Here is a 55603-nt window from a genome sequence, read left to right as displayed (position 1 = left end):
CTGCGGTCGGCGATCTCCGGGACGACGGCCGGGCGTTCGAGGTGGATGGCGACGACGGTGGGTACGGCGTCGAGCAGGGCGAGGATCTCCTTGAGGCGGTGCGCGGGGAAGTCCAGGCGGCCGGCGTGGAAGAAGGCTTCGAAGCGGCCGGGCCGGGGGTCGTACGGCGTGCCGAGGCGCAGGACGGCCAGGTCGGCGTCGGCCAGGTCGTGGCTGCCGCCCCGGGGGTGGCGCTTTCCGCCGTGCAGGACGACGGCCCCGTGCGCGACCGCGTCCGCCACGTGTGACTCCACCTTGGCCACGGCGTCGGTGTCGATCAGCGGGCCCTGGTGCACGCCGTCGTCGAAGCCGTCACCGACGACGAGGTCCGCGACCCGCTCGGCGAGCCCGGCGGCGAACGCGTCGTAGACGCCGTCCTGCACGTAGACCCGGTTGGCGCTGATGCACGCCTGCCCGGTGTTGCGGTACTTGGCCGCGAACACCCCCTCCACCGCGACATCGAGGTCCGCGTCGTCGAAGACCAGGACGGGTGCGTTGCCACCCAGCTCCATGGAGGCCTTCTTCACGGTCTGCGCCGACTGCGCGAGCAGCAGCCGGCCGACTTCGGTGGAGCCGGTGAAGGTCAGCTTGCGCACGAGGGGGTGGGCGGTCAGTTCCGGCCCGATGACGCGCGGGTCGCCCGTGACCACGTTGAACACGCCCGTCGGCACACCCGCCCGTTCCGCCAGTTCGGCCAGGGCCACGGGCCCGTCGGGCCCGGAGCTGGGCACTGGCAGTGGTTACGACGCCTGAAGGCCGAGCTGGTGCCCGGCCGGAAGGCCGATACCGTTCCCGTCCCCGACGCCCCCGGCGGGGCTGCCCCCCGCAGACCTCGCTCCGGGCCGCAACTCCTCCGCGCAGGCCGCGAGCTCGGCGCGCAACCACTTGTGGGCGGAGTCGTACGCGAAGAGCGGGTGCCACTGGAAGCTCTGGGTGAACCGCTCGGTCCTGCCCGGCAGGGGAAGCATCCGTATGCCGGCGGCCGTGGCGAGCTTCTCCGCGAGGCGACGCTGTATCAGCCCGATCCGGTCGGTTCCCGCGATGAGGAAGGGCACCGGCATGAAACGTCCTGGGCGGGGGAGTCCCCCTGCGGCACGCTTCTGACCTGCGGTGCCCAGGGGGCCGACGGCTTCGCCCTGGATTGCTGTCAGTTCCCTCCGGACTCTTCCTAGGGTCCGGACCCGGTCGTTACGCTCCGGTGTCACCGATGCCTCGACGACGCGGCCGGAAGGAGACATGCGATGGGCCTGGGAGCGATCGACCTCAATCTCCTGGTGGCGCTGGAAGCCCTCCTCGAGGAGAAGAACGTCACCCACGCGGGCGTCCGGCTGTCCACCAGCCAGTCCGCCATGAGCGGCTCACTGGCCCGGCTGCGGCGCCATTTCAGCGACGAACTGCTGGTGCGTGTGGGCCGCGACTACGAGCTCACACCGCTCGCCGAATCGCTCCTCCCCGTGGTGCGGGCATCGCTCCGCAAGGCGGAGGAGGCCATGTCGCTCACGCGTCGCTTCGATCCCCGGCACAGCCGTCAGCAGTTCTCCGTCGTGATGTCCGACTACGTCATGACGGTGCTCGTGGAGCCGCTGCTGCGGGCCATCGCGCAGGAGGCTCCCGGAGTGCGCATCGACGTGCACCCGATCGTCGACGGACAGATCGAGTCGGAGACGCACCTGCGTGCCCACGACTTGATGGTGACACCGCTGGGTTTCCGGCTCCCGGGAATCCGCGAGGTCGTGATGCGCGACCGGTTCGTGTGCATCGTCGACCCCGACAACCCGCGGCTCGTGGACGGGCGGCTCACCCTGCGCGACCTGGCCGAGATGCCCCACGCCGTGTCCGCCTTCGGGAAGCAGCTCACGCACGCCGACCGTCAGTTGGAGATGTTCGGTGTCATGCCGAAGGTGCAGGTCAGTGCTCCCGGCTTCAGCGTGCTGCCGTTCCTGGTCGGCGGCACGGACCTGGTGGCGCTGGTGCCCGAGCGGCTGGCCCGCCACTACGCGGGCTTCGCGCACTGCGCTGCCGTACCGACGCCGTTCCCGGACGTACCGCTGGTGGAGGCCATGTACTGGCACCAGAACCGGCACTCCGACGCCGCACACCAGTGGCTGCGGGAGACGGTGCGGAGGGTGGGAGCCACGCTGGACGAGCCCCTCGGGCCGGCCGGTCAGGAGATCGCAGGGGCGAGCGCCGGCCATGACGAACGAGTGATTTCCGGCCTGAGCGCAGCCTCCTGATGCGGCCGGGAGTAACACGGCACCCGTGCGCACGAGTCGTCGGCCTTCCGCGCCCGGCCGTGCCGTCCCGGGACGTCGGTGCCCCGTGTGCCGGATACCTGGAGTGACGAGAGCCTTCTGGGTTGCCTGCCCTGACCACCGCCGGGCCACCGGCGGCCGGTCGCCGCTGCTCGTGCGCACGCCCGGCGAACCGGTCCGGGGGCGAGACGCCGACCATCCAGCCGTCACACCGGCGACGTGACGCTCACCGTCACCCAGCAGAGCGTGGTCCCGTTCGACTTCGGCCCCTTCCACCTCGAGCACAGCTTCCGCCAGGCGCTGTACCTCGACGGCACGGGAATCGTGGAGGCAAGGTCCGTGCGGGCCGCGGCCCCGCGGGCGCGGCTGGACGGCGAGGTCCTCGCGGACGTCGAGGTGGTGTCCGCGGGTGACCGCTTCAACGGCGTGTACGTCGCCGGTGGCGCGTACACCGTGCGGAACGCCGTCATCGACTTCGAGGGCGACGGCGGAGACGACTTCGTCGGCTGGGGCGCCGGCATCACCCCGCCCGGCGCGGGCACCACCCTGGTCCTGGAAGAGGACCGTGTCCGCACGCACGGCGCGATCCGCGCCGGCGCTCCCGGCAACGGAGTCGTCGTACAGCTCATGGACAGCGACGACCCGGGCCCGATCGTCGTGGACGGCGCCGCGCGCTGCCAGTGGGCGAGCGCGGCGCGCCCGCGGCGCGGGCCGACGGGCCGGTACTGCTCGGCGGCAAGGTGCGGCAGGGCCGGGCGGGGGCGGGCCGAGACGGCCGGGTGCGGCGAGTTCCTGCCGGAACTCGCCGTGCAGCGGTTCCTGCGCCCAGGCGTCGGCGGCGATGCGGTGCTTGACGAACAAGAGGTGCGACGGCGCGCCTTGGTATGTCAACAGCCGCTCGCGCCAGCCGTGTCGGTGGTCGAGGTCGAAGGCTTCGGCCGCGACGTCCAGCGATCCTGTCCAAGGTGGCGGACGCCACGTCGGCGAGCTCGATGACCGGCAACTGCGGGCGGCCGCGCTCCACGGCCGCCCGCCGCGCCCCGCGGGAGCCGCCGCTCAGGCGCTCTTGGGAGCGAGCACGATGTGGAAGCGCACCGTGCTCCACGGGCCGTCGACGGCCCGTCCGTCCGGGGTCGGGGTACCGGGAGGCTGCCGCGCGAACTCCTTGATCAGCGACTGCTTGACGCCGAAGACGGAGTCGTGCCAGCCGATCGGATCGCCCTCGGGGAAGATGTGCGTCACCAGAGTGCGGGCATCGTCGTGGGTGACCATGAAGTGCAGGTGCGCGGCCCGCAGCGGGGAACGGCCCACCGCGCCGAGCAGTCGCCCGACCGGTCCGTCGTCCGGGATCGGGTACGGCGTCGGGGTGATTCCCCAGAAGCGGTATCCGCCGTTCTCATCGGTGAACAGGTGCCCGCGCGCCGAACGCTTGGCCGCGTCGTACTGCACGTCGTACAGGCCGTCCTCGTCGGCCTCCCACACCTCGATCCGGGCTCCCGCCAGCGGAGTGCCGTCGGTGCGGGTGACCATGCCCTCGACCCAGCACGGCTCGCCCGGCGCGCCGAAGGCGATGTCGCCGCCCAGTTCGACGTGAGGGGCGTCGTCGACGAAGAACGGCCCGAAGACCGTCGCCTCGGTGGCGTCCTGGTATGCCTCGTTGTTGACGTTGATGGTCTGCATCGAGGCTCCGAGGACGTCGGAGAGCAGGATGAACTCCTGGCGCGCCCCATCGGTGATGTCGCCGGCCTCGGTGAGGAACGCGATGGCCGCGCCCCATTCCGCCTCGGTCAGACGGACCTCGCGGATGAAGGAATGCAGGTGCCGGGTGAGAGACCCCATCACCTCCTTCAGACGCGGGTTCCCGCAGGCGTCGAAGGAGGCGACGACCTTCTCCACCAAGGCGCTCTCGACGGCCTCCTGCTCGGGGCTGAGGCCGCGGCCGGTGGGGCGTGCCGGCTCCGGGTTCACATACGTATTCATCGGTCTCCTTCCCAGGCCGCGCGCAGCAGGGCGGTCAGGTTCTCCTCGGTCACGGTTGCCGGGTTGTTTGCGGGCACTGCGGCCAGCACCGGGGCCACGGCCCTGGCGATGCCGTCCTCTGGCATCCCGTAGTCCCGCAGCGCGCGCGGCGCGTCGACGGCCGCCCGCAGCGCCGCGAGTCCTTCGCCGGCGTCGGCGGCGTCGAAGGCCGCCGCGATGCGCCGCTCCGCCTCGGGGGCGGCCGGGGCGTTGAAGGCCAGGACATGGGGCAGGACGACGGCATGGGTCTGCGCGTGCGGTAGGTCGAACATCCCTCCGAGCACGTGGCAGATCTTGTGGTGCAGGCCCGATCCGGCGGACGCGAACGACACCGCCGCGAGGTAGGCGCCGTAGAGGGTCTGCTCGATGCCCCTGGTCGCGCCGCTGTCCGCGGTGACGGCGGGCAGTCCGGCGGCGAGGGCGCGGATGCCCTCCTGCGCCAGAGCCCGGTCGATGGGGTCGGCACGCGGGCCCCACATCGAGTCGACGCAGTGGGCCAGCGCGTTGAGCCCCGAGGCCACGGCGAGCTCGGAGGGGAGCGAGGTGAGCAGCGATGCGTCGTAGACGACGGACCGCGGCAGCACCTTCGCGTCCACGCCGGTGGTCTTGACGCCGTCCTCGGTCAGACCCCAGACGTCGGTGGCCTCCGAGCCGGCGTACGTGGTCGGCACGGCGACGACCGGCAGGCCGGTGGTCAGGGCGACCGCCTTGCCGAGGCCGGTGGTGGAACCCCCGCCCACCGTCACGATGGCGTCCGCCCCGGCCTTCCCGGCCGCTTCCCGGGCGCGTCGGGCCACGTCGACGGGGACGTGCATGACGACCTCCTCGTGCCGCAGCACGACGGGCAGCCGCTCGGCGACCGGGTCCGCCAGGGCGGCTTCGCGGTCGGAGGCGATCAGCATGATCCGGCGGGCGCCGAGCAGGGCGGTCTCGTCGGCGACGGCCTGCGGCGAGCCGCCCGGGGCGAAGACGACTCGTTGCGGCAGCGTGGAGTGGATGAACCTCATGACCTTCCCAGCACCTTCAGGACCGCGTCGCGCAGTGCGCCGGACGGGTCGTCGGGCAGTTCCATGGCACGCCAGGCGACGTGCTTGTCGGGCCGGACCAGCACGGCGCCGGACTCCTCGGTCTCGCGCAGCTTGGCCCAGTCGTAGTACAGATCGGTGATCTCACGGCCGGGGCCTATCACCACCGCCTTCAGCGGCAGCCCGGTCTCGGCGGCCACCGCCTCGGCGGCGGCCGCCCAGGCCTCGCCTGCGACGCCCGTCAGCAGCGTCCACCGCGCGTACGGGGTCAGGTCCATCAGGGCGTATTTGGCGGTGCTGTCGCCGACCCAGGCGTGCGGCAGGTGCGCGCCGGGTGAGGTGGACATGACGTGGTACAGGTCCTCGTCCTCACGCCCGGCCGGGCGCACCGGGCGGGTGCCGTCGGAGACGATCGCGCCGGACTCGTAGAACTGCCCCAGCTCCACGCCGTGGGCGTTGAACTCGTAGTTCTTGGTCTCCATCGCCTTCACCAGGGCCGCCCGCCTGGCGGCGCCCTCGGGGGTGTTGGCCTTGCGTTCCTCGATCGCGGCGGCCATCTCGTCGCCGGAGAGCCCCACGACGCCGAGCGCTTCGAAGATGTCGCCGAACTCGCGTGCCGAGGTGTTGGCGCGGGTCACGATCCGCTTCGCCACCGGGGCCCGTTCGGCGGTGTACGAGTCCAGGAGCGCCGGTCCGGCCTGCCCGCGCAGCACCGCGGCGATCTTCCACGCCAGGTTGTAGGAGTCCTGCACCGAGGTGTTGGAGCCCAGGCCGTTGGACGGCGGATGGCGGTGGACGGCGTCCCCGGCACAGAAGACACGGCCGTTCTGCAGCGTGGTCGCGTACATTTCGTTGACGCCCCACAGGCTGTAGCCGGTGATCTCCGGCTCCAGTTCGGGCATGCCCAGCAGGTCGCGCACGATGCCCTTGGCCATCGCGTCGTCGAGCTTCGGCTCGGGACCGTCGAGGTCGTAGCCCCACACGATCAGCCACTCGTTCCAGGGCCGCACCATGCGCACCAGGCCGGTGCCTATGCCGCCGACGTGCGAGCCGGGCTGGATCACCCAGTAGAGCACCGAGGGGCGGTGGTCCACGAGCGCGGCGAGGTCGGCCTTGAACGTGATGTTCATCGACCCGGCGATGTCCATCCGCCCCTCGTAGGGCAGCTCGATGTCGGCGGCCACCTTGGAGCGGGCGCCGTCGGCACCGATGAGGTACTTCGCGCGGATCTGGTACTCGTGCCCGGTCAGCCGGTCGCGGACGTCGGCGGTCACGCCCTCGGCGTCCTGGGTCAGACGGAGGTATTCGGTGGAGAACCGGGTCTGCGTACCGCGCGCGGTGGCGTTGCGGACCAGGATCGGTTCCAGGTAGGTCTGGGGGATGTCGACCGTCAGGCACGGCGAGGCCAGCCGGTAGTCGGCCTCGCGGTCGGGCCGGGTGCCCCAGGTGTGGATACGGCCGATCTCCTCCCCTGCGATGGATGTGCAGAAGACGGTGTCGCCGACCAGGTCGTGCTCGGTGGCGTCGGCGAGGACCTGGTCCTCGATCCCCATGTCGCGGAAGATCTCCATGGCCCGCTGGTTGGTGATGTGGGCCCGGGGGGTGTTCGCCGTCCACCGGTACTTGGTGATCATGATGTTCGCGATGCCGAGCTCGCTGAGGAACAGCGCGGCCGAGGAACCGGCGGGTCCCGAACCGACGATGAGTACGTCGGTCTCCAGCACCGTCCCCCGTGGGGGTGTCGTGTCGGTCATTCCGTCGTCGAAGACTGCCATGGCTGATCTTTTCTTTCCGTACGGGCAACGATGAAAGGGCGCGTCGAGAATCGGCCGCGCCGGGGGCGAGTCGCGCCGTCCGGGCGCGGTCCGTGCCTCCGGTGCAGGGCAGGAAGGGCGGGAGGGCGGCGGACGGCACCGGGACGGTGGTTCTCCCGCCGGTGCCGTCCGCCACCATGGCCCGGGGTCTACTTCGTCCAGGGCGTCTCGATCTCCACCCCGCGCAGCCGTTCGGGCCAGATGCCCGAACGGCCGGACATCAGGATGCCGTTGGGGTCGAGGGCGTCCTTGATGCGCTCGTTGAACCGGCGCTGGGCGTGGCCGCCGAAGGAGAACTGGGCGGCGACCGTGTCCATCATCGACACATGGGCCCGGTACTCGCCGTAGCCGATCGCGGCGGCCTCGGGGACCGAGCCGCGGCACATCGCGTAGGCGCGCCGGGTGCCGGCCTCGTCGTCCCGGTCGAAGAAGGCGAGGAAGACGTGGATGGCGCTGCGCGGCGTGATCATGAAGGTCGCGGTGTAGTCGACCCCGTTGGCCGCTGCCTGCTCGCGCACCAGGTCGACGATGCGGGCGGAGTCCTCACCGGTCAGCGGCACCACGGACGAGAAGCCGACGTGACCGCCGTTGTCACCGACGAACTTGACCGCCGGCAGCATGTCCATGTTCGGGATACCGGCCTGGACCTGGCCCGACTGGTCGAGCCCGGCGTCGTCCAGCGCGGCCGGGTCGTGCTTCTGCCCGGTCACCGAGATGCCGGGGAGATCCGCGAGTACCGCCTGGACGTGGCCGAACGCCTCGTCGACCTGGGCGTCGCGGCCGTACAGCGCGAAGCGCATCATCCACGCGCCCAGCCCGGTCTTCTGCCGTACCCCTTCCAGAACCTCCTCGGGCATCGGGCCTTCGCCCGCCCAGAACTCCTTGCGCTTGCCGAGCATGGTCATGATCCCGGCGGTGTTGAAGCAGGAGGGGATGTTGGGGATGGTGCCGTCGACCATCAGCGGACGGATCGCGTCGATGAGCGCGGGCAACTGCTCGTCCCGCTCGATTCGGATCATGCAGTTCATGTACGCGTCGGGCCGGGGCATGACCCACAGTCCCATCCGGGTCACGATGCCGTAGTTGGACTGGAGGAACAGGCCCTCCGGGTTGGGTCCGTAACCGGTCCGGTAGACGTGCCAGGACCGGGTGTCCTCCAGACCGCCCATGCCGGTGCGCAGGATTTCGCCGTCGGGCAGGACGACCTCCATGCCGCAGACCGCGCCGTAGTGGTCGCCGTACTTGGTGTAGCCGAAGCCATGGTCGCAGGCGTTGCCGATGACGCTGCCCCAGCCCAGGTCCGGCACGTCGATCATGACCTTTGCGCCGGTCTCCCGCACGTGCTCGTACAGGTCGAAGTAGGACACGCCGGGTTCCACGACGACGTAGCCCAGCTCGTCGTCGACCTTCAGGACGCGGTTCATCCTGCGCAGGTTGACGATGATCGAACCGGAGACGACGGAACCGGAGCCGCCGTAGCCGTTGTTGCGGCCCTGTGAGCCGACCCAGAGCGGGATCTTGTACTTGTTGGCGATGCGGACCACCGCCTGCACCTGCTCGGTGTCGGCGGGCTGGACGGCGGCATGGTTGCGCTGCCCTCCCCAGCTGACCGGCTCGTAGGGGTCGACGAACTCGTCCGCCGCCTCGCCGACGAGGACGGCGTCCTCGCCGAGCGCGGCGCGCAGCTCGGCGACGGCCGCCTCTAGGGCGGCGATGTCCTCGGTGGTCGCGGGGACCGCGGTGGTCTCGGTCATGGCCGGCCTTTCGTCTTCGTCTCGCGAACGGCTGCGATGCGGTCGAGGAGGATGCCGAGGATCTCGGCGTTGTTGAGTTCGGCCATGAAGCCGTGGCCGTTTCCGCTCTGCCCGTGCTCCCAGAGGCGGACCGTGTCGACGGCGCAGCCGGCCTGGGTGAGGTAGGCGGAAAGGTGCTGCTCGAACCAGCGGAACGGGGAGGCCTCCGCCGTGACGAGCACCACCGGGACCCGGGCGATGTTCGCCAGCCGCCGGGCCGGTTCGGCCTGGAGGACCAGCGGGACCGGCCCCGGCACTTCCCGGCGCACCGTGGCGATCTCTGCCGGGCCGGCGGCGGGCGGGTCGTAGGTGACGGGGGCCTGGGTGAGCCCCCAGGACAGCGGCAGGCCGGGGGCGCCCAGGAACGGCGGGCCGAGCGGCTCGCAGGCGACCAGGACCCGCACCAGCTCGGGCCGGGCGTCGGCGACCAGGAAGCCGGCCGGACCGCCCGCCGAGTGGGCGAAGACGACCGCTGGACCGATGTCGTCCAGCAGGGCGGCCAGTGCGCGCTGGTCGAGGCGCTGGGCGAGTCCCTGGTCGGCGAGCAGGGGCCCGAGCCCGGCCAGGAACTGCTGGTTGACCGGGTCGTCGGCGGTGCGTCCGCCGGGCCACCGGGTGTGCAGGCCCGAGGTGGGGTGGCTGCCCTCGCCCTCGGCGGGCGGGTAGAACAGGCCGGCCACAGCCTCGGCGGGCATGGCCGCGCCGAGATCCCCCAGCAGGGCGGGGTCGTAGGGCGAACGCCCGTGGGCGACGCGGTCCACGACGTACACGTGGTAGCCCTGGTCGGCGAGGAGCGGCGCCCAGCCGGGGCGCCCGTCGGGGGTCGCCAGCCAGTCCAGGCCCTGGCCTCCGCCGCCGTGGACGAGGACCACGGGCTCCTCCCCGTTGGGCTGCCCGGGGACCAGGTGCTCGACGTGGACCTGACCCCGGGTCAGGGTGCCGCCGGGTGTGGCGACCGGCTCGCCGCCGTACCAGCGGCTCTCGCGGGTGTGGCTCACAGGGTCACGCCCGCGGGCAGCACCGAGGGGGTCGCGATGGCGCACTGGGCGAGCAGGTTCTCGCGCCGCAGGTCCGGGTCGTCGGCGGTGGCGCGCAGCCCGGCCAGAGCCTGGTCGCGGGCCTCGCCCACGGGGGTGTCGAAGACCAGGCGCTTGAGGCCCGAGGCGGTGGGGGAGACGATGTCCGTCCACACGGTCCTTCGCTTGGCGGCGTACTCGTCCAGCACAGCGTCGGAGGTCAGCCCGCGTACGGTGGCGGCGAGCGCCTCGTACAGCACGAAGGCGTCGAGGAGGCCGCCGGTCAGGCCGAGGCCGCCGACCGGGTTGGTGATGTGTGCGGCATCGCCGGCCAGCAGGATGCGGCCGTGGCGGAAGTCGTCGGCGCACCGCTGGTGCATCCGGTACGGGGCGAACTGGACCAGCTCGTAGTCGCCGCCGAACAGCCCCCGCTCGAAGTGCTTGTGTATCCGCTCCTCCAGGCCCTCGACGGGCAGGTCGGCGGACTCGCGGAAGGTGTAGCGCCACAGGCCGGTGCGGTCGATGCGGGCGATGATCGCGCCCAGCTCGCCGTCGATGCGCCAGTTGGCGCTCGGCAGGCCGTGCGCGGCGAAGTCGTAGTGGATGTTGGTGGAGACGAACCGGTCGGGCCAGGTGAATCCGTCGTACGGCAGCTTGAGCAGCTTCTCGCGGATGGTGCTGGAGGCGCCGTCCGCCGCGACCGCCCAGCGGCCGCGGACGGACTGCGGCCCTTCGGGCCCGGCGCAGGTGACGGTGACGCCCTCGTCGTCCTGGACGACGTCGGTGACCTCGGTCGACCACCGGACCTCGACACCCAGGGCGCTGGTGTGCTCCAGCAGCGTCCGGCCCACGTCGCCCTGCCCCAGTTGCAGCGCGTACGGGTGTGGGAAGTGCCCCACGAGCACGTCGAGGTTCTGCGGGAGGTGCTCGCCTGTGGCGTGGTCGATGAAGTTGATGCCCGGGCCCTCGTGGCCGAGCTTGCGGAGGTCGTCGAGGACGCCGAGCGCCTCGAGGCCCGGCAGCACCGGGTGCAGGTACGCCATCGCACGGGGAGCGGTGTTCAGTTCCCCTGCCTTGTCGAGCACCACCGTGCTCACCCCGGACCGGGCCAGTCCCAGGGCCACGGCCAGGCCGACCGGCCCGGCACCTACGACAATGACGTCAACGTCGGTCATGGCTTTTTCACTTTCGCTTGCGGAATCGCGAAGGCCCCGTGAGACCTCGTGCTGAACGGGGGCGCCTGCGGCTCTCTTCGGGGGCGCCGCACCGGACTGCAGCGCCGGGGAGGAGATCCGGTGGAAGCACTGTGGCTCAGTCCTGCCCCGGTCCTCTCGTCACGCGCCGCCCCGGCCGGGCCGGGGCGGCGCCCCGGCCCGGCGGCTCCGGGGACGGTAGGGCGCGTCCGTGTCCAGGGCACCGCACGAGAACGTGCACAGGCCTCGGACACGGCCACCTGCGGCCTCCCTTGGACGCATTGAATGTGGATAGACGTTCACATACGATCTGTCGCGCGTCAATGCGTTCGGTCGCACTGAAAGGTGAACCTCCAGATGAGAGCAGGACGCCAGGACCTTCTCAGGAAAACCGGAGCACTCATATGTATAGACGTGATCACTTTTCATCTCCTACCCTCGTCCTCAGCGCGTGGACGGGAGTGATGTGGTGAGCGGGCTGCGTGAACTCGCGGGCAAGGTCGCCGTGGTAACCGGCGGCGCCTCCGGCATCGGCCGGGGCATCGCGGAGCACCTGCGCGACGTGGGCATGCGCGTAGTCATCTCCGACATCGAGCAGGAGTCACTGCGGCGCACCTGCGACGAACTCGGGATCGAGGGCGTCCGTGCCGACGTGACCAAGGAAGCGGACGTCCATGCCTTGGCCGACGCGGTCGTGGAACGCCACGGAGCCGTGCACCTGGCCGTCAACAACGCCGGCGTGGGGTCCATGGGCCGTATCGCCGGCCTCCGGGTCGCCGACTGGCGCTGGATGATCGACGTCAACCTGTTCGGGGTGATCCACGGGATCACCGCGTTCCTGCCGCTGCTGAAGGCGAATCCGGATGGCGGCCACATGGTGAACACGGCTTCGATGTCCGGGCTCGACGCGAACCCCGGCATGGGCGCCTACACCGCCTCGAAGTTCGCGGTCGTGGGGCTGACGGAGGTCCTCGCCAAGGAACTCGCCGAGGAGGGTTCACGGGTCGGGGCCACAGTGCTGTGCCCCGGTCCCGTCAAGAGCAACATCAAGAACAGCCTGCGTACCCGGCCGGGAGGCGAGCGCGGGGGCCTGTTCGACGTGGACGCCGCTGTGGAGGGACCGCTCGCGGCGATGCGCTGGCTGGAGCCGGTCGAGGTCGGACGGCTCGTGGAGCACGCCGTACGTTCCGGTGACCTTTACGCCGTGACGCATCCGGAACTGTGGTTGATGGTCGCCCAGCGCCACGCGGGCATCGAGAGGGCGTTCCGCTCCGGCGGGACGGACTGAGAGACATGGTGGTTCGCCCGATCCGGCGGGCGGACCACCACGGCGCCGCCCCCGGGAACGTGCCCCGCGCACGTGGCCCGACGCTCGTCCTCGCGGACGCGGACCTGTCCGCCGGCCCGGGCGCGGTGCACGCCGGGCCGTCCGCGGCGGCTCACCCGGCCGCCCTCACATCCGGCCGAGCAGCGCCAGCTGCGTCGCCCGTACGTATTCGTCGGTGGCGTCGTCCCAGGTGAGTTCGGCCGCAGACTCGAGGTTGGGACCGTTGACCACTCGGTGAAGGCAGCCCGAGTACACCATCCGGTGAGCGAAGTCGAGCGCGCGTTCGGTGTCGGTGCGGGTGAAGGAACCGCGGTAGGGCCACAAGGCTTCCCGGAACATCCGGGCCCCGGCCTGGCTCGCCCGGGAGCCGATCTCCATCACCCGCAGCTCGCGCAGGCCGAGCACCGCGAAGACCCTCAGCAATGCCTCGTTGGACCGCACCGTGTCCATGATCGCCCTGACGGCGACATCGACCGCCTCCTGGGGGCTCGCCTCGGGCGGCAGCGCCCGCCTGCGCATCCGGTCGCGGATCTCTTCGGTGACTCCGCGCGTGAACTCCTCCTCCAGCTCACGCAGCAGTCCCTCCTTGTCCCCGAACCGGCGGTAGACGGTCCCTGAGGCGACACCCGCGCGCTTGCTCACCGCGGCCACGGTCAGCGCCTCGGCACCCTCCGAGGCGAGGATCTCGAATCCGGCGTCGAGCAGCCGGCGGTGTGTCCGCCTGCTCCGCGCCTGCTGGGCCCCGGGAACCGTACGAACATCAGTCACCGCCTCAGGATAGGCGACCCGCCCGGCCCGCCCGCCCGGCCCGCCCGGCCCTCCCGCCAGGCCGGCCCTCCCGCCAGGCCGGCCCGCCCGCCCGGCGGCGGACCGGCCGCCCACCCGCGGACGCCGGCGAACTCCCCTGACCTGCGCACCGCGGCGGCACCATGACCAGCGTCGGGGGGGGGGGGGGCCCCCCCGGCGGGGGGCCCCCCCCCCCCCCCCCCCGGGGAGGCCCCCCCCCCCCCCCGGCGCGCGGGGGGGGGGGCGCCAAGGCGCCCCCCCCCAAAAGGGGGGCCGCCCCGGCCCCCCCCCCGCGCACGCCGGCCACCCCCCCGCCCCGCCCCCCGGCGCCGCCGCCGGGCCCCCCGGGGGGGGGGGCGCCCCCCCCGGGGGGGGCCCCCCCCCCGACGCTCACGATGTCGCTGCCGCCAGATCCAGTGCGATGTCCGTGATCATGTCCTCCTGGCCGCCGACCATCTTGCGGCGACCGACCTCCACCAGGATCGAGCGGGTGTCCAGGCCGTACCGCTTCGCCGCGGTCTCCGCGTGCCGCAGGAAGCTGGAATAGACGCCCGCGTACCCGAGGGTCAGCGTCTCGCGGTCGACCCGCACCTCGCGGTCCTGGAGCGGGCGGGCCAGGTCGTCGGCCGCGTCCATCAGCGGGAACAGGTCGCAGCCGTGCTTCCAGCCGTGCAGGGCGGCGACCGCGACGAACGCCTCCAGCGGGCAGTTGCCCGCGCCCGCGCCCTGACCGGCGGGGGAGGCGTCGACCCGGACCGCGCCGCTCTCCACCGCGACCACCGAGTTGGCCACCCCGAGGGCCAGGTTGTGGTGGGCGTGGATGCCCATCTCGGTCGCCGGGTCGAGGATGTCCCGGTACGCCCGGAAACGCTCGCGCACGCCGTCCATGGTGAGCCGGCCTCCGGAGTCGGTGACGTACGCGCACTGGGCGCCGTACGACTCCATCAGCTTGGCCTGGCGGGCCAGTTCGGCCGGCTCGGCCATGTGGGACATCATCAGGAACCCGGCGACGTCCATGCCCAGCTCGCGGGCGGCGGCGATGTGCTGGGCGGCGATGTCCGCCTCGGTGCAGTGGGTGGCGACCCGCACCGAGCGGATCCCGAGGCGGTGGGCCTGGCGCAGGTCGTGCAGGGTGCCGATGCCGGGCAGGGTCAGCGTGGTCGGGATCGCGGTGCGGGCCGCGTCGGCGACCGCCTCGATCCACTCCCAGTCGGTGTGCGCGCCCACACCGCAGGTGATGGACGAGCCGGACAGGCCGTCGCCGTGGGCGATCCCGATCGCGGCCACCCCGGCGGCGTCCAGCGCGCCGGCGATCGTCCGGGCCTGCTCGACGGTGTAGCGGTGGCGGACGGCGTGCATGCCGTCCCGCAGTGTCACGTCCTGCACATGGATCTGCGTGGTCACTTGGCCGCCACCTCCGGGGAGCGGTGGGCCGCGACGCGCTCGGCGGTGCGCAGCGCGGCGGAGGTCATGATGTCGAGGTTGCCCGCGTAGGCGGGGAGGTAGTGGGCGGCGCCTTCGACTTCGAGGAAGACGGACACCTTCCAGGCCTTGCCGGTGCGGTCGTCCCCGGGCAGCAGGGCGCGCAGCGGGTCGTCGTCGGCGACCTCGTCGAACTGCGGGTCCTGCTTCAGGCGGCAGCCGGGCACGTACGCCTGGACCTTCCGCTCCATCTCCCCAACCGCCCGGTCCACCTTGGCGGTGTCGCAGTCGGAGACCAGGCAGTGGACGGTGTCCCGCATGATCAGCGGGGGCTCGGCCGGGTAGAGGACGATGATCGCCTTGCCCTTGGCGGCGCCGCCGACCTTCTCGATCGCGGCGGAGGTGGTCTCGGTGAACTCGTCGATGTTGGCCCGGGTGCCAGGGCCGGCCGAGCGGGAGGAGATAGAGGCGACGATCTCGCCGTAGTGCACCGGGGTGACGGAACTGACGGCGGCGACCATGGGAATGGTGGCCTGGCCGCCGCAGGTGACCATGTTGACGTTGGGCGCGCCGAGGTGCTCGTCGCCGTTGACCGGCGGCACCACGTGGGGGCCGATCGCCGCCGGAGCGAGGTCCACCAGGACGCGGCCGAGCGGGCGCAGCACCTCCTCGTGGCGCTTGTGGGCGCCGGCCGAGGCGGCGTCGAAGACGATCTCGACCTCGGCGAATTCCGGCATCCGGACCAGTCCGTCGATGCCCTCATGGGTGGTGGCGACCTTGAGGCGGCGAGCCCGGGCGAGTCCGTCCGAGGCGGGATCGATCCCGGCCATGGCGACGATCTCCAGGGTCTCCGACAGCCGCAGCACCTTGATCATGAGGTCGGTGCCGATGTTGCCGGAGCCGATGACGGCGACCTTGGTGGTCACAGGGCGACTCCTTCGCGTTCCTGGGAAACGGTGTCTTCAGGGGCGAACCGGACGCGAACCGAGCCGAGTCCGGAGATACGGGCCTCGAACCGGTCGCCTGGCGCGGCCGGCACCATCGGTCCGAGGGCGCCGGTGAGAATCACGTCACCCGCCTTCACCGGGTCGTCCGCGGTGACCAGGGAGTCGGCCAGCCACACGGCCGCGTTGAGCGGCCCGTCGAGACAGTCGGCGCCGGCGCCTGACGACACCTTCTGCTCGCCGCGCAGCAGCGTCATGGTCACCGCGCGCAGGTCGACGGCGGTCAGGGGCACCGGAGCGCCCCCGAGCACGAAAAGGCCGGTGGAGGCGTTGTCGGCAACCGTGTCGGTGATGCTGATGGCCCAGTCGGCGATCCGGCTGTCGACGATCTCCAGCGCGGGCAGCGCGAACGCGGTGGCGCGGATGATGTCGGCGACGTTCGGCTCGGGCACGTCGAGGTCGGCGCCGAGGATCAGGGCGACCTCCGCCTCCACCTTCGGCTGGAGCAGCCGGCCGGCCGGGACCACGCCGCCGTCGGGCACTGCCATATCGGACAGCAGCGCGCCGAAGTCGGGCTGGCCGACCCCCAGCCGGGCCTGGACGGCGGGTGAGGTCAGGCCGATCTTGCGCCCGACCACGCGGCGGCCGGCAGCCAGCTTGCGCCGGACGTTGAGGCGCTGCACGGCGTCCGCGCCGGCGATGTCGTCCGCGGCCAACCGGTCACGCACCGGCGGCACCGGTTTGCCGGAGCGCACGGCCTCGGCCAGCAGATCGGCAATCTCGCGGACCACCGCGTCGGAACTCATGGCGGACAACCTCCATGGGCAAGGGGATTCGACTGGTGTCATCGGAAAGGGCCTGCGGCTGGTGACGCGGCCGCTGCTGGTGACTTCGGGCGGGAGGACCGGGCGGTCACCCGGCGGGATACCGGCGTCGGGGAACGCGGCGGCGTTTCGTCTGATGCCGCAGGTAGAGGGCCTGCGGCGACCCGGCGCCAAAGGTCTTTCCGTCACATGGGCATCTCGGCGAGATCGGCCGGAGCCGACACCGGCTCCCGCTTCGAGTAGGGCACCCTGTCACGGATGGCCGGCGCGTAGTCCTCGTGGAGCAGCGGACCGATCACCCGGTCCCGCTGCCACACCAAGCCGCTGACCACACACAGGGCGAAGGCCTCGACCCAGGTCCGGGCAGTGGTGGACAGCGAAACCGGTTCCCGCTCCTCTTCGTAGCGCAGCTCCTCACCCCTGGTGAGCGTCTCGCCGACGAGAGGCAGGGGGACGTCCCAGTCCCCGCCAGGGAAGCAGCCCAGCACCAGCTCCCCGAGGGCGCACTCCGCCGCGGTGAGCAAGACCCTGCGCGGAACACCGAGGGCAGGGTCCTCCAGGGTGCGGGCGGCCGCAAAATCGAGTAGGTCGCCAAGCATCTCCCGCAGGCCCACGCGCAGCGGCCGCCCACTGAGCCTCTGCCACCTTGAAGTTGCTGGTCAAAGGGCTGGTATGACCGGTTCTCGGGGTGCTCTCGCTGGTCGTGGGCGACTGTCTGCGCAGTAGATCGTCCGTCAGCGGGTTGGTTGCCGGTTTTCCGGTGCGCGAGTCTGTAGCCCGAGTTGTTCGACGTACGATGCCGGGATGCACGCAGACAGCCCTCGGGAGATTCACGCCCTCCTCCTCAATGGCACTGTCGGCGTGGGCAAGACAACCGTTGCCGAGGCCGTGGGCGACCTTCTCACCGACGCCGGTGTCCCTCATGCCGTCTTCGATCTCGACTGGCTGCGCAAGTCGTGGCCTGCGCCTCCCGGTGACCGGTTCAACTTCGGCATGCTCCTGCGGAACCTACGGAGCGTCACCGGTCACTCCCTCGAAGCCGGAGCGACGCGCCTCGTCCTCGCTGGTGTAATTGAGGACCAGGACGAGCGGAAACTGCTGGCCGATGCCGTAGGTGCTGAACTCACGGTCTGCCGGCTCCGGGCTGAGCTTCCGATCATCCACCAGCGACTGGCCCAGCGCCACGGCAGCGAGCCCGAAGTCCTGCAGTGGCACCTGAACCGGTCCGGTGAACTGGACGGAATCCTCAGCCGGTCCGCAGTCGATGACTTCACCGTCGATGCCGGCACAGGCTCCGTCACTGACGTCGCCGTATCCGTGCTCAGGGCAGCAGGCTGGGGGTGATCATCGGGTCAAAGAGCTGGCGTGACCGCTTTCCGGGGCGCTCACGCTGGTCGTGGTGGGAGTCTGCGGAGAAGACCGGCGCCCACGAACTTTCGCGCCCCCGCTGTGTTCCGCCGGTCTTCGGTCTCCGGCCTCCTCGCCCGGTTGAATGGTGTTCGCAAACGTTGGCAAGCGACGCGTCCAATGAACCCGTGCAATCCGGGGGTTCGCGGCGGTCCGACGCATGGTCGGCCTGTTGCCTGTCTACGCCCTTGACCGTTTTCACGTTGGCGACGCAGGCGTAGGGGTCCTGTATCTGGCTCAAGGACTCGGTGCCGTACTCGGTCCTTTCCTCGGCCGACGCCTTGTCGCTGGGTCGATGCGCCGGAGACTGCACGCAGCCGGAGCCGCCCTGGCGCTCTTCGGGGTCGGCTATCTTGCCCTGGCCCAGGTCACAGCCTTCGGTCACGGCATGGCCGCAGCGCTGATCGGCCACATCGGAGTGGGCGCGTGCGCCATCCTCGCCGTCAACGGCCTTCAGCTCGCGACACCCGACCACATCCGCGGCCGTGTCATGGTCCTCGTCTTCGGTCTCTCCTCCGCCTTCCAAGGTGTGTCGTCTCTCGCGGTGGCACCTCTGGCAGCGTCCATCGGCATGCCCGACACCACCCGGCTTCTGGCGGGGCTCGCCCTTGTCTACGCGGCCATCTGGACGATCGGTGTAACACGCATGGGGAAGGCGCGAGCCCTGAACCGGCGGCGGTGCACTGGCTCCTCCTCCTGCTGTGTCGCGCGACGGCGTGGCTCCCACGGCTGTCCAGATGAAGCACCGTGAACACGGCCGGCACCTGGGGCGGCGGGTCCAGGGACGAACGTCTCGACGCGTTCCCGAGCAGCCCGCACAGGGGCAGCTCGCCTTCTCGATCACCGAGTCGTCGCGGGAGCCGGACGCCCTCTTCTGACGCCGAGTGTCTCGGTCCAGGTCGGACCTGTTGCCCTGACAGGTCCGACCGGAGCTGAAATGGCCCGCGGTGGTTGGGCAGAGCTACGACGGCCGAGTCGACGCGTCGGTCCGTCACGGGCGTGAACGCGGTCTGTCCCAGGGCGGGTTAGGGTCTTTACGCTCTGCTCATGTCGACGCAGAAGCCGGGCAGGAAGCACCGGACGCCGCAGAAGCGGGCCCCACGTCACCCCTCGGTACCGCGCCCGCGTGAGGCGGCCGGGGTTCTGCCTGGTGGAGGGTTGCCCCTGCGCGGCAGCCTGGATCAGACGGCGACGCTGCTGCAGCACGCGAAGCCGGACCAGCTGGTGGAACTGGTGCTGCCGTACCTGTGGGCGGCCCTCGCTGACGGCCGGGTCCCGGCGAACGTGTGTGTGGACGCGTGCCTGACGCTGCGGAACGCCTACGGTCAGCTCGGGGTGCGGGCGGAACTCCTGGCGGTCGATCTGGCAGTTCAGCCCAAGGCCGGGGGCGGCACCCCGTTACGGATCGCTCACGCCGAGCTGGACCGGGACCGTGTGGAACGGGCACTGCGTGCTGGTGCTGCCTGACTCCGAGCGGTTCGTGGACGCCACCGTGGAGCAGTTCGACGAGGTCCGTGAGGTCGGTGCCGGGCCGATGATCGGCAAGGTGGCCATGTCGACCAACGACGACAGCCCGATGGTGGAGCCGGGAGGACAGGTGATGCTCCAGCGCGGCGACCTGGTGCTCACGTACACCATCGCCGGGCCGGACGCGGTGGCCTCCGTCGTGGAGCACCCGGAGTCGGTGGCCCACACCGACGGTCACCACCGCACCGGCGTGAACGTGGCCTCCTTCACCCTGGTCGTCCTGCGCGGCGAGGGTGTGCGCGGCCGGGCAATGCAGGCCCCCCACCCGAGGCTGCGGGCTCTGCTGCGGGCTGTCGGAGACGCCCCGTACGAGGCCGACGAGGCCGGGGACGTGAGGTTCCGCCTGGCCCGGGCGCGGGCAGCGGCGGGCGGCTGGACCTGGCCGCGTCGTCGGCCAGCAGCCGGGGCGAAGCCGGCCCGCTGCTCCTCGCCGGCCGACCCGTCACGGTCCCCGGCAGGCCCCGCGGACGGCTCAGACGGCCGGGCGCCCCTGGAGCCCCGGCGCGTCCCGTCGTGGACAGACCCGGACGGGGCGCGCACGGCCAGCTTGTGCGCCCTGTCCGGCCGCCCCGCCCGGCCGTAGCGTCATCACGAGGCTGCAGTGGCTCGGAGCGGCGTCCAAGGCGAAGGGGCCGGTGTGAAGCGACGAAGTGTGCTGACGGCGGGAGTTGCCCTGGGAGCCGGCGTCTTCGCCGGGCCGACAGCGGCGTGGGCGGCCCCGGCACCGTGGCTGTCCGCCGGCGACGTCGCCGCGGCCCGCCGGCTGTTCACCGCCGGCTCCTACACGCGGCTCGACCAGGTGCTGCCGCTGCTCCTGGCCGCCGCCGCACACAGCACGGAGCAGAGCCCGGCCGGCGCCGCCCGAGCCGCCGACGTGTGGGTGCTCGCCTCCCAGCTCGCCGTCAAGCAAGACCGCACCGAGGCAGCCGGCGACTACGCGAAGCAGGCCGGCACCGCAGCCCGCCGCTCAGGCGATCCCGTGGTGCTCGCCGCCGCGGCCCGCGCGGCCGCCACCCCACTGCGCCGCACCGGCCGCACCGGCGAGGCCCTGCACCTGCTCCAAGAGGCGCGCACCCACCTGACGGCCGGCCCCCGGCCCACCGCCGCCGAGCTGGACGCGGCGGGCATGGCGGCGCTCACCGCCGCCTACACCGCCGCCCAGGCCCACCGGCCCGACCTCGCCCACGACTTCGCGGCCCAGGCCGAGCAGACAGCCGCCCGCCTCGCCCGCCACCCGCACACCACCGGCCGTCCCCCGGAGCTGACCGCTGACCAGTGCGCCCTCTACCGGATCGGGATCCACCGCCACCTCGGCGACATCGACACCGCCCTCGCCCACGCCCGCCGGCTGCGCCCCGCCCAGATGCCCACCGCCGAGCGCCGCGCCCGCGCCGCCACCGACACCGCCCGCGCCCTCCTCGACGCCGGTGATACAGCTGGCGCCTTCGCCCAGCTGCGCCTCATCGAGCTCGCCGCTCCTCTGGAGGTCCGCAGGCCCTCGGTGCGCGCGCTGACCGCACGGGTCGTCGGCCTCAGGCCCGATCTGCCGGGCCTGTGCGACTACGCGCACCGCACCGTCGTGCACCCCATCTGATCTGTGTAAATCCAGACTGGGACCGCCCGGGCCGGTACGGCTTCGCAGTGCCGCACCAGCACCGTGCCGCTGTGCGGCCGTCGTACCCCACCGCTTCGCAGTGCCGCACCAGCACCGTGCCGCTGTGCGGCCGCCCACCGCTTCGCAGTGCCGCACCAGCACCGTGCCGCTGTGCGGCCGTCGTACCCCACCGCCAGTTCCTGGCCAGCCTGCTGGCGATGTCGTCCGGGCCACGCCGACGTGTGTTGCCGGGGCGGGGGCAACACGCGGCGGGGCTTCAACAGCCGTGCCGCCAGGGGCGGGACCTCGGCGGCGATTGGCCATGACGGGCGCCTGCGGGACGGTTTGTCGGGCGGAAGACGTCTGGTCATCCCATCGTGGACATGCCCAGCCAGCTGTGGATCTGTTCGCGCAGATGGCGTCCCGGTGCTGTGTCGGCGAAGGGCTCCGCTTCGTCGTGGAGTTCGACGAGCCGGTCGGCGACGCGCCGGGACTGGACGGTTCCCAGCAGGTGAAGGCAGCGCGTGGTCTCTTCGGCCGCGCCGTCCACCGCGCCGCCGGCGAGGTGGGTGCGGGCCAGCCCGAGGTGGTCGAAAGCCGTGCTGCGCTTGCGGTGCTCGGGGCGGCCGGCCAGGGCGACTGTCACGAGGTCCGCGGAGCGGCGGACGTGACGGGTGCGGGCCGCGCCGTCGACGTGTTTGGCGGCGATCTGGTGGGCCATGCCGAGGGTGGCCTGCAGTTCGGGGAGGTCGAAGAACGCCATGTGGGGGTCTTCGTTCCCCTGGTCGACGCATTCGAAGGCGTCGATGGCCCGTCCGGCTGCGGCGTCGCTGTCGGCGACGCGGCCCATGATTGCCTGGAATCGGGCCTCCAGCGCGGCGAGCATGGACGTGGCGGCGGGGGAGAGCCGGCGGCGCGCGCCGTACTGGGCGAGCGCGACCAGGTCGAGGGCGTCTTCGACGTGGCCGAGGTGGGACATCTGGCGGGCCATGCACTGCAGGATGTGGGCGCCGATCCGCTTGTCGTCGCCTTCGGCCGCGGCGTGGAGGGCACAGACGAAGGTGCGCTGCGCGCTGGTGTGGCGTCCGGCGTCGAAGGTCATCCAGCCTGCGACGCTTCCCAGGTCGGCGGCGGCCGAGAACAGGGCCCGGCCGACGTCCTCGGTGTAGGTGCTGGTCTTCAGCAGGGACAGGACGGCGTCGGTCTGGGCGAGGACGGCGGAGCGGGACAGGACGCCGCCGTGCTGGTTGTCGAGGTCGCGGAACGCACTGGTGATCTGCCGGATGCCCTCCACATCGGACATACCGACACGGCGGCCGCGCCGCGGCGTGGGGCCGGCGGAGTCCTCCGGCCGGGCCAGAGCCCATTCCTGCAGCGGGCTCAACAGGTCGTGGCCGGTGTGGACGTCGGCGGCGTCGGGGCCGGTCCGTGTGTCGGGCAGCATCATTTCACTCCGGATGATCTGGCTGAGTGCGGCAAGGGCACCGGTGCGGGTCCACGGGGTGCGCACGCCGACCTGCCCGGCTTCACCGGGCAGTCCGACATCGGCACAGGTGAGGTCCATGCCGGTCTCGGCGCTGAGTACCTCCACGATCAGGCGCGGCACGGGCTCGCGCGGGACGGCACCCTTGAGCCAGGCCCGGACCCCGGACCCGGCTCTCGTCGGTGGCCAGCCCGGTGACGCCCTGTGCGGCGCCGCGCTCGGTGACCAGGCGGGCCAGACGGTTGTTGGACAGGCCGCAGCGGCTCATCCAGTGCGCCAGCAGGGTGTTGGGCTGCTGATGGAGCGGAGGCCTGCCCATCGGTGCTCCTGAACTGCCACGGCCACAGGGGCCTACCAGGGTATGGCGGCACCCCCAACTCGCCCAGGGCATGCGGTAATTCACCGTAAAGCACCGGTGGAGCGCCGCGTGCGCACCGGCATGCGCCCGGTCCCCGCCGCGGCCGCAAGCACCGCCGTACACCGGCCGGCACCGGATACCGCCCCCGCCTCCGAACGTGTGTGCTGTAAGTGCGCCGGACGGGCCGGCGAGAACGAAAGCGGAGGACACGATGCAGCAGCACGAGATGTCCGACAGCCTCATGCCGGTTCTGCACATGCAGGACATCGACGCGGTGACCCTCGGCCGCGACCAGGAGGGATACCGCGAGGGCGCGGTGGAGTGGGTCAGGGTCTGACCTCCTCTTTTTCCCCTCTGCTTCTCACGGGGAGCACAGCACCACCGGCCGCGCCGCCCGGCGAGGCCGGCCCATCAGCCAGGAAGGCACGTCCCATGCAGCACACCGTGAACACCCAGACCACGCCCGAGCTGCCGGTGCTGGCGTCGGCCGACGCCTTCGAGGTCACCCTCGGCCGGCAGGCCTTCAACGACTCGGACGGCTCGCCCGCCCGGTCACTCACGACCTGCGGCATCCCTGGGAGAAGCCGGCCGCACCGCACCGGCTCACACCCGCCCGGGTCCGGCGGACGTTTCGGAACCTCCGCCAGCACATGCCCTGCCCCGCCAGGGCACCGAAACCCCACCGGCCCGGCCCCGGGCGACCGCCTGGCACCCCGAACAGACACCGAGCACCCCGCTACCACGTGGGCAAAACCGTCCGGCGCGAGAAGACACTTATCGCCCTACAACGGTTGAAAAGTTAAAGAACAAGGTGAGTAGGTGTTTTTCAACTTCCCGTTCATGATCAGTGGAAGCGCCATCCACTAGAGTGGTGCCTGGGCCGTGACTGGCGCTGAGGTGGAGCACCACCGGGGAGCGGTCTGACGAATCGGTCGATGCCGTGCGCCTGGGCGAGTGGTCAGCGACGCCTGGAGGCGACCATGTCCCAGACACAGACAGCCCTGCTTATGGACGGTGTTGGCGTTGCCCGACGCATCGTCGAGGAGACAGCAGGCAAGGCGGCAGAGCTTGCGCGGCGTGTCGGCGTGACGCCGTGCCTGGCAACGGTGCTGGTGGGTGAAGATCCGGCTTCGGTGACGTACGTACGGATGAAGCGGGCGCGTTGCGCGAAGGCGGGCATCGAGTCCCGGCTTGTCAGCCTGCCGGCCACCACTACAACGGCTGAGCTGGTGGAGACGCTCCAGTCTCTCTCACGGGACGCGAGGGTGCACGGCATCTTGCTTCAGCACCCCGTAGGCCCCCACATCGATGAGCGGGCAGCGTTCGAGGCCATCGCGCCGGAGAAAGACGTCGACGGGGTCACGATGAGCTCCTTCGGAGCGATGAGCTTCGGGCTGCCTGGTTTCGCATCGTGCACCCCGGGCGGGATCATGCGGCTCCTGGACGAGTACGACGTCGATCTCGCAGGTCAGCATGCCGTTGTCGTGGGTCGAAGCGCGATCCTCGGCAAGCCCGTCGGAATGCTCCTGCTCGCCCGGGATGCCACGGTCACCTACTGCCACTCCCGTACGACTGATCTGGCCGCGATCGTGCGGGAAGCAGACGTTGTTGTGGCGGCCGTGGGACGGCCTCGGCTTATTCGAGGCGAAGACGTCAAGCCGGGGGCCGTCGTGATCGACGCCGGATACAACCCCGGCAACGTCGGCGACGTCGACTTCGACACCGCCCGCACTCGCGCCCGCTTGATCACACCAGTCCCTGGTGGGGTCGGGCCCATGACCATCGCAGTCCTGCTGGCTCAGACGGTCGACGCGGCATCCATCCAGCTCGGGCTGGCCAGCCCTGAGCAGGTATTTTCTTCTTCGAGCTGACGAGGCCGAACTGTCCCCGGCGGTCCGGATGCCGGAGTGTGCCGATGGCCGCGTGGATAGGCTGTTCGGGTGATCGAGACTGAACGGCTTTTCCTGCGCCCTCTTCGGGTTGAGGATGTCGACGCGTTCGTTGCGCTCCATGCCGATGAGCGGGTGAACCGGTTCGTCGGCGCCTACTCACACCAGCAGGCGTTGGACCGGCTGGCCTCAGTCGAGCAGCAGTGGGCCGAACGGGGGCATGGGCTGTGTGCTGTCGAGCTGAAGTCCAGCGGTGAGTTCATCGGCCGGGTGGGGTTGAACTACTGGGAGAACTTCCGTGAGGTGGAACTCGGCTGGACTCTCAAGGCCGAGGCATGGGGCCACGGCTATGCGACCGAGGCAGCCCGCGCTTGTCTGGACTGGGGGTTCGCGACCTTGAACGAGCCCTACTTCATCTCCTTGATCCGTCCCGGGAACACCGCCTCGGTGCGCGTGGCGGAACGGCTCGGCTTTGCCTCTCTGCGTGAGGACAAGCTCTTCGGGAATCCGGTCACGGTGTACTCGGTGGACAAGTCGACCTCACTGTGAAGCACGGAAGTCTGCGGTTCTCGCAGGTCAACGTGGCTTCTTCGCCCACTGGCTCGTGCGGGGACTTTTGCGGGTGAGGCGTCGGGTCATCATGGTGATGAGTGCCCAGGGGACTTCCACCAAGGCCGGGAAGTTAGCGTTTTCGCAGGTCATGCAAGCACGTTGAGGGGTCGAGGCGAAAGCACAACGGAGCTCGTTGGTACAGGCAGTCGACCAAGACAGCTTGTACGTGAGGAGCTCCTTTGCGGGTTCATTTTGCCCGGCCGTCCGCGCTTACGGCCATCACCCGTACGGTGACCGTAGCGGCGGGCCGGTTCGCGCCGGGCCATCTGGGAGAGCTGACCGCCGTGGTGCCGTTCGAGCTGGTGGACGCGGTGCTGGCGGAGACGCGGACGGTGCAGCGGCGGCTGCGTGATCTGCCGTCACGGGTCGGGAGGTACTTCCTGCTCGTAAGGTGCCTGTTCCCCGAGGGGGGCTACCGGCTGGTCTGGGACAAGCTCACCGGCGGTCTGGCCGGGATGCCGGTGGCCTCGCCGAGCGCGAAGGCCCTGCGGGACCTTCGTCGGCGGCTGGGGGCCGCGCCAGTACGGTCGCTGTTCGAGGTGCCCGCCGGTCCGCTGGCCCGCCGACCACGCCGGGGGTGCGCTTCGGCGCCTACCGGACGGTGTCCTTCGACGGCTGTAGGTCGCTGCGGGTACCCGATTCGCCCCGCAACCGAGCCTGGCTCGGGCGGACAGCCCATCACGGATATCCCACGCTGGAGCTGATGACGCTGGTCGGGGCAGGGACAAGGTCCCTGATCGGCGTAGTCTTCGGCCCCACCGACGAGGGCGAGACCGCCTACGCCTGCCGACTGCTGCACCTGCTGAGGCCCGACATGCTGGTGCTGTGGGACAAGGGCTTGGACGCCAACGCCTTCCTCGCACAGGCAACCGCGACCGGCGCGAAGGTCCTGGGCCGACTGCGCAGCAACCGGCGCACCCCGGTCCTGGCCCGTCTCGACGACGGCTCCTACCTGTCGGTGATCGGCACCGTCAGCGTCCGGGTCATCGATGCCGAGGTCACGGTGACCTGCGCCGACGGCACCGCCTTTACCGGCTTCTACCGGCTTGTACTGCTGACGTACGGCGACGCGGTCGGTGTCGGCGGCCGCCACCTTCTCCAGCGCCCCGGTCAGGTCGGCCCACCAGGAGTCCAGCAGCCGGAGGTCGCGCTGGAGGACCGGGTCGTCGGACACGGCCGGCTGGTCGACGCGGGCGGACAGTTCCGCCCGGTAGGCGGTGCCGTCGTCGAAGGCGCATCACCCACGGACCTGGCCGCGTTGGCGGCGGCTCCGTAGCGGGCACGGGTGGAGCCGTTGTTGCCCATGTCCCAGGCCAGCCATCCGGCGAGGCCGGCCGCTCTCGCCACGTCCGGCCCGCGGGCGAGGGCGACGGAGTCCTCGGTGAAGCCGTCCGCGGCATCACCGGCCTGCGCCGCGACCCCGGGGAAGCCGTCCGGGCGGCCCAGGTCGCCGGCGAAGCCACGGCCGATACCAGCACCTGGGACCCCCGTGTCTCCACCCGCCTGTCCCACATCCCGGCCTTCGGCGACTGCACCCTCGTACAGCTCAACGCCCACGGCTTGGAGATCCGGAAGCGGACCGAGCGGGGCACAGCCGGATCAGGGCCGACGCCGGACGCCGTGGCAAGGGCAGCGGTTACGTTGGCTCACCACAGGTGTTCTGGGCCCTGGCCAGCACCCCGGACGCCCAGCACTTCGCGGAACTGGCCGAAGCCGCCGCGACCCCGCCCCTCCTCGTCTCCGACCCCAGCACAACCACAGCGCCGGCATCTTCGGCGTCTGGACGCCCGTCGACCGTTCGACCCCGGCACGGAAAGTCCTGGAGGATCGGCTGGAGTTCGTGCAGAGGCACCACCGGGAACAGGTCGACCAGCGCTCCTGGTACGGCTTCTGGGACTACGGCGACATCATGCACAGCTACGACCGGGACCGGCACGTCTGGAAGTACGACGTCGGCGGCTACGCGTGGGACAACTCGCCGGGTGATGGAGCTGCCCGACCCGGCAGCCACCGAGCCCCGGGCGGTCGGCGTGGACGACTTCGCACTGCGGCGTGGCCACGTCTACGGCACCATGGTGATCGACTCCGAGACCCACCAAGTCCTCGACCTGCTACCTGAACGTGACGCAGCCACCCTCGCCCCATGGCTCGCGGCCCACCCCGGAATCGAGGTCGTCTGCCGCGACCGCGCTGGCGCCTACGCCGAAGCAGCCGCCACCGCCGCACCCCAGGCTCTGCAGGTCGCCGACCGCTTCCACCTCTGGCAGAACATCACCACAGCGGTCGAGAAGACCGTGGCCGCTCACCGCTCCTGCCTGCGCGAACTCCCGCCGGCTGCCCCCGAGCCAGAGCCCGAGCGGGAGACGCCGGCCGAGGCGGCCCCCACCCAGGACGATCAGGGCGAGGATCCGACGGGCAAGTTCGCCGAACGGGCCCGCCGTCCACCATGCCCTCGTCCACGACCTCCTCGCCCAGGGCATGGGCATTCGTCAAACCCGGAACGGTTCAGTGCGTGCCGCCCCTCCTTCTGCGTCTCCCGGGGATCAGCCGTCGGCGCGGGTCGTCACGCGCCTCAGCCGTACGGCCATGTACTCGCGACCGGGGAGGCTCACCCTGACCCGTCCCTCCGCCACGCCCGGCTGAGTCTGGACGGTCATGTTCCAGGTGTCGATGACATCGACGTTCCACTGCGAGTCCTGCGGGAGCTGGATCCAGCGGAAGGTGGAGCAGCCGAGGCCGAGGTAGATGATGCGGTGGTCCTCGTCGCCGCCGCACGCGACGTCCCAGGGGGCGGAGGGCAGGGCCTCGATCCGGCCGCTGGGCACCTCGGCGGTGATGCGGGCCAGGAAGCCGATGCGCTCGGCCGATTCGCCGCGCAGCACCCCGCCCTTCGCCCACCAGAGGACTTCGTCCTTGTCGTCGTACGTCTCGCCGTGGTTGACGTAGCCACCGCGCACGGCGCCCTCCCAGCACCGGCGCACGAGTTCGCGCGCGCTCAGGTTGCCCCAGATCGCGTCGATGTCGCCTTCGTAGCCGCACTCGTCGATGACGACCGGCTTGCCGTACCTCTCCCGCCACTGGGTGGTGTTCTCCGCGGTGCGGTAGACGTCGACCCTCTGGATGCTGCAGTGCGTGATCCAGGGACGGGTGTGGTCGTAGAACTCCACCCCGTTGTGGATGGAGGTGAGGTGACCGACGTGGTCCTCCCGGCCGATGATCTCCGCGATCCGCTCCCAGTCGTCCTCCGTCTTGTGAGGCAGGAAGTCGTACTCGTTGGCCAGGGCCCACCACACGTTCCGGTGGGCCGCCAGACGTCGCACCACGTACTGCACGAGGAGGTCGTCCGCCCAGGCCGGCATCGTGGAGAAGCCCCACCGGTCGTAGGAGTGGAAGAGGATCAGATCCGCCTGCACTCCGATGTGCTGGAGCTGCTCGATGCGCCGCTCCAGGTGCTGGAAGAACGCGGGGTCGAACCGGCTGAAGTCGAACGTTCCGCCGGGGTCCCGCACGTACGGGAACAGTGACGGCTCATTGGAGTTGAAGAAGTACGACTTGGGGAACAGGCACATCCGGATCTTGGTGAACGGTGCGTCGGCCAGTGTGCGCAGCGTGGCTTCCTGCAGTTCCGGCGTCTGGTGGGTCCAGGCGTACGCCGTCGTACCGAGCGGGAGGTACGGGGTCCCGTCCTGGTAGGCGAAGTGATACGTGTCTTCCACGAGAACGTTGCCCCGGTTGTCCGCCGACGGGGCGAGAACCTCCACCGACCCGGTCAGCCCGTCCAGGGAGCGGGCGTTGGACCGGGTCTCGAACGTCCACGTGCCGGTGCCGGAAGGCTGGAACCGGATGCGGTAGGTTCCCCCGCCGTCGTAGAAACCACCGACCCGTACCTCCTCCGCGCCCGGACGCCGGAACACCGCGTCCAGCTCCACCTCGGCGAAGGGGTTGCCGTGGCTGGGTCCTTCCACCACCACCTCGGCGATTCCCCATCGCTCCGCGCCGGACACGCCGGTCACCTTCGCCGACGCCCGGGGGACGTCGGAGGTCTCGTAGTCCGCGCCGGGCCCGCGCGGGGCCTGCTGGGGAACGCGCACCGGCGGGCTCGAAGGCAGCGCTGCGAGGTCCCGCCACAACTCCTCCAGGGAGGCGGGGGCCTCCCCCAGAGGAGTGTTGAAGGTCAGCATCTTCCCCAGGGGGACGAACGGGAAGATCGTGAAGTCAGGCGTTTCGAGGATGCCCGGAATGTGACGCTGCAGAACTGCTGCGGCGTCCTCCGCGGCCAGCAGATCGGCCAGTGAGGTGTCGGGGCCGAAAGGCATCGCTTTCTCCTGTCAATGTGTATTGCGTTTGCGAGTGGGGGGAACGAACAGGGAGCGTCGGCCGGTCGGCAGGCAATGTCTGCGTCGCCACCTCGGAACCGGTGGCCGGGGCTGGCTGTGCAGGCGTCTGCGCGCCGGTCAGCCGCTCAGAAGATCTCGTGCCACCTCGACGTCCGTGATCAGTACGTTGATCCATCCGCCCCGCGCCGCGCCCTGGATCGCCGTCGCCTTGTCCCTGCCGCCGGCCACTCCGATACGGCGTTCCACCGTACGCAGCAGATCGGGCTCGATGCCGATGAGGCGGTCGTTGAAGGGTGCGTCGACGGGACTTCCGTCGGCGTCGAAGTACCGGGCGCAGACGTCGCCCACCGCGCCGAGTTCCTCGAGCTGCCGCTGGTCCTCGGCGGTGATGGCGTTGCCCGAGCGGCGCAGCAACGGTGAGGGGTCGAGGCCGCCGATGCCCAGGAGAGTCAGGGTGAGACGGGACCACGCCTGGATGACCTCGGCCATCGCCGGCTCCCGCGACAGCAGGTCGCGCAGTTCCCGGCTGCCGACCAGGGCCGCGGAAGGGGCGAACACCGGGCGCGCTCCCGTGAGCTCCGCGAGCCGGCTGGTCAGGCGGGTGGCGTGCAGCTGTACCTCCGGGCTCCCTGAGCCGCCGACCAACTGCACGACTTCGTGCGCCACGGACGACGTCTTGGCCCGCATGACCTTGACCGATTCGAGCAGCGTCGCGCTCCAGGAGGAGACACCGATGACGTCCCCTCCCTTGAGGGTGGCGTCGAGGTAGGTGGCGGTCGCCGCGGCGAGTGCGGGGATGACGTCGATGCCCGCGCCCTCCACCTCGACCACGACGGCGTCCCGCAGGCCGTACCGCTCTACGAGGGCTTCCTCGAGTTCGGCGTGGACGCCCTCGGGGGAGACGACCACCGTGCGGATCACTCCGCGGTCGACCGCTTCCTTCAGCAGACGGGACACCCGAGGCTGGGACATGCTGAGATGTGCCGCTATCTCGGGCTGGCGTGCCCCGCGTTCGTGATACATGCGGGCCACCTTGACCAGCAACCGCATATGGTCAGGGCTGGGAGTGGACGTCGCTGCCGCCACCGTGTCTCCATCCTTGTTGCTTCCGGCTTCCACCGGGCGATGTGTCCGCGTGGTGGAACACCGTATCGCCGGGACCGGTCGGTCCCTGGCCACGGGTCATGCGTGCCCCCGGTCTCCTGACGTGCTGGGTCCTTCGGGTGAGCCGAGGTCGCGGGCGGCGCCGAGCCGCTGGTGCCAGCGCGCGACCGTGCTGCTCCGCCGCGCGTCGTCCCAGCCGGGGGTGAAGGCCTGAAGGTCGCTGTCGGCGCGCTCCTCCAGTTCGTCGGCCGTCCACAGGCCGAGCCCGAGTCCCGCCAGGTGCGCGGCTCCCGCGGCGGACAGCTCGTGGTGCCGGGTGCGGGCCACACAGACGTCGGAGACGTCGGCCTGGAACTGCATGAGTGTGTCACTGCGGCTCAGGCCGCCGTCGGCGACGACCTGCCGCAGACCGGGCAGGGCGGCGAGGACGTCGCCCACCTGGAACGCCACCGATTCCAGCGCGGCGCGAGCCAGTTGGGCGCGTCCGCTGCCCAGGGTGAACCCGGCGAGGACGGGCACGGCCCGGGCATCCCACCAGGGCGCTCCGATCCCGCCGAAGGCCGGCACCAGCGTCACGTCACCCGCGTCCGTGCCGGCCGCGAGCCCGATGAGCTCTTCCGGCTCGGCGCCGAGCAGCTCTGCCAGCCAGGTGAGGGTGCGTCCGGCGGAACGGATGTTGGCCTCATGGGCGTAGACCGGCCGGTCGGTGGACCAGGCGATCGTGCTGCAGACGTGTTCGGCCGGTTCGGGCGTGTCCGCGACGGTCATGACGGAGGAGCCGGTGCCGTAGGTGACTTTCACCGTTCCCGGCCGCCAGCCGGCATGGGCGAACAGTGCGGCGTGCGAGTCACCCATCACTGCCAGCACCGGGGTGCCGTCGACCAGTGGCTCCAGGCCCTTCAGCGTCCCGAACGGCCCGGTGGAGGGGACGACCCGGCCGAGTGCCGCCCGTGGGACGTCGAACAGGTCGAGCAGTTCGTCGTCCCAGTCGCCTGTGGCGAGAGCGAGCAGCTGAGTACGGGAGGCGTTGCCGGCCTCGGTGACCTGCTCTCCGGTGAGCGCGCGCAGGAGGTACGCGTCCACGGTGCCCAGGCGCAGGGCGCCGACCCTGCCGCGCGTACGGGAGGGGTCGTGCCGGTCGAGGAGGGCGGCCATCTTCAGGGCGGAGAACATGGGGTCGAGCGGGAGGCCCGTACGACGACGGATCTCCCGGTCAGCCCCCGTTCCGGTGATGCGGGCCGCACGTTCCGTGCCGCGCTGGTCCTGCCAGCTGACCAGAGGTGCGACGGGCCGCCCGGTCACCTCGTCCCACAGGACGACCGATTCGCGCTGGGTGCTCAGGGCCACACCGGCCACGGTGCGCGGATCGGTGTCCTTCATACAGTCGGCGACGGCGGTGCGCACACTGTCGAGCAGCGCCAGCGCGTCCTGCTCCACCAGGCCGGGGCCCGGATGGAACTGGCGCAGGGGTGCGTCGGCCCGGGAGACGACGTCACCTGCGGCGTCCAGGAGCAGCGCCTTGGTGGAGCTGGTGCCCTGGTCGATGGCGAGAACGTGCGGTTTCATCACACCCGTCCCAGGACCTCGCGTGCGGCGCCGGCGATGCCGTCGGCGGTCAGGCCGAAGTGGTCGAGCAGGAAGGACGCGCTGCCGGTCGGGGCGAAAGCGGGCACGCCCAGCATGCGCAGCGCGACGGGGTGGTTCTCGGCGACGACCTTGGCCACAGCCGCCCCCAGACCGCCGGAGAGCAGTCCCTCCTCCGCGGTGACGATGGCCCCGGTCTCCCTGGCGGCGGCCACGACGGCAGCCGTGTCGAGCGGCTCGACGAAGGTCATGTTGAGCACGCGAGCGGAGATGCCCTCCCGGCCGAGCAGGCCGGCGGCGTCCAGCGCGCGGGAGACCATCGTGCCGACCGCGATCAGGGTGACGTCGGTGCCCTCGGCGAGACGTACGGCCCGGCCGGCTTCGAACGGCGCGTCGTCGGGAGTGACGGCGGGCACCTTGAACCGGGGCACGCGGATGTAGGTCGGCTTGCCTGACGCGGCGGCCCAGCGCACCGCGCTGCGGGTCTGCGCCGGATCCGCCGGCACGATGATCTCCAGACCCGGCACGGCGCGCATCCAGGACAGGTCCTCGATGGAGTGGTGGGTGGGGCCCAGCTCCCCGTAGGCCATGCCGGGACTCTGGCCGCACAGGACGACATGCCGGTAGCTGTAGGCGACGTCGGCCTTGATCTGTTCCAGGGCGCGTCCGGTGAGGAACGGCGCGGCGGCGGACGTGAAAGGGATGAAGCCGGCGTTGGCGAGACCGGCCGCCACACCGACCATGTCCTGCTCCGCGATGCCGACGTTGATCAGCCGGTCGGGGAACTCCTCGCGGAACTTCACCAGGTTGCTGGACCCCACCGAGTCGTTGCACACGGCCACGATCCGCTGGTCGGCGCGGGCCAGCGCGGCCAGCTCGTCGGCGAAGTCCACCCGGCAGTCGAACGTGGGAGCCTGTACAGCTGTGGTGCTCATCGGCTCAGCTCCTCGAGTGCGAGACGTACCTGTTCATCGGTGGGCACCTTGTGGTGCCACTCGACGCGGTCCTCTATGAAGGACACGCCCTTGCCCTTGACGGTATTGGCGATTACCGCGACAGGACGTCCCGTGGTCGACGGCCCGTACGCCTCCTTGATCGCCCGGTGGTCGTGTCCGTCGATGACACGGACCTCCCAGCCGAAGCTCGCCCACTTCGCGTCCAGTGGCTCCAGGGACTTGGTGTCCTCCGTGCGGGCGCCCTGCTGGAGCCGGTTGCGGTCCACGACGGCCGTCAGGTTGGTCAGACCGTTGTGGGCGGCCGTCATGGCGGCCTCCCAGTTACTGCCTTCCTGTATCTCTCCGTCACCGAGCACGACGATGGTCCGCCAGGTCTCACCGCGCAGTTTCGCTCCCAGCGCGCAACCGGTGGCCACGGGGAAGCCGTGGCCGAGCGGGCCGGTGTTGGTCTCCACACCCGGCACCTTGAGCCGGGCGGGGTGGCCGTTGAGCGGCGACAGGGGGGCCATGAACTCGCTCAGCCGGGACCGCGGGAAGAACCCGCAGGAGGCCAGCGTCGAGTACAGGGCCGCGGCGCAGTGCCCCTTGCTGAGGACGAACCGGTCGCGCTGGGGATGGCCCGGATCGCCGGGGTGCAGGCGCAAGGTCCCCCACAGGGCCGTGACCAGCAGGTCGGTGACGGACAGGTCACCGCCCACATGGCCCATGCCGGCCGACTGGATGGTGGTGAGGATGTCACGGCGGATGCGGGTCGAGATCTCGGCCAGCTCCGCGGCGGCCTCGGCGGGTGATGCCGCGCGCAGCCACGCGCTGCGCTGGTGGTAGACCCGGGCAGCGGCCTCATCGGCTCGCAGCGGCACGGTGGTCTCCAGGATGGTGGTCACTCGGATTCACTTTCTGCGAGGGCGCGGAACAGCGCCCGCTTCGCGAGGCGTTGCGCCCCGAGGGCGTCCTGCGCCGACTGGGCCGCGGCCAGCTCCTCGCGGTCGAGGTAGGCCAGCGCCCGGTGGAAGGCGCGCATGGTGCGGATGCCGGTGCGGGCCGCCTCGACCGGATCCTCGCGGAAGGGGAACTGGTCGAGCTGCCAGACCCCCTGCCAGCCGGCGTCCTGCAGGGCGAAGAAGAACTCGAAGGTCTCCAGCAGGTGCACCGAGCCGACGACCATGTCGTCGTCCCAGCCGCGGAAGTTGTCGTTGACGTCGATCGCGAACAGCTTGTCGCGAGCGATCGCCAACCGGGCGGCCTCGGCGGGAGTCTCGCCGCCGTACAGGGAGTGGCCGAAGTCCAGCAGGACACCGACGTTCTCCACGCCCATGTCCTGAATCGCGAGCAGGGTGCGCGCCACGGACGAGAACACCATCCGGTTGCGCGGCTCACGCGGCTTGTACTCGATCGCGAACTTCAGATCGGGGAAGGACTGCGCCAGCTCCCGCAGCGCGTCCACCGACTTCGTCCACAGGTCGGTGTAGTCGGCCTGGAAGGGGTAATCGTAGCCGTCCTGCCCGGGCCAGATCTTGACGTACTCGACGCCGAGCTCGCGGCCGACCTCGGCCGAAGCCGCGACCAGGTCGATGGCCTGCCGACGCACCGCGGGATCGGGGTTGGTGAAGCCGCCCTTGGCGAACTTGCCAGTGTAGAACTCCGGCGTCACGGCGATGGCCCGCAGGTTCTGCTCGGCCAGCGCGTCACGCACCTCGGCGGTGCTGATGCCGCGGGGCGGGAACGGCCAGTTCAGGTCCAGGACCGACAGGTCACCCACTTCGCCGGCCAGTTTGATGGCGTCCAGGACGGTGCGCGGCTCGCCGTAGCCGTCCGTAGCGTAACGGTCGACGTAGGTCGCGAAGTGCCAGACCCCGGCCCCGAAGACCGGCTCCCCCTCCGAGGAATTCTGAATGTCTATGCGAGGCTGAGTGGACATGCAGCCAAATTATGAACAGAAGCAAGCCGTGTCAACCCCTGACGTGCGAAGACGAGCATCCCCAGGGCGTTCGTGGATCATTGCCCGCGCCACCACGACGGCCGCGCTCGCTGTCGGCGACTTCACCCTGAGGGTGTGCGGCCCCGGTCGGCCGCCGCCACCTGCCGGCCCCTTGAGACGTGTGGTCCGACGGAGTCGAGCGCAGGGCCCGGATTTCCGCGTGGTCTCCTGTCCCACCAGCTGTGGCTCGGCAGTGTCGGTGTGAGGGCTCAGGACTTCCTTGACGGTTTGCCGTAAGCAGATCCTTGACGGTCCTTCTGGGTGTCCATGCCTTGACGTAGAGCCTGGTGATCGGCCCGGGGTTCTTGCGGGGCCCTGACGGTGAGTTCGTCCTCACCGCGCAGGATCCGGTAGTCGGTGTCCTCGATGACGACGGTGACGATCTTTCCCGCATGTCGCGGGCCGAGCTTGATGAACTGGCCGTTGATCTGGGACCGTCCGCTGGCGTGTACCTTGCGCTGGGCCCGGATGGCACCAGCAGGCAGGGGCGGAGGCGGCAGCGGGGACGTCGCCGTCCGTGCCCCGTCGATCTCCCCCAGACGGTCGGCCGGAACGGGGCGGGGCCACGTTCCCATCAGCGCGTTGTCGGCGATGGCGTGCATGAGGTGTCCGTCGAGACGGAGGGTGATCGTGCGGCCGGCGAGGGCGAATCCCACCTGGTAGCGGCCGTCGGCCAGGCAGACGATCCCGTAGTGATGGATCTTGCGGTCGACCTCGACGGGATTCACCGGCGGCGAGGATGGCCGTGCCGCTGCGGGCCCTGGGCAGGACCGTCGCAGGCGCCGGGAGCGATCCAGCAGGCCGGGCATGCCCTCCTGCCCGAACCGCCGCCGCCACTTGGGCAACTTCTGACGCGAAGTGCCGTACCGGGCCGCGACCTCACCGATCGGGGACCCACCGAGCACCTCGCGGACAGCCCGGTAGCGGTACTTGGGCAACTGCTGAACATCCACGTCACCCGAGATGGCAGACGTTCAGCCGAACGTGTCACCCATGGCCAGAGCACAAACGGTCAAGCATCTCCTGAGACCTCACATCGAGAGGCAGCCGCCTCCTACCGCGAGACCAACGTCCTGGCCCCTCCAAACAGCGTCGCCGACATCAGCAACACGCTCACCGCCAAGAGCGTCGTCGTCCGCTTGGAGTCCGTCGCGGCCTGACCGTGCAGCCTCGTACTCCGGCATCCCGACCACCGCGGTGGTGGACGCCGCTCGTCGCTCCGCGCGGGTACCATCCGGCCCCGGACGGGCAGAGCAGACCCCGGAAGAGATCCGGACCAGAATCGTGGGCGTGCCGACGAAACCCGCCGCCGTCAGCGGCCGCACGGGGCACGCACCGCCGACCTGGCCCTCAGCGCGCAGCGGGAGGCTGTTCTGCACCCCGTACGCGAGGTGTGTGCATCGCTGCCCCATGGCGTTCCTCGTCCGGAGTCGACACGCACACTGCGCCGTCTGGGGTTCGTCAGGACCGAGCGGGGCCGCGCCCGGTCCGCCGTCGCCACCGAGGGCGCTCATCGCGGCGGGCCGGGCAACGGGGTCATGCCGCTGGAAGGCCGGCCTCACGGACGCCACCCCGCGGCTGTGCGGCAGCGGGCGGGCGACGGTCGGTGCCGTCCCTCCCGGCCCGCTGCCCGGATCAGGCCTCCCAACCGGAGAAGCAGACGTACACCCGCGGCTCGCCGCCGGGGTCGGGAATGGGGTCCGCGGCGGACTTTCGCGTTCCCTCTCCCACCACGGCACCTGTGCGGGGGTCGATCACCCGGTAGCTGCGGGGAATGGTCTCCGTCTGTGTCTCCGCCTTCCCGTTCACCTCCAGGTCCCCGCCGTGCTCTCCGTAGCTGATGTAGAGGACGCCGGGGTTGAGCAGGCCCTGCGGGGCGCAGGTGCGGTGCCAGTCCGGCTTGAGGCCGATCAGCGGCAGATCCTGGAGTATCTGCCCGAGCAGGCCCACGTATGTGGATCCCTCGAAGTCCAGGGCCTCCCGCCATCCCGCGCCCGGTGCCAGGAAAAATTCTTCGTGTTCGCCCTCGTTCGGGTGCAGTCGCCACTGCCACAGGCTGCCGGCTCCGTACACGACGCCCATGATGCCCCCCTACGCAGAAGTTCGACCATGCTTCGTGGCCCTGCCCCCAGCCCGCTGCCTTGCCTGTGCGGCCGGAGTGCTCATAGGTCGGCTCGCCGTTGGTGACCGCCTTGGCCGGCTCGTTGCGCCACATGTCGGTGACCCGCTCCGGAATGTGCTCGCCGGGATGGCCTGTCTGGCACCACTGGAAGTCGAGCCAGGGCGCATCCTGGTGGGCGCGGACCGCTCCCTCCACGCCTCGAACGCGACGTCCGCGCCTGGCTCGCCGACTGGAACGCGATGCTCGGGACTACAGGTCGATGTTGACGAACAGCCGCAGCTGCGAGCGGACCGTGGCGGCCAGGCTGAAGCCGAATTCCGAGAGCAGCCACTGTGTGTGTGCGCCTTCGTGCAGGGCTGTGATGAGGCGTGCGGCTTCGCGCGTCGGCATCGGCCCGCGGAAGAAGCCGCGGCGATCAAGGTCGTCCAGTGCCTGGGTGACAAGTTCCTGCATTTCGGCATGCCACTTTTGGAAGTAGCCGTGGGCTGGGTGCGTGGGGCTGATGGCCTCCGCTGTGAGGGTCGTCAGGAGGCGGACGCTGTCCGGCTGCCGCTCGTCGCGGTCGGCGATCGCCACGAGCCCTTGCATGAACGCTACGCCATCGCGGCTGTCGAGCCCGTAGAGGTAGCCGGCTCCCTTGATCCGGTCGTCGAGCAGAGCCTCGAGCAATGCGTTCTTGTCCGGGTAGTGATGCAGGAGCCCGGTATGCGAGATCTGTGCGCGGCCTGCCACATCGCGGAGCGAGGTCGCGTTGAACCCTCGCTCGGAGAAGGCCTCGGCTGCGGCAAGGAGAATCTGCGCGCGTCGGCGCTCGGACGCCTCTTCCTGGACGCCGCGGCGGCGTCGGACGGGCACATCTTCGGTCAAGGGCATCCCCAGCTCCTTTTTACAGACCACGTGTAAGGCATTGATCTTACAGGTGGTCGGTGCTTCTATGGCTGCGTCGACGAGGACGTCGAACGAAAGGCTTGGGTACATGGTGGCAAAGAAGCTGCAGACAGCAGAGGGCGTGGAGTTCCGCGATCTCAACCACAACGGCACGATGGAGCCGTACGAGGATCCGCGGCTCGATGCGGCTGCCCGCGCCGCGGACCTCACCGGGCGGATGACGGTCGAGGAGAAAGCCGGGCTTCTCTTCCAGGCTCCCGTCCCGGCAGGCTCCGAGGGCGATCTGGTCACCGGGCAGACTCCGGCCGGCGACGTCGACACGGCCGCCTTCATCGTCGACCGCCACATCAATCACCTGTACACCTTCGATTTCGCGAGCCCGGAGATCGGAGCGGCCTGGAACAACCGCCTCCAGGATGTGGCGGCTTCGACTCGTCTGGGCATTCCGGTGACGGTGTCGACCGATCCGCGCAACTCGTTCGGCTCGAACCCCGGTGCGGGTATGCGGTCACGCGGTTTCTCGATGTGGCCGGAAACGCTGGGGCTGGCGGCTCTGCGAGACGAAGAGACGGTTCGCTGCTACGCGGACATCGCCAGGCAGGAGTACGTGGCAACGGGCATCCGTGCGGCGCTCCACCCGCAGGTCGACCTGCCAACCCACCCACGCTGGGCGCGCCAGTACAACACCCTGGGCACAGACCCGGAGCTGGCATCGCGCCTGGTCGCCGCCTACCTGGAGGGGTTCCAGCGCTCGGCAGCGCTGGGACCTGACAGCGTCGCGTGCACGACCAAGCATTTCCCCGGCGGGGGCGCCCAGAAGGACGGCGAAGATCCGCACTTCGTCTACGGTCGCGAGCAGGTCTACCCGGGCGGACGATTCGAGGACCACCTCGCACCGTTCCGTGCAGCCATCGCCGCCGGCACGAGCGGCATCATGCCGTACTACGGCATGCCGGTCGGCCTGACTCGGCACGGCAAACCGGTGCCGGAAGTCGGCTTCGCCTTCAACGAGGTCATCCTCCGCGACCTGCTGCGCCACGAACTCGGCTTCGAGGGAGTCGTACTCACGGACTTCACCGTGGTCACCGACGGCATCATGTTCGGCCGCCAGTCCATCGGCCGGGCCTGGGGTGTCGAGCACCTCTCGTACCGTGACCGCGTCAAGCGCCTGCTGGATGCCGGAGTGGACCAGATCGGCGGCGAGCACTGCACCGAACTGCTTGTGGAACTGGTCCAGGAGGGGCAGGTCTCGCAAGCCCGGCTGGACGAGTCGGTGCTGCGGCTTTTGAAGGTGAAGTTCGAGCTGGGCCTGTTCGACGACCCGTACGTCGACGTCGATGCCGCCGCCCGCATCGTGGGGCGGGAAGAGTTCCTGCGGGCGGGGCTGAGGGCACAGTCCAGATCCGTGACCGTTCTCACCAACCGGGCGGACACGGCTGAATCCGCGCCGGTCCTGCCTCTTCGCCAGAGTCCTGGCCAGAAGGTCTACATCGAGGGCATGGACGAGAGCGCTCTGCGCAGCCGCGGCCTCGTCCGCGCTCGATCCCCGCAGGACGCGGACTTCGCCCTGATACGCCTGAGCGCGCCGTACACCCCGCGCGATGACTACGCGCTCGAGGCGTTCTTCCACGCGGGCACGCTCACCTTCGACAAGGAGCTGCAGGAGCACGTCCTTGCCGTAGCGAGAACGCTGCCGACGATCGTGGACGTGTACCTCGACCGTCCGGCGATGCTCGAGGCGATCGCAGCCGAGGCCGCTGCGGTCACAGCGAACTGGGGCACCTCGGATGCCGCATGGCTCGACGCCGTCTTCGGCGACGTCGCCCCAGTCGGGACCCTCCCGATCGAGGTGCCGTGCAGCGAGGAAGCAGTCGAGGCAAGCCTGCCCGACGTCGGCGCAGCGACCGAGAACCCCTTGTTCAGGCTGGGGCACGGCATGCGCCTGGCCTGCGAGGAAACGCGATGAGCAGCGAACTCCGGCAGCCGCTCCTTCCCGGATTCAACCCCGACCCGAGTATCACCCGGGTCGGTGACGTCTACTACATGGTCACCTCGACGTTCGAGTACCTGCCCGGGATACCCGTATACCGCAGCTACGATCTCGCGAGCTGGGAGCACGTCGGCAACGTCATCACGCGTTCCGAGCAAGCGGACCTGCGTCACACACCGACTCCGGGAGGCGTCTGGGCTCCCACCATCCGCCACCGCGACGGTGTCTTCTACGTCATCGTCACACTGATGTTCGGCAGTCACGGCTGCATCCTGTACACGGCGGCAGACCCAGCCGGACCGTGGAGCGACGGAACGCCGGTTCCCGTGGTCGGGGGCATCGACCCGGACCTGGTCTGGGACGAGGACGGCGAGGCGCTGGTGACCTACGCCGTGATGGGAGAGGGAATCTTCCAGGTGGCCGTCGACCTGACGACGGGCCTCGCGCTCGAGGACCCGCGGCCCCTGTGGTCCGGAACCGGCCTCCACGCTCCCGAAGGCCCTCATATCCACCCTCACGATGGATGGTGGTATCTGATCATCGCCGAGGGCGGCACCGAACGAGGACACGCGGTGAGCGTCGCGCGCGGGACATCAGCACGCGGCCCGTTCGAGGGCTGCCCGTCAAACCCCGTCCTGAGCACCCGCAGCACGAACCACCCCATCCAGAACGTCGGGCACGCGGACATGGTCGAACGACCTGACGGATCGACGATCTGGACGGTGCTGGGCGTGCGGCCCGTGGGCTTCACCCGCTCCTTCTCTCCGCTGGGCAGGGAGACTTTCGCCGCCGAGGTGACATGGTCGGACGGCTGGCCGTCCGCACGGCTGCTGCCGCACGACCGCGCTCCGCTGGCCATGGGTGAGGCGTTCGGCTTCTCCGATCCCGATGCCCTGCGGGATCCGGGCTGGCTCTCCGACCGCCGGTTGCCCACGACCGTCGGCTCGCTCGACCCGGCCACCGGTGAACTCCTCGTCCGCGGCGAGGGGTCGGATCTCACCGATCTCGGCACCCCGCTGATCGCCCGCCGGCTCACAGCCCACGACTGCACCGTGGCCGTGTCGGTCGACGTCAGCGGAGGCGTCGGCGGGCTCGTCATCCGTCACTCGGAGAAACACTGGATCGCGATCGAGGCCAGCAGGCGCGGCGAAAGCACGCATCTGACCGCCCGCGCGTCCCTCGCCGGGCTCGAGCGGGTATGGGCGGCCACGATCGTCGGCGACAACCTCAGCCTCATTGCCCGGTTCAGCACGCCGCCCACCGGCCATGCCGGAAAGGGCGCACCTTCGGTCGGAGGCGATCGCATCGCGCTCTCGGCCGAAACGTCCGCAGGCCGCGTCGCGCTCGTCGAGCTCGACGGGCGGTACTGGAGCTTCGAGACCACCGAGTCGTTCACAGGCCGGGTCGCCGGCGTGTATGCCCGCGAGGGCGACGTACGCGTCCGCCGCTACGAAGCCATCCCGACTGCTCCCTGACCCCCGCGACCGCTTTCCCGACCCGGGCCAGTGCTCACCCCGGGCGCTGACGATCAGCATCACGTCCTTGGGGCCGGATCGTGTCCCGCGATGCGGTGTAGGGGATCAAGCGCATCGCGTTCCGGTACAACGCCCACGATGGTCTCCACGGAAACGGCAGTCGGCGAAGCATCCTGCTGAGACGGGCCGGACATCCCGCTCCGGCGGAGACGCCATCCCTGACCTGCGAACTCCGGCTTGATCCCCTGCACCACTTGGCGGAAACGCCATTGGCCGAGACCTCCGCCAGCCGCGTCGCGCTCGTCGAGCTCGACGGGCGGTACCGGAGCTTCGAGACCACCGAGTCGTTCACAGGCCGCGTCGCCGTCACGTATGCCCGCGAGGGCGACGTACGCGTCCGCCGCTACGAAGCCGCCCCGACTGCTCTCTGCCTGCCCCCGAACCAGCCCAGTGCTCACCCGAGCCAGTCAGCATCGAAGGGACAATGATGTCCGCATTCACCGAGCCGAACGTCGAATCCACAGCCACCGGCTCCGCCCAGACCTGGCCGCCCCTGCCGCGGGGGTTCCTGGTTCTCCTCGCCGTCGCCGTCGCGGCCGTCAACGGCACGCTCCTTGCCAGCGCCGTGCTCACCCTCTCGCTCAAGTCCGCCATGATCGGCGGCAGCAACGCCACGACCGTCCTGTCGCTCGTCGGCGCGGTGGGAGCGCTGTTCGCATTCCTCGGCTACCCCGTGATCGGCCGCCTGAGCGACCGCACCGTCGGCAAGGCCGGCAGGCGCCGCCCCTACCTCCTGGCAGGTGCAGTGCTCATCGCCGGCGGCGCGGTGCTCCAGGTCGCCGCATCCAACGTGCTCTCCCTTGCCGTCTCCTACGTCGTACTCACCCTCGGTACCGTCTGCGCCCTCGTCGCAGCCGCAGCCCTCATCCCCGACCAGGTGGCGCCCGAGCACCGAGGCACCCCATCGGCAATCATCGGCCTCGGCGCGCCACTGGGCGCGGTCCTCGGTCTGTTCCTCGCCCAGCTCGTGCAGCCGAACATCGCGGCCATGGTGCTGCTGCCGGCCGGCGTCGCGGTCGCCGCGACACTTGCCCTCGCACTGTTCATCTCCGACAAGCCGCTCGCGCGCAGCACGCGGCCTAAGTTCCGCTTCCGCGAGTTCATCGGCACCTTCTGGGTCAGCCCTCTCGCACATCCGAGCTTCGGGTGGGCCTGGGCGAGCCGTCTCCTGATCTTCTTCGGCGTAGCCGCCGTCAACGCATACCAGGCGTTCTACCTGATCATGGTGCAGCACGTGGACCCAGCCACCGTCGGCGCCTCGGTCTTCGTCGCCACGCTCGTCCTCACCGGCGTCTCGCTGGTGTTCGCGCCGCTGTTCAGCAAGATCTCCGACAAGGCCGGCCGCCGCAAGCCGTTCGTCATCGCCGCCGCCGTCATCTTCGCGATCGGCCTGACCCTGGTCGCCCTCGCGGACAGCTACAGGACGTTCCTCCTCGCGATCGCCGTCATGGGCCTTGGCCAAGGCGTGTACTTCGCAGTCGACTTCGCCCTCATCACCGAGGTGCTGCCCGACCCGGAGAACCCGGCGAAGGACCTCGGCATCATGAACCTCGCCAGCAACCTTCCGTCGTCCATCGTCCCGGCAATCGCACCCGCCGTACTGGCGATCGGAGCCTCCGCCGCGCACCCACAGAACTTCCAGGCGCTCTTCCTGGCAGGCGCCACAGCCGCCCTCCTCGGCGCCGCGGCAATTATTCCGATCAGCCGCATCAGATGACACACCGGAGCGCGCCCGACGCAAGCGTCCGGGCGTACTCGATGAGGCCGCGGACAGCCCCTCGCCCCGCATCACTGCTGCATCGTGCTGTCACCCCCCGACCGGTCGGTGCAGCCGGCCCGTCCGTACGTCACCGCGTATGGCGTCTACGAGACCGAGATCTACGGCAGCCGCGCCGGCGACCACGTCCTCGCCCCCGGCTGGACCTCGTACCACCATCGCCTGCGCTCAGCTTGTCCTACCTTCCAAGCGTGGGCCTGAGCTCAGTCACGGTGAGGAGGAGGTCGAGCGTGTCTGTGACGATGCCCCGTTTCCTGCCGACGATCTTCTTGGCGGCGTCGGTTCCCTGACTGGTCAGGGGCACATTGGTGGAAGTCTTCACGCTCTGGGGTCGATCACGGAAGCGGTCGGTTCAGGCTTGCGTCCTTCCTTCACGCGGGCCAGGCTGGTCAGGTCGTAGTTGAGCTGGGCGAGGATTCCCTCAGTAGCTGTTGTCGTTTCGATCTTGAGGTGTGTGCGTCGAACGGAAGTCTCGATCGGGTGATCGAAGCTGGCTGCGCGCATGAGTACAGGGCCTCTTGGTAGCTCGGGGTTGCGAAGCCAACCGAGATCCAGGAGACCCTGTTGCCGCAGTTGTACGTGTTCGCGCCGGTGGAGTTCAACTCGGCTGCACCAGAGTGTGGTTGTGCCGCTCACCGGTTCGGGAGCGCGGCCGATCATCCGGAACGTGTTCGGCGGTATCCCTCGGACATGACGGACTCGGAGTGGGCCCGGGTCCGGCCGCTGCTGCCGGTGCCGGCCTGGCTGCGCGGTCGGGGCGGCCGGCCGGAGGCGTACTGCCACAGGGCGATACTCGATGCGATCCGGTATCTCGTGGACAACGGCATCAAGTGGCGGGCCATGCCTGCGGACTTCCCACCCTGGGACCGGATGTATGCGTTCTTCCGCCGATGGCGTGATCACGGTCTGGTCAGGGAGTTCCACGACCGGCTGCGCGGACAGGTCCGCGAAACGCTGGGCCGCGACGCGGCGGCGACGGCCGGTGTGATCGACTCGCAGTCGGTCAAGGCGGACGCCGTCGTCGGGGCGGACAGCCGGGGCTTCGACGGCGGCAAACTCATCAACGGCCGCAAGCGGCACGTCGTGGTCGACACGCTCGGTCTGCTGCCGGGTGTGATGGTCACCGCCGCGGACACCGGCGACCGCACCGCCGCCCACGTGCTGCTCGGGCAGGTTGCTGATGTGCACCACCGGCTGGAACTGGTCTGGGCCGACGGCGGTTACACCGGCAGCCTCGTCGAACGCTGCCTGGCCGCGTTCGCGCTGGTCCTGGCGATCGTCAAACGCAGCGACGACATGCGCGGATTCGTGGTGCTGCCCAGACGGTGGATCGTCGAGCGGTTCTTCGCCCACCTGATGCGCACCCGCCGTCTGGTGCGCGACTTCGAACGCCGCACCACCAGCGCCGAAGCGATGGTCCACTGGCCGATGACCCTGCTCATGACGCGCCGCCTTGCCCGGCCGGCCCCTGGGCGAGAGTGAACCGGCCCGGCTGCCGCTCGGCCAGCCAACCCCGTGCAACCAGGCGTTCCGCCTTCGACCGCAGCGCCTCCACCTTGGCCGGCACCGCGTCCAGGCCGAACATCACGGCCAACTCCTGGCAGGTCAGCGGCCCTTGGTGGAGCCGATGCCGGTCCCCGAGGGCCTCAAGGATGCGTTGATAGTCCACCGACAGCACCGACCGGTCCAGCCCCTCACGCCATACCGGCACCTGTGACCTGGGCTTCGCGGCTCCCGTCGCTGACGACGTCTGCTCGGCCCGTCCACCGGAGGCCGACGCTGTCCGGCCGACCTGGTCGTGGTCCTGCCCGGTCTGCTCGGCCGGGTCCAGCACCTCGCCGACCCGCGCGCGGGCGATGGCCCACTCCTTCCACTCCCGCTCGGCCAGGGCCAGCTCGGCCTGGATCCGGTCGGCCTCCTCTCGCAGCTCGTCCACCCGACGCCGAGCAACGAGCTCGCGCTGTTCAAGCAGCCCCACGACCGACGGCACCCACGACCTCCACGGGAACGGCGACACGACAGGTCACCACTCCCACAGGGGCGCTAGCCTATGCCTGACCAGCGGAAACACAGTCCTCAAGCCCGGAAAGACAACAGCGTCTAAGTCTGTGCCACATGATCCACTGTCTCGCCAGGAGGGTGCCGTGCGGATGTTGCCAGCGTGGTTGAAGCGGGCCTGGGTCGACTGGGTTATCTGCGTCTTCATGGTCGTGACTGCCGCCAGTTGCCGGAGCCCTATCATGGTCGTCCTCTTTGCCGCGGTGGCGCTCGCGTCGGCAGCCTTCGGTGTCCGCAAGGCCTGGTGGCCTACTGAGCCGGACCGAAGAGTGTAACGATCCGTAAGCACCTCAGCGCAGTCACAGAAGTTGTGGCAGAACCCGAGAGCGGACAGCGTTTGTCGGGTGCTTCGGGAGGCAGCCAGTAGCGGCCCGGAACGGAAATGTTGATGAGTTTGTTTTGACGGCGCTCGTCAGGGTGCTGTCCGGCGAGTCGGGGCCGGGCAGTTGTGGAAGGCACTGGGTAGTCCCACGACGTTCAGGACCGGGTCTGTGCCTTGGGCGATTGCGAAGACAAAGTTCGCTCCGCTGGGCAGGGCCGTGAGCGCGCACTGGTCGCCGAAGGTGAGGGACGGATAGGGCTGCCAGGTGCAGGAGGCATGGTCGAGGGCTTGCGTGACCTGCTGGTAGGTGATGCCAGCGGGGAAGGTCAGGGTCTCACCGGGGGTGGAGGAAGGCAGTTCGATGACGTCCCGCCAAGCTTGGATGCAGATGAGGACGATCTTGCGGCAGCGGCAGACGCTGAGTTCGAGGTCGCCGTAGGCGAAGAGCCGGGGCCACTGCCGACGCCGGCTCATCGTCCCGACGTCCCATGGTTCACCGAAGGCGGTGGTCACCTCGTGCCAGTCGGCGCCGGTGACCACGGGGCCCCATTGGCCCGTCTGTGCTACTTCGGTCAGGATGTCAAGGACTGCCATGCAGGGATCATGACACTGGCCCGGGCTTGCGACCAGCGGGTTCTTGCTCAGCTGGGGCCAGGACGTCGATGTCGAAGTCGTAGTGGCCGGCGAACCCCACCGCTTCCGGGTGCAGCGGGACCGCCTCGCCCGGAGCGACGTGGCGGCGGACGACGGTCTTCGTGCGGTCGTAGACGATCGTCATCGGGACGCCACCGAAGTGGGCGAAGGCCCGGCGGTGGCAGTCGAAGAACGTCTGGAGGTCCTGGCTGGTGGTGAAGCAGCAGAACGGGTCGCGCGAGTACGACAGTGTCATGTGGAAGGAGTAGACCTTCGGGATGCCCATGTGGGCGAGGATCTTGCCCTCGTCGCCCCAGTCGACCTGGGCCTGGGCACCGGGGATGACCTCGAAGCGGCGGTGCATGCCGGCGAGTTCCGTCGGCGTGATGCCGAGTTCCTCGGCGATCCGGGGCCGGGCTTGCTGAACGTAGAGCTTGACCCTCTGGTAGTTGCCGGTGAAACCGTACTCCGCGGTCAGCCGCCCGTGGATCACCGCGGCCTTCATCAGGATCTCCGCCCGGAGCATCGAGTCGACCAGCGGCGCGAACTCGTCGATCACCCTGGCCCGTGACCTGCTGTTCGGCGACCGGCGCGGAGGCGCGGCGGGTCCGTCAGCTGCCAGGTACTTACTGACCGTCCGCCAGTTCAGGCCCGTCTCCTTGGCGACTTCGGTCAGGCTCATCGCTCCGGACTCGACCAGGCCACGAAAACGCCGTAGTTCCAGCCAGCGCTGCGGATCCAGGACCACGGCCACCCCATCTCTGCGACCTCGACCAACAGGCAGCAGAGTGCCGAACCCTGAACCTCAGCACATCAGGAACTCTGCACGTTCATCCGTACGCGGCCATGCGTGTTCACGTGTACGCCGACAGACGACGCAGAGCGGGCCGGGAAGCCCTCGAGGCTTCCCGGCCCGCCCGGCGAAGTGTGCCGGTGTCGGCTCAGGCGCTGGTTGCCGCCGTGTAGCGGGCGGTGACGTCTTCCCAGTCGACCAGGTCCCAGAGCTTGGTGACGTAGTCGGGGCGGACGTTCTTGTATTGCAGGTAGTAGGCGTGTTCCCAGGCGTCGAAGACCAGCAGCGGGGTGCTGCCCTGGCCGACGTTGCCGTGGTGGTCGTAGACCTGCTCCACGATCAGGCGCTTGCCGAGGGGCTCCCAGGCGAGCACGCCCCAGCCGGAGCCCTGGACGGACGCGGTCGCGACGGTGAGCTGCTTCTTGAACGCCTCGAAGCCGCCGAGGTGTTCGTCGATGGCGTCGGCGAGGGCGCCGTCGGGGCGGTCGCCGCCGTCCGGGGAGAGGTTCTGCCAGAAGATTGAGTGCAGGACGTGGCCGGAGAGGTTGAAGGCGTAGGTCTTCTCCAGCCCGACCAGTGAGGTCGGGGTGATCTGGTCCTTGTCGCGGATCTCGGCGATCTGCTCGAGGGTGTCGTTGGCGCCCTTGACGTAGGCGGCGTGGTGTTTGGCGTGGTGCAGTTCCAGGATCTGCCCGGTGATGGCCGGCTCCAGCGCGGCGTAGTCGTAGGGCAGGTCGGGAAGCGCGTAGGTGCCCATCAGGCACGTCCCCTTTCCGGGTGAGTGATCGTCGGGGGACAGCCTATGCCTCTATTGCGAATAGCTTGCAACAACGATAGAGATGCATCAGCATGATCTGTGGCGGGGTCGGCCCGTCAGTCTTCGGTGTCTGAGCGTCGTTCCGTCCGTCCGGCGTGTCCTTCCTGGAGAGTGATCGTCTTCTCACCCGGCGCCCGCCGGATCCGGCCGGCCCCGCTCGTTCACGCCGTCCTGCTCAGTGTCCGGCGGCCTGTGTATGGGAAGCACGTGTGCACCGGCGCCGCGGCCGGTCAGGGCGGCGTTCCGACGACCCACGGATCGCGTCGGGTGCTCCCGCAGGCAGTGCCGTCCGCGTCGACGGCGTAGTTCACTCGCCCCTGCGGCCAGCTGTCACGCAAAGTCACAGCTGACGCCCGGCGCGATCTGCACGGGCACCGGTCTCCGTGGACAGGCTCCCCACGGCCGACTGGTCGGCATGAGCGATGACGAGCAGCAGCGGCCGGCCCCGCGCCACGGCAAGGTCCTGGAGTTCCTCGCGCGGGCGGAGCGGAAGGTCTTCACCCGGCCCGCGCCGAAATCTGCCGATTCGCGTCCTCGCCCGGCAGGGCGGCCAGCTCGGCCACCTTCGCCGCACGGCGCTGCGTCAGCGTCGTGCGAGCCGGATCGAACTGCAGGCGCGGCTCACCCTCCTCGGCCCAGAACGCACTGCCGCTGCGGTAGCCGGTCTCAGTCTCCAGCAGGTGAGCCAGCCAGGTCCCCGAACAGCCGCGGCTGCCGCTGCAGCACCTCAAGCAGCCGGCCCTGCACACCCGGCTGGTCCACCATTGGCCGCCGCCGAGCCGCCAGCGCGTCCAGGCCGGTCTTCCCTGCCGATGCCAGCCCGTCACCACCGCGTACCGCCGGCCGACCGCGGCCGCTGCCCGGGCCGCCGCGGCGAACCGCACCTCGTCCTCCCTCTCGACTGCCCGTAGACCTTCCTGCCCGACCTCGGCTGGACCATCTCCTTGGTGAGGAGTTCCTTGTGTCTGCATGTCAGAGACGGCCGGGCTGTCTCGTCTCAGGCTGTGAAGACGGGTTCCGACAGGATCCCGCCTCGACGACAAGGTGCGGATCATGGGCGAGGAGAGCACACACCGGAAGGTCGCGCTGGTCACAGGGGCGAACAAGGGGATCGGTCGTGGCGTTGCCGAGCAGCTCGCCGCGCTGGGCATGACGGTCGTGATCGGGGCCAGAGACCCACTGCGCGGCGAGGAGGCCGCTGCGGCGGTGCGCGCGGCCGGCGGCGACGCGCACGCGGTCACCTTGGACGTCACCGACCGGGCCACCGTCCAAGAGGCCGCGAGGCAGGTCGAGGAGCGCTTCGGCCGGCTCGACGTACTGATCAACAACGCCGGCATCACCGGCTCCGGACGGGTGTCGCCCGAAGACGCCCGTGACCAGGTCCCCAGCTCCGTCGACCTGGACATGGTCCGGGCGGTGTTCGACACCAACGTCCTCGGGGTGATCGCGGTGACCAACGCCATGCTGCCGCTGTTGCGGCGGTCACCGGCGCCACGCGTCGTCAACGTGAGCAGTCACGCCGCGTCGCTGACTCTCACCAGCGATCCGGACGGCCCGTTCGCGGCACTGCTGCCGTCGGCCGCGTATGCGCCGTCCAAGACCGCCCTGACCGCTCTGACCGTGCAGTACGCCAAGGAGCTGCGGAAGGACGGCATCCTGGTCAACGCGGTCGCCCCCGGCTTCGTCGCCACGGACAGCAACAACCACACCGGGTTCCTCACGGCCGCGCAGGGTGCCACGGTCGTGGTGCGCCTGGCCACGCTCGGTGCGGACGGACCGACCGCCGGATTCTTCGGTGAGGAGGGCCCGCTGCCCTGGTGACGGCGGCCCTGGACGACTGCGTCGTACCGGCCCGGCGACATGGCTCGGCCCTGATGCCGGCCGGACGACAGGCAGTGGCAATCGACCGCCGGAGGTCACGGCTTCTCCAGACGGGAGCTCTGCGGTTCCTCATGGCAGCGTGGATTCAAGGAGGATCCGGCGTGACGAAGACCGAAGAGTTCCAGGAACTGCGGCCGCTGCTGTTCTCGATCGCCTACCGGATCCTGGGCAGTGTGAGCGAGGCGGAGGACGCGGTCCAGGAGACATGGCTGCGCTACCAGGCCACCTCCACCCGGCCCGGGTCGGCCAAGGCGTTCCTGTCGAGCGTGGTCACCCGCATCTCGATCGACGTGCTGCGCTCGGCCCGCGTCCGGCGGGAGGAGTACGTCGGGCCGTGGCTCCCCGAACCGCTGCTGACCGACCCGTACGAGGATCCGGCGCGGTCGGCGGAGCTGGCGGACTCGCTGTCGATGGCGGCTCTGCTCCTGCTGGAGCGGCTCACCCCGCTCGAGCGCGCGGTCTTCGTGCTGAGGGAGGTGTTCGCCTTCGGCTTCGCGGATATCGCGTCGGCCCTGGGACGGTCGGAGGCGGCGTGCCACCAGCTCGCGGTGCGGGCACGCCGGCACATGGAAGCGGGCCGGGTCCGGTTCGAGGCCGACCGGAAGGAACGCGAGAAACTCGCCGAACGGTTCTTCGACGCCTTCCGGGAAGGAGACGTCGACGGGCTGGCCGGGCTGCTGGCCGCCGATGTCCACATGATCGGGGACAGCGGCGGCAAGGCCCCGCAGTTCAAGCCCGTCGTCATTGGCGCCGAGAACGTGCTCCGGGCGCTCGCGACGTTCGCCCCGCTGGTGATCAGCAGCGGTGGCCTTGTGGAGCCGTGCCAGGTGAACGGCCAGCCGGGCTCGGTCTTCCGCGACCGGAACGGCCAGGTCCTCAGCACCTGGGCGCTCGACGTGCTCGACGGGCAGATCCAGACGATCCGCACGGTGAACAACCCCGACAAGCTCGGGCACGTCGGTCCTGTGGCGGACGCCTGGCAGGCCCTCCGCGAAGCGCACCGGGCACACCGGCCCACAGACTGACCGCAGAGCCGGCCGCGCTCCAGGGCCGGGATGCCGGGTCCCGGGCGCGAAGCAACGCAACGGAACAGCAGGGCGGAACCGCACGAGGCCGACCTCGTCCGCCCCGTGCGGGCCGGCCGCGACGGCCGGCACCAAGTGACCGACTTGGCGGTTCTGACCGCGATTCCGTGAATGATCTTGGGTCTGGTGTAATGCCAGGGTGATGTTGAGCGCCGGAGCCGGGGCGGCTCGGCGTGCGGGCGGAAGCGGGCAGAGAGATGGCGGCAGCAGACCCTCGGGTGTTGTGAGGGGGCTTGAGCGGGTGGGCTGGGAGCTGATGCCCCTGGAAGGCGTCGGGCCGCTGTGTTGCGGCATGGGTATCACTGAGGTCGCCGCAGTGCTCTCGGGCATGACCGAACTGCATCGGTTCCAGGCCGACCCATCGTTTCGGGAGATCCTGGGCCTGGAGTTCGGCACGGGGCTGGCGGAGCCTGCGGTCTACGCCTACTTCGTCGAAGGCCAGCTGTTCTGCGTCGCAGTCGACGCGGTCCGCGGACCCCAGGTGACGCTCTGGGGAAGAGAGTTGACCGGCTGTGTGCCAGCTGACCTTGAGCGGTTCCTCCTGCATGCTCATGACTGCGGGGTGATCGACGTGTCGTACGGTCCGCGGGGGAACCCGGGAACCAATGGGCTGGGCCTGGTCGTGCGAGTGCAGGAGGTCGCCGACGGCGTGGTGACCCGGCCGGTCATGGTGGGCCGGTCCCGGGCCGACCGGTGCACAGACGACTGGGAAGGTGCGATCCCGGAGTGCGAATGGGTGGGCCGTCAGTGGACCTACCCAGGCCATTCAGAACACTGGCCCCCACCTGGGCACACGCCGAACTGGCATGGTTGGCAGCCGCCTTTCCAGTCAAGTCGCTCTCTCGATGAAGCTCAGCTCGGAAGCCGTGAAGATCACGGCCGAGTGAGGATCCGGATCCGCAGAAGGCGGAACGAGGCCCGGCCGTACATGGCTCTCTCGATCGTTTTCACGCGATTGACGTGGCCTTCGACCCTGCGGAGCTCCATTCGTGGGTGAGTCCGGCGGTGATCGCTCCCGCTCTCCGTCAAACGCGCGGGGGAGCGCCAGAGCAGCTCCCGCATCCGGGACACGCCGAGCCGTTAGCTGTATCAACCCGGGTTCCCTTAGCTCACCGAGCCGCTCGCGGTCCACAGTGAGAGCGACCTGGCCGCCGTCATCGCGGGTGCTCACCACCGGCCAGCGGAGCGTCGTCTCCACCACCGTGCTGCTCGACCTCTCCGTCCCGGCCTTCGCGCTCCCGCTCGTTCCCCACTCGATTGAGGACCGGAGCAGGTGAGGCGACAAGCGCGGCCCTGGCCGAGGCCGATACGATCCCCATCCTCGCTCAGGGACGGGACAGACCTGCTTGCCAGGATTCCCCCCACCTCCAGGACGCTGAGCTGCGGCAGGACGTCGACTCTCCCGAACTCGCTCCCGCCAGTCAGGCGGTTTTCCGCGTGACTGGCCGGACCGCCAGGCGGTAGAACCCAACGCGTGACCGTCTTCTACTGCGCCAAGTGCGGGACTGCGCTCACCGGGGACCTGGTGGCTCTGCCCACAGTCCCGTACGTCGGCAACCCGGACGACGGCCGAGACAAGAAGACCGGGCGTGCCCGCTCCACCGTCCCGCGCGGGCACTACGCCATCGACCCCGACCCCTGGGGCGCGCCCTTCGTCCCTGCCGCAGCACCCCGTCAGCACGCCAGCGGCTCGGGCCGCGAGCTGCTGCGGCCCGACCCCTGGACGACCGTCTCCGCGGGCCAGCGCGACAGCGTCGCCATCCACCCCGACGACGTCCTGCCCCGCCTCGCCCCCTTCACGTGCGGGGACAACTGGACCGGATGCTGCGGCCCCACCGGTGCACATGGCCCCAACCTGGCCTGTGCCTGCGGCTCACGTCTGGCCGCCTGGGCCGCCGATTGCCTGGGTCCCAATGAACTCCACCTTGACCCCGTCCGCATCTACGCCTGGCACCAGGGCGAAGCCGCCGAGGACGCCCTTGAGGGCGAGGACCGGCCGTGATCATCTCAGGCAGGAAGTTCAAGCCCCCCGGTGACAGGTCAACGAAATGAGGAACGAAGAGCGAACCTGGGGATTTTCACTTCACGAAGCCTCATCAGCCCTGGTCACGCTGGCCGGCGTACTCTTCCGCCGGCCACGAGCCGCGGGGACCTCCGGCGGGGAACCGTTCGAGGACGGTGCGCTGCCGGGTAGGTGTGGGTGTGCTCACGGCTCGGGGTCCTCGGGTCCGGGGATGTCGCCGAACATGTCGTCGATCGCCTGGGTGACCTTCGGCCGGTGTCCGGGCCGGGTGGAGTTGAGGACGGCCCCGGTGAGGCCGACGAGGTCGATGTCCTCGAACAGTTCGGTGATGTCGGCGATCGTCTCGGGGCCCAGGACGGTACCGGTGTCCGGGCGTTCGCCGTCCAGGCAGCAGTTCATGGCGTCGGCCTGGTCGGCGAGCTGGTGGGCGCGGGCCGGGGTGAGGTCGATGCTGTGGCAGTGCTCCAGGCTCGTGCCGAGGACGCCGGTCGGGCTGATGTGGAGGCGGATGCTCGCGTCCCGGCCGGGCTCGACGGCGAGGCCGGTGAAAGCTTCGGCGAGGGCCTGAATCGCGGCGTTGCGGTCCGTGTCCGCCTGGGCGGTGTCCGTGGCGGCGTCGCCCTCCGGGGTGTCCGGCACCGGTGCCTCCGACACCGATCTCGAGGGTGGCGGCCTGGACCTGGAGGCCGCCGCCGGCGGTGTCCGGGAGGGTGAGGTGCCCGGTGACGCGCAGCAGGTCGCCGGGTCGGCACTGGGTGAGGACCGCGTTCACGGTCTCCGGGTCCCGGCTGGTGCACGGGATGGTCGCGTCGTCGACCAGCCGGTCGGTGGGGGAGCAGGTCAGCCGCCAGCAGGCGGTGCCGTCCTGCTCGCCGCAGACCGGTTCGGCGGACAGGTAGCCGTCGAGGGCGAGAGGTACGGCGTCCATCAGTCGTCCGCCTCCGCCGTCGTGGGGTGGGCGGTGGCGTACGCGTCCAGGACCTTCTTGGCCGGGTTGCCCCGGTCGACGACCTCGTAGCCGTTGGCCCGCGCCCAGGCCCGGATCGCGGCCAGCTGCTCCTTGCTGAGCTTGCCGCTCGGGGCCGGGACGGCGACGGCGGCCGCGGCGGCCGTGGTGGTGGGCTTGCCGGTCCTGGCCTGCCGCAGTTCCTCCCTGGCACGGGAGAGTTCGCGCTCCAGCCGGTCGACCCGGCCCTCGGCTTCGGCCACGGCGTGCTCGGCGTCGCGCCTGCCGGCGAGTTCGGCCAGGGCCGTACGGGCCCTGGCGGCGAGGGCCTGCACGCCCTTCGCGGTGTGCTGCTCGCCCCAGGCGAGCAGCGTCTCGATCCCCGTCCCGGGTGCCGGTTTCCGCAGGCCGGACGTCTCGGGCTCGGGGGAGGGCGCGCTTTCCGCGGTGTTGCCGTCCGTGCCCGGGGTGGGCTCGGCTTGTGCCTTCGTGACGGCGTCGGCGAGTTCGCTGGAGGACCGGGAGCTGGTGCTGCGGGTGCGTGTGCGGACGGCTTCCGGGCTCCCGAACCGGTCGCGGCTGATGGTGCCGGCGGTCGCCGCCGCGCGCGGCCGCATGGAACATCTCCGGTTGGCTGACCGTCCGTTCCGCTTCGTTGCGCCGGCGGTAAGTCTCTGTGCCGAACCCGGCCGGACGGCCGCCCTTGCCGCCTCGGTGCCGACGGTCGGCCCGCTGGTCCCCGGGCTCGGCGATGGATCAGGTGCATGCCGAGGACGAGCAGGAGCTGGCGCCCGGCCTGGTCGAACTGCTCCTGGAGACTGGGCTCGCGGAAGAGGTCGGCCAACTGCCCAGCCTCGGCGGCGAGGCCTCCGCGCTCGGCAAGGCAGTCGGCCATGGAGGCACGGTGGATGGCCCGGGCCCGCTCCAGCAGCGCGGCGTTCACCTTCCCGTCCAGGGTGCGGCCCAGCGCGGCGCACAACGCCTCGCAGCGGGCCACGACCGTCTCGACTTCCCGTCCAGGGTGCGGCCCCCCCGCGGCGCACAACGCCTCGCAGCGGGCCACGGCCGTCTCGACAGCCATCGGGGTCTGCGCGGGCCCGAGCGCGCGGACGAGGCCGCTGACGGCGAACACGGTGTCCGGTTCCATCACCTCCCGTACGGCGTCCAGCAGCTCGGCCCGTCCGCGGAGCGTCAGGGTCTTACCGCTGCCCAGCTCGGTGATGATCCGCACGAACCGGGCCCGCGCGGTCGGCGTGGCCAGCTGATGCCCGACCTGCTCCAGCAGTCCCACGGCGCCCTCGCGCGCCACCTCCTGGTTGCGCCGGCCGCGCCCCACCCACGTCACCCACGTCACCCCCGCACCCTGCCCTGGCCGCCGCGGACCTGCCCGCCTTCGACAGCCCGGCCGCTACGGAGTGCAGCTGCGCCGAGTGCTGGCACAGGCCGGCGA

Annotated in this window: 54 protein-coding genes, 7 pseudogenes and 1 riboswitch (1 of these 62 cut by a window edge); of the genes and pseudogenes, 27 read left to right on the top strand and 34 right to left on the bottom strand. The window is 70.3% G+C overall.

Annotated elements, in window-relative coordinates:
• Both ACFYWQ_RS42125 and ACFYWQ_RS42120 read right to left on the bottom strand, forming a co-directional pair.
• Window positions 1–770 carry the 5' portion of an aldehyde dehydrogenase family protein gene (locus ACFYWQ_RS42125; RefSeq protein ID WP_389525709.1) on the bottom strand. 376 nt of this gene lie to the left of the window's left edge, so 770 of the gene's 1146 nt are visible here — the first part of the coding sequence; the start codon lies at window positions 768–770; the stop codon falls past the left edge of the window.
• A 9-nt stretch (window positions 771–779) separates the two neighbouring features.
• Window positions 780–1100 carry a hypothetical protein gene (locus ACFYWQ_RS42120; RefSeq protein WP_389525706.1) on the bottom strand — a complete coding sequence of 107 codons (321 nt, stop codon included), beginning with the start codon at window positions 1098–1100 and terminating at the stop codon, window positions 780–782.
• 180 nt (window positions 1101–1280) lie between these two features.
• Here ACFYWQ_RS42120 and ACFYWQ_RS42115 point away from each other — a divergent pair, with 180 nt between their 5' ends.
• Window positions 1281–2273 (top strand): LysR family transcriptional regulator, encoded by a 993-nt coding sequence (locus ACFYWQ_RS42115; RefSeq protein WP_389525704.1) that lies wholly within the window; start codon window positions 1281–1283, stop codon window positions 2271–2273.
• Between the two features lie 237 nt (window positions 2274–2510).
• Window positions 2511–3287 carry a hypothetical protein gene (locus ACFYWQ_RS42110; RefSeq protein ID WP_389525701.1) on the top strand — a complete coding sequence of 259 codons (777 nt, stop codon included), beginning with the start codon at window positions 2511–2513 and terminating at the stop codon, window positions 3285–3287.
• A 60-nt stretch (window positions 3288–3347) separates the two neighbouring features.
• Here ACFYWQ_RS42110 and ACFYWQ_RS42105 read toward each other — a convergent pair whose 3' ends face one another.
• From ACFYWQ_RS42105 to ACFYWQ_RS42080, 6 genes are all read right to left on the bottom strand, one after another.
• Complete coding sequence (locus ACFYWQ_RS42105; RefSeq protein WP_389525699.1) at window positions 3348–4271, bottom strand: dioxygenase; 924 nt, start codon at window positions 4269–4271, stop codon at window positions 3348–3350.
• Entirely contained in the window at window positions 4268–5317 is a 1050-nt protein-coding gene (locus tag ACFYWQ_RS42100) for a maleylacetate reductase (RefSeq protein WP_389525696.1), read from the bottom strand. The genes ACFYWQ_RS42105 and ACFYWQ_RS42100 overlap by 4 nt, the downstream gene beginning before the upstream one ends.
• Complete coding sequence (locus tag ACFYWQ_RS42095) at window positions 5314–7110, bottom strand: FAD-dependent oxidoreductase (RefSeq protein WP_389525695.1); 1797 nt, start codon at window positions 7108–7110, stop codon at window positions 5314–5316. Before ACFYWQ_RS42095 ends, ACFYWQ_RS42100 begins: the two co-directional genes overlap by 4 nt.
• Before the next feature lie 188 nt (window positions 7111–7298).
• The gene (locus ACFYWQ_RS42090) at window positions 7299–8903 is read right to left on the bottom strand and encodes an FAD-dependent oxidoreductase (RefSeq protein WP_389525692.1); all 1605 of its coding nucleotides are present in this window, start codon (window positions 8901–8903) and stop codon (window positions 7299–7301) included.
• Window positions 8900–9940 (bottom strand): alpha/beta fold hydrolase, encoded by a 1041-nt coding sequence (locus ACFYWQ_RS42085; RefSeq protein WP_389525689.1) that lies wholly within the window; start codon window positions 9938–9940, stop codon window positions 8900–8902. Before ACFYWQ_RS42085 ends, ACFYWQ_RS42090 begins: the two co-directional genes overlap by 4 nt.
• A complete protein-coding gene (locus tag ACFYWQ_RS42080; protein ID WP_389525687.1) occupies window positions 9937–11133 on the bottom strand; it encodes an FAD-dependent oxidoreductase in 1197 nt (398 codons plus the stop codon). The genes ACFYWQ_RS42085 and ACFYWQ_RS42080 overlap by 4 nt, the downstream gene beginning before the upstream one ends.
• A gap of 487 nt (window positions 11134–11620) precedes the next feature.
• On the opposite strand from ACFYWQ_RS42080, the gene ACFYWQ_RS42075 reads away from it, so the two are divergent.
• On the top strand, window positions 11621–12439 hold the full coding sequence (locus ACFYWQ_RS42075; RefSeq protein WP_389525685.1) for an SDR family NAD(P)-dependent oxidoreductase: 819 nt from the start codon (window positions 11621–11623) through the stop codon (window positions 12437–12439).
• Window positions 12440–12604: 165 nt separating this feature from the next.
• Here the strand turns inward: ACFYWQ_RS42075 and ACFYWQ_RS42070 are convergent, their stop codons facing one another.
• From ACFYWQ_RS42070 to ACFYWQ_RS42050, 5 genes are all read right to left on the bottom strand, one after another.
• The gene (locus tag ACFYWQ_RS42070; protein ID WP_389525682.1) at window positions 12605–13246 is read right to left on the bottom strand and encodes a TetR/AcrR family transcriptional regulator; all 642 of its coding nucleotides are present in this window, start codon (window positions 13244–13246) and stop codon (window positions 12605–12607) included.
• A gap of 408 nt (window positions 13247–13654) precedes the next feature.
• The gene (gene dmpG, locus ACFYWQ_RS42065; RefSeq protein WP_389525728.1) at window positions 13655–14623 is read right to left on the bottom strand and encodes a 4-hydroxy-2-oxovalerate aldolase; all 969 of its coding nucleotides are present in this window, start codon (window positions 14621–14623) and stop codon (window positions 13655–13657) included.
• A 41-nt stretch (window positions 14624–14664) separates the two neighbouring features.
• Window positions 14665–15612: an acetaldehyde dehydrogenase (acetylating) gene (locus tag ACFYWQ_RS42060; protein ID WP_389525680.1), complete on the bottom strand. Its 948-nt coding sequence runs from the start codon at window positions 15610–15612 to the stop codon at window positions 14665–14667.
• Window positions 15609–16436, bottom strand: a complete 828-nt coding sequence (locus ACFYWQ_RS42055; protein WP_389525677.1) for a 2-keto-4-pentenoate hydratase — start codon at window positions 16434–16436, stop codon at window positions 15609–15611. Before ACFYWQ_RS42055 ends, ACFYWQ_RS42060 begins: the two co-directional genes overlap by 4 nt.
• Window positions 16437–16639: 203 nt before the next feature.
• A complete protein-coding gene (locus tag ACFYWQ_RS42050) occupies window positions 16640–17053 on the bottom strand; it encodes a hypothetical protein (RefSeq protein WP_389525675.1) in 414 nt (137 codons plus the stop codon).
• A 205-nt stretch (window positions 17054–17258) separates the two neighbouring features.
• On the opposite strand from ACFYWQ_RS42050, the gene ACFYWQ_RS42045 reads away from it, so the two are divergent.
• Complete coding sequence (locus ACFYWQ_RS42045) at window positions 17259–17798, top strand: AAA family ATPase (RefSeq protein ID WP_389525672.1); 540 nt, start codon at window positions 17259–17261, stop codon at window positions 17796–17798.
• Here the strand turns inward: ACFYWQ_RS42045 and ACFYWQ_RS42040 are convergent.
• Window positions 17776–18387: a hypothetical protein gene (locus tag ACFYWQ_RS42040; RefSeq protein WP_389525669.1), complete on the bottom strand. Its 612-nt coding sequence runs from the start codon at window positions 18385–18387 to the stop codon at window positions 17776–17778. The genes ACFYWQ_RS42045 and ACFYWQ_RS42040 overlap by 23 nt on opposite strands.
• Window positions 18388–18598: 211 nt before the next feature.
• Between ACFYWQ_RS42040 and ACFYWQ_RS42035 the strand changes: the two genes are divergently transcribed.
• The 4 genes from ACFYWQ_RS42035 to ACFYWQ_RS42020 all read left to right on the top strand — a co-directional run bounded on the left by ACFYWQ_RS42035 (window position 18599) and on the right by ACFYWQ_RS42020 (window position 20982).
• On the top strand, window positions 18599–18739 hold the full coding sequence (locus ACFYWQ_RS42035) for a hypothetical protein (RefSeq protein WP_389525666.1): 141 nt from the start codon (window positions 18599–18601) through the stop codon (window positions 18737–18739).
• A gap of 169 nt (window positions 18740–18908) precedes the next feature.
• Window positions 18909–19328, top strand: coding sequence for a hypothetical protein (locus ACFYWQ_RS42030; RefSeq protein WP_389525663.1), 420 nt, complete (start codon window positions 18909–18911; stop codon window positions 19326–19328).
• Window positions 19312–19971, top strand: a complete 660-nt coding sequence (locus ACFYWQ_RS42025; protein ID WP_389525660.1) for a hypothetical protein — start codon at window positions 19312–19314, stop codon at window positions 19969–19971. Before ACFYWQ_RS42030 ends, ACFYWQ_RS42025 begins: the two co-directional genes overlap by 17 nt.
• Before the next feature lie 54 nt (window positions 19972–20025).
• Window positions 20026–20982, top strand: coding sequence for a transcriptional regulator (locus ACFYWQ_RS42020; protein ID WP_389525657.1), 957 nt, complete (start codon window positions 20026–20028; stop codon window positions 20980–20982).
• Window positions 20983–21349: 367 nt separating this feature from the next.
• Here ACFYWQ_RS42020 and ACFYWQ_RS42015 read toward each other — a convergent pair whose 3' ends face one another.
• Window positions 21350–22588: a transcriptional regulator gene (locus ACFYWQ_RS42015; protein ID WP_389525654.1), complete on the bottom strand. Its 1239-nt coding sequence runs from the start codon at window positions 22586–22588 to the stop codon at window positions 21350–21352.
• Window positions 22589–23034: 446 nt separating this feature from the next.
• Between ACFYWQ_RS42015 and ACFYWQ_RS42010 the strand changes: the two genes are divergently transcribed.
• From ACFYWQ_RS42010 to ACFYWQ_RS41970, 9 genes and pseudogenes are all read left to right on the top strand, one after another.
• Window positions 23035–23160: a hypothetical protein gene (locus ACFYWQ_RS42010; RefSeq protein WP_389525651.1), complete on the top strand. Its 126-nt coding sequence runs from the start codon at window positions 23035–23037 to the stop codon at window positions 23158–23160.
• A gap of 199 nt (window positions 23161–23359) precedes the next feature.
• Window positions 23360–23626, top strand: a pseudogene (locus ACFYWQ_RS42005) (transposase); the annotation flags it as partial.
• Window positions 23627–23695: 69 nt separating this feature from the next.
• Window positions 23696–23782: riboswitch (ZMP/ZTP riboswitch) on the top strand.
• Between the two features lie 21 nt (window positions 23783–23803).
• Window positions 23804–24694 carry a bifunctional 5,10-methylenetetrahydrofolate dehydrogenase/5,10-methenyltetrahydrofolate cyclohydrolase gene (locus ACFYWQ_RS42000; RefSeq protein ID WP_389525649.1) on the top strand — a complete coding sequence of 297 codons (891 nt, stop codon included), beginning with the start codon at window positions 23804–23806 and terminating at the stop codon, window positions 24692–24694.
• Window positions 24695–24763: 69 nt separating this feature from the next.
• On the top strand, window positions 24764–25261 hold the full coding sequence (locus tag ACFYWQ_RS41995) for a GNAT family N-acetyltransferase (protein WP_389525646.1): 498 nt from the start codon (window positions 24764–24766) through the stop codon (window positions 25259–25261).
• Window positions 25262–25554: 293 nt separating this feature from the next.
• A complete protein-coding gene (locus tag ACFYWQ_RS41990; protein ID WP_389525643.1) occupies window positions 25555–26028 on the top strand; it encodes a transposase domain-containing protein in 474 nt (157 codons plus the stop codon).
• The gene (locus tag ACFYWQ_RS41985; RefSeq protein ID WP_389525726.1) at window positions 25926–26600 is read left to right on the top strand and encodes a transposase; all 675 of its coding nucleotides are present in this window, start codon (window positions 25926–25928) and stop codon (window positions 26598–26600) included. The genes ACFYWQ_RS41990 and ACFYWQ_RS41985 overlap by 103 nt, the downstream gene beginning before the upstream one ends.
• Window positions 26561–26860 (top strand): annotated as a pseudogene (locus ACFYWQ_RS41980) (Tat pathway signal sequence domain protein); the annotation flags it as partial. The gene ACFYWQ_RS41985 and the pseudogene ACFYWQ_RS41980, both read left to right, overlap by 40 nt.
• A complete protein-coding gene (locus ACFYWQ_RS41975) occupies window positions 26814–27443 on the top strand; it encodes a hypothetical protein (RefSeq protein ID WP_389525640.1) in 630 nt (209 codons plus the stop codon). The pseudogene ACFYWQ_RS41980 and the gene ACFYWQ_RS41975, both read left to right, overlap by 47 nt.
• Window positions 27397–27573 (top strand): annotated as a pseudogene (locus ACFYWQ_RS41970) (transposase); the annotation flags it as partial. The gene ACFYWQ_RS41975 and the pseudogene ACFYWQ_RS41970, both read left to right, overlap by 47 nt.
• 294 nt (window positions 27574–27867) lie before the next feature.
• Here the strand turns inward: ACFYWQ_RS41970 and ACFYWQ_RS41965 are convergent.
• The 11 genes and pseudogenes from ACFYWQ_RS41965 to ACFYWQ_RS41915 form a co-directional block, all read right to left on the bottom strand.
• Complete coding sequence (locus ACFYWQ_RS41965) at window positions 27868–29640, bottom strand: DUF5605 domain-containing protein (RefSeq protein WP_389525637.1); 1773 nt, start codon at window positions 29638–29640, stop codon at window positions 27868–27870.
• A 138-nt stretch (window positions 29641–29778) separates the two neighbouring features.
• Window positions 29779–30633, bottom strand: coding sequence for a sugar-binding transcriptional regulator (locus tag ACFYWQ_RS41960; RefSeq protein WP_389525634.1), 855 nt, complete (start codon window positions 30631–30633; stop codon window positions 29779–29781).
• Window positions 30634–30843: 210 nt separating this feature from the next.
• Window positions 30844–32331: an FGGY family carbohydrate kinase gene (locus tag ACFYWQ_RS41955; protein WP_389525631.1), complete on the bottom strand. Its 1488-nt coding sequence runs from the start codon at window positions 32329–32331 to the stop codon at window positions 30844–30846.
• Entirely contained in the window at window positions 32331–33284 is a 954-nt protein-coding gene (locus tag ACFYWQ_RS41950; RefSeq protein ID WP_389525629.1) for a transketolase family protein, read from the bottom strand. The genes ACFYWQ_RS41955 and ACFYWQ_RS41950 overlap by 1 nt, the downstream gene beginning before the upstream one ends.
• Complete coding sequence (locus ACFYWQ_RS41945; RefSeq protein ID WP_389525627.1) at window positions 33281–34189, bottom strand: transketolase; 909 nt, start codon at window positions 34187–34189, stop codon at window positions 33281–33283. Before ACFYWQ_RS41945 ends, ACFYWQ_RS41950 begins: the two co-directional genes overlap by 4 nt.
• A complete protein-coding gene (locus ACFYWQ_RS41940; protein WP_389525624.1) occupies window positions 34186–35223 on the bottom strand; it encodes a TIM barrel protein in 1038 nt (345 codons plus the stop codon). Before ACFYWQ_RS41940 ends, ACFYWQ_RS41945 begins: the two co-directional genes overlap by 4 nt.
• Window positions 35224–35492: 269 nt before the next feature.
• Window positions 35493–36011: a hypothetical protein gene (locus ACFYWQ_RS41935; protein ID WP_389525732.1), complete on the bottom strand. Its 519-nt coding sequence runs from the start codon at window positions 36009–36011 to the stop codon at window positions 35493–35495.
• A 111-nt stretch (window positions 36012–36122) separates the two neighbouring features.
• Window positions 36123–36188, bottom strand: a pseudogene (locus ACFYWQ_RS41930) (hypothetical protein); the annotation flags it as partial.
• Between the two features lie 730 nt (window positions 36189–36918).
• A complete protein-coding gene (locus ACFYWQ_RS41925; protein WP_389525621.1) occupies window positions 36919–37365 on the bottom strand; it encodes a DUF4038 domain-containing protein in 447 nt (148 codons plus the stop codon).
• Window positions 37366–37489: 124 nt separating this feature from the next.
• A pseudogene (locus ACFYWQ_RS41920) lies at window positions 37490–37600 on the bottom strand (hypothetical protein); the annotation flags it as partial.
• A 54-nt stretch (window positions 37601–37654) separates the two neighbouring features.
• Window positions 37655–38278, bottom strand: coding sequence for a TetR/AcrR family transcriptional regulator (locus ACFYWQ_RS41915; protein ID WP_389525619.1), 624 nt, complete (start codon window positions 38276–38278; stop codon window positions 37655–37657).
• Between the two features lie 103 nt (window positions 38279–38381).
• Between ACFYWQ_RS41915 and ACFYWQ_RS41910 the strand changes: the two genes are divergently transcribed.
• From ACFYWQ_RS41910 to ACFYWQ_RS41895, 4 genes are all read left to right on the top strand, one after another.
• Window positions 38382–40259, top strand: a complete 1878-nt coding sequence (locus ACFYWQ_RS41910; protein ID WP_389525616.1) for a glycoside hydrolase family 3 protein — start codon at window positions 38382–38384, stop codon at window positions 40257–40259.
• Window positions 40256–41758, top strand: a complete 1503-nt coding sequence (locus ACFYWQ_RS41905) for a family 43 glycosylhydrolase (protein WP_389525613.1) — start codon at window positions 40256–40258, stop codon at window positions 41756–41758. Before ACFYWQ_RS41910 ends, ACFYWQ_RS41905 begins: the two co-directional genes overlap by 4 nt.
• Before the next feature lie 487 nt (window positions 41759–42245).
• The gene (locus tag ACFYWQ_RS41900) at window positions 42246–43535 is read left to right on the top strand and encodes an MFS transporter (RefSeq protein ID WP_389525610.1); all 1290 of its coding nucleotides are present in this window, start codon (window positions 42246–42248) and stop codon (window positions 43533–43535) included.
• An 84-nt stretch (window positions 43536–43619) separates the two neighbouring features.
• A complete protein-coding gene (locus ACFYWQ_RS41895) occupies window positions 43620–43796 on the top strand; it encodes an alpha-L-rhamnosidase N-terminal domain-containing protein (protein WP_389525607.1) in 177 nt (58 codons plus the stop codon).
• Between the two features lie 4 nt (window positions 43797–43800).
• Here ACFYWQ_RS41895 and ACFYWQ_RS41890 read toward each other — a convergent pair.
• Window positions 43801–44018 (bottom strand): annotated as a pseudogene (locus tag ACFYWQ_RS41890) (IS5/IS1182 family transposase); the annotation flags it as partial.
• Between the two features lie 267 nt (window positions 44019–44285).
• On the opposite strand from ACFYWQ_RS41890, the gene ACFYWQ_RS41885 reads away from it, so the two are divergent.
• On the top strand, window positions 44286–45077 hold the full coding sequence (locus tag ACFYWQ_RS41885) for an IS5 family transposase (RefSeq protein ID WP_389525604.1): 792 nt from the start codon (window positions 44286–44288) through the stop codon (window positions 45075–45077).
• Here ACFYWQ_RS41885 and ACFYWQ_RS41880 read toward each other — a convergent pair.
• From ACFYWQ_RS41880 to ACFYWQ_RS41860, 5 genes and pseudogenes are all read right to left on the bottom strand, one after another.
• Window positions 45034–45585, bottom strand: a complete 552-nt coding sequence (locus tag ACFYWQ_RS41880; protein WP_389525602.1) for a hypothetical protein — start codon at window positions 45583–45585, stop codon at window positions 45034–45036. The two genes, ACFYWQ_RS41885 and ACFYWQ_RS41880, sit on opposite strands and share 44 nt — an antisense overlap.
• A gap of 480 nt (window positions 45586–46065) precedes the next feature.
• Window positions 46066–46569, bottom strand: a complete 504-nt coding sequence (locus ACFYWQ_RS41875; RefSeq protein ID WP_389525599.1) for a hypothetical protein — start codon at window positions 46567–46569, stop codon at window positions 46066–46068.
• Between the two features lie 28 nt (window positions 46570–46597).
• Window positions 46598–47356, bottom strand: a pseudogene (gene istA / locus ACFYWQ_RS41870) (IS21 family transposase); the annotation flags it as partial.
• Window positions 47357–47549: 193 nt separating this feature from the next.
• Entirely contained in the window at window positions 47550–48158 is a 609-nt protein-coding gene (locus tag ACFYWQ_RS41865) for a superoxide dismutase (RefSeq protein ID WP_389525596.1), read from the bottom strand.
• A gap of 557 nt (window positions 48159–48715) precedes the next feature.
• Window positions 48716–49102 carry a hypothetical protein gene (locus ACFYWQ_RS41860; protein WP_389525594.1) on the bottom strand — a complete coding sequence of 129 codons (387 nt, stop codon included), beginning with the start codon at window positions 49100–49102 and terminating at the stop codon, window positions 48716–48718.
• Between the two features lie 169 nt (window positions 49103–49271).
• On the opposite strand from ACFYWQ_RS41860, the gene ACFYWQ_RS41855 reads away from it, so the two are divergent.
• From ACFYWQ_RS41855 to ACFYWQ_RS41840, 4 genes are all read left to right on the top strand, one after another.
• Window positions 49272–50039 carry an SDR family NAD(P)-dependent oxidoreductase gene (locus ACFYWQ_RS41855; RefSeq protein ID WP_389525591.1) on the top strand — a complete coding sequence of 256 codons (768 nt, stop codon included), beginning with the start codon at window positions 49272–49274 and terminating at the stop codon, window positions 50037–50039.
• A 161-nt stretch (window positions 50040–50200) separates the two neighbouring features.
• Window positions 50201–51124 carry an RNA polymerase sigma-70 factor gene (locus tag ACFYWQ_RS41850; RefSeq protein ID WP_389525588.1) on the top strand — a complete coding sequence of 308 codons (924 nt, stop codon included), beginning with the start codon at window positions 50201–50203 and terminating at the stop codon, window positions 51122–51124.
• Window positions 51125–51425: 301 nt separating this feature from the next.
• A complete protein-coding gene (locus ACFYWQ_RS41845; protein ID WP_389525585.1) occupies window positions 51426–52181 on the top strand; it encodes a hypothetical protein in 756 nt (251 codons plus the stop codon).
• 477 nt (window positions 52182–52658) lie between these two features.
• Window positions 52659–53186, top strand: coding sequence for a hypothetical protein (locus ACFYWQ_RS41840; RefSeq protein ID WP_389525583.1), 528 nt, complete (start codon window positions 52659–52661; stop codon window positions 53184–53186).
• Window positions 53187–53390: 204 nt separating this feature from the next.
• Here ACFYWQ_RS41840 and ACFYWQ_RS41835 read toward each other — a convergent pair whose 3' ends face one another.
• A complete protein-coding gene (locus ACFYWQ_RS41835) occupies window positions 53391–53861 on the bottom strand; it encodes a hypothetical protein (protein WP_389525580.1) in 471 nt (156 codons plus the stop codon).
• Window positions 53862–53929: 68 nt separating this feature from the next.
• On the opposite strand from ACFYWQ_RS41835, the gene ACFYWQ_RS41830 reads away from it, so the two are divergent.
• Window positions 53930–54106 carry a hypothetical protein gene (locus ACFYWQ_RS41830; RefSeq protein ID WP_389525578.1) on the top strand — a complete coding sequence of 59 codons (177 nt, stop codon included), beginning with the start codon at window positions 53930–53932 and terminating at the stop codon, window positions 54104–54106.
• A 28-nt stretch (window positions 54107–54134) separates the two neighbouring features.
• Here the strand turns inward: ACFYWQ_RS41830 and ACFYWQ_RS41825 are convergent, their stop codons facing one another.
• Complete coding sequence (locus ACFYWQ_RS41825) at window positions 54135–54770, bottom strand: histone-like nucleoid-structuring protein Lsr2 (RefSeq protein ID WP_389525576.1); 636 nt, start codon at window positions 54768–54770, stop codon at window positions 54135–54137.
• Between the last annotated feature and the right edge of the window lie 833 nt (window positions 54771–55603).

Source organism: Streptomyces sp. NPDC003247 (assembly GCF_042888135.1).
Classification (GTDB): domain Bacteria; phylum Actinomycetota; class Actinomycetes; order Streptomycetales; family Streptomycetaceae; genus Streptomyces.
Note: the sequence above shows the minus strand (reverse complement) of the source record. Positions and strands in the feature narration are given on the sequence as shown.

Bases quoted from the DNA above. Each gene is read 5' to 3' on its own strand.
- ACFYWQ_RS42115 (WP_389525704.1), top strand. From the start codon at position 1,281: ATGGGCCTGGGAGCGATCGACCTCAATCTCCTGGTGGCGCTGGAAGCC.
- ACFYWQ_RS42035 (WP_389525666.1), top strand. From the start codon at position 18,599: ATGAAGCACCGTGAACACGGCCGGCACCTGGGGCGGCGGGTCCAGGGA.
- ACFYWQ_RS42095 (WP_389525695.1), bottom strand. From the start codon at position 7,110: ATGGCAGTCTTCGACGACGGAATGACCGACACGACACCCCCACGGGGG.
- ACFYWQ_RS42010 (WP_389525651.1), top strand. From the start codon at position 23,035: ATGCAGCAGCACGAGATGTCCGACAGCCTCATGCCGGTTCTGCACATG.
- ACFYWQ_RS41925 (WP_389525621.1), bottom strand. From the start codon at position 37,365: ATGGGCGTCGTGTACGGAGCCGGCAGCCTGTGGCAGTGGCGACTGCAC.
- ACFYWQ_RS41940 (WP_389525624.1), bottom strand. From the start codon at position 35,223: ATGTCCACTCAGCCTCGCATAGACATTCAGAATTCCTCGGAGGGGGAG.
- ACFYWQ_RS41910 (WP_389525616.1), top strand. From the start codon at position 38,382: ATGGTGGCAAAGAAGCTGCAGACAGCAGAGGGCGTGGAGTTCCGCGAT.
- ACFYWQ_RS42000 (WP_389525649.1), top strand. From the start codon at position 23,804: ATGTCCCAGACACAGACAGCCCTGCTTATGGACGGTGTTGGCGTTGCC.
- ACFYWQ_RS41825 (WP_389525576.1), bottom strand. From the start codon at position 54,770: ATGCGGCCGCGCGCGGCGGCGACCGCCGGCACCATCAGCCGCGACCGG.
- ACFYWQ_RS42120 (WP_389525706.1), bottom strand. From the start codon at position 1,100: ATGCCGGTGCCCTTCCTCATCGCGGGAACCGACCGGATCGGGCTGATA.
- ACFYWQ_RS41865 (WP_389525596.1), bottom strand. From the start codon at position 48,158: ATGGGCACCTACGCGCTTCCCGACCTGCCCTACGACTACGCCGCGCTG.
- ACFYWQ_RS42090 (WP_389525692.1), bottom strand. From the start codon at position 8,903: ATGACCGAGACCACCGCGGTCCCCGCGACCACCGAGGACATCGCCGCC.
- ACFYWQ_RS42080 (WP_389525687.1), bottom strand. From the start codon at position 11,133: ATGACCGACGTTGACGTCATTGTCGTAGGTGCCGGGCCGGTCGGCCTG.
- ACFYWQ_RS42105 (WP_389525699.1), bottom strand. From the start codon at position 4,271: ATGAATACGTATGTGAACCCGGAGCCGGCACGCCCCACCGGCCGCGGC.
- ACFYWQ_RS41885 (WP_389525604.1), top strand. From the start codon at position 44,286: ATGACGGACTCGGAGTGGGCCCGGGTCCGGCCGCTGCTGCCGGTGCCG.
- ACFYWQ_RS41960 (WP_389525634.1), bottom strand. From the start codon at position 30,633: ATGTCCCAGCCTCGGGTGTCCCGTCTGCTGAAGGAAGCGGTCGACCGC.
- ACFYWQ_RS42045 (WP_389525672.1), top strand. From the start codon at position 17,259: ATGCACGCAGACAGCCCTCGGGAGATTCACGCCCTCCTCCTCAATGGC.
- ACFYWQ_RS41900 (WP_389525610.1), top strand. From the start codon at position 42,246: ATGTCCGCATTCACCGAGCCGAACGTCGAATCCACAGCCACCGGCTCC.
- ACFYWQ_RS41875 (WP_389525599.1), bottom strand. From the start codon at position 46,569: ATGGCAGTCCTTGACATCCTGACCGAAGTAGCACAGACGGGCCAATGG.
- ACFYWQ_RS42030 (WP_389525663.1), top strand. From the start codon at position 18,909: ATGTCGACGCAGAAGCCGGGCAGGAAGCACCGGACGCCGCAGAAGCGG.
- ACFYWQ_RS41965 (WP_389525637.1), bottom strand. From the start codon at position 29,640: ATGCCTTTCGGCCCCGACACCTCACTGGCCGATCTGCTGGCCGCGGAG.
- ACFYWQ_RS41955 (WP_389525631.1), bottom strand. From the start codon at position 32,331: ATGAAACCGCACGTTCTCGCCATCGACCAGGGCACCAGCTCCACCAAG.
- ACFYWQ_RS42050 (WP_389525675.1), bottom strand. From the start codon at position 17,053: ATGCTTGGCGACCTACTCGATTTTGCGGCCGCCCGCACCCTGGAGGAC.
- ACFYWQ_RS42100 (WP_389525696.1), bottom strand. From the start codon at position 5,317: ATGAGGTTCATCCACTCCACGCTGCCGCAACGAGTCGTCTTCGCCCCG.
- ACFYWQ_RS41915 (WP_389525619.1), bottom strand. From the start codon at position 38,278: ATGCCCTTGACCGAAGATGTGCCCGTCCGACGCCGCCGCGGCGTCCAG.
- ACFYWQ_RS41905 (WP_389525613.1), top strand. From the start codon at position 40,256: ATGAGCAGCGAACTCCGGCAGCCGCTCCTTCCCGGATTCAACCCCGAC.
- dmpG (WP_389525728.1), bottom strand. From the start codon at position 14,623: ATGCACGCCGTCCGCCACCGCTACACCGTCGAGCAGGCCCGGACGATC.
- ACFYWQ_RS41855 (WP_389525591.1), top strand. From the start codon at position 49,272: ATGGGCGAGGAGAGCACACACCGGAAGGTCGCGCTGGTCACAGGGGCG.
- ACFYWQ_RS42055 (WP_389525677.1), bottom strand. From the start codon at position 16,436: ATGAGTTCCGACGCGGTGGTCCGCGAGATTGCCGATCTGCTGGCCGAG.
- ACFYWQ_RS41950 (WP_389525629.1), bottom strand. From the start codon at position 33,284: ATGAGCACCACAGCTGTACAGGCTCCCACGTTCGACTGCCGGGTGGAC.